At 64.3% G+C, this 57,671-nt stretch carries 38 protein-coding genes and 2 tRNA genes (1 of these 40 running past the window's edge); 9 read left to right on the plus strand and 31 right to left on the minus strand.

All coding sequences use genetic code 11. From position 1 onward, the window contains the following. Positions 1 to 266: 266 nt before the first annotated feature. The 5 genes from murA to leuC form a co-directional block, all read right to left on the minus strand. Positions 267 to 1,589 (minus strand): UDP-N-acetylglucosamine 1-carboxyvinyltransferase, encoded by a 1,323-nt coding sequence (gene murA, locus DF200_RS04025; protein ID WP_241520113.1) that lies wholly within the window; start codon positions 1,587 to 1,589, stop codon positions 267 to 269. A gap of 149 nt (positions 1,590 to 1,738) precedes the next feature. Beyond that, positions 1,739 to 2,896, minus strand: coding sequence for a beta/alpha barrel domain-containing protein (locus tag DF200_RS04030; protein ID WP_109137009.1), 1,158 nt, complete (start codon positions 2,894 to 2,896; stop codon positions 1,739 to 1,741). A 526-nt stretch (positions 2,897 to 3,422) separates the two neighbouring features. After that, complete coding sequence (locus tag DF200_RS11215) at positions 3,423 to 7,520, minus strand: Ig-like domain-containing protein (protein ID WP_109137010.1); 4,098 nt, start codon at positions 7,518 to 7,520, stop codon at positions 3,423 to 3,425. Between the two features lie 793 nt (positions 7,521 to 8,313). Beyond that, the gene (gene leuD, locus DF200_RS04040; protein ID WP_109137011.1) at positions 8,314 to 8,994 is read right to left on the minus strand and encodes a 3-isopropylmalate dehydratase small subunit; all 681 of its coding nucleotides are present in this window, start codon (positions 8,992 to 8,994) and stop codon (positions 8,314 to 8,316) included. Between the two features lie 40 nt (positions 8,995 to 9,034). Beyond that, positions 9,035 to 10,438, minus strand: coding sequence for a 3-isopropylmalate dehydratase large subunit (gene leuC, locus DF200_RS04045; RefSeq protein WP_109137012.1), 1,404 nt, complete (start codon positions 10,436 to 10,438; stop codon positions 9,035 to 9,037). A 254-nt stretch (positions 10,439 to 10,692) separates the two neighbouring features. Between leuC and DF200_RS04050 the strand changes: the two genes are divergently transcribed. Continuing rightward, positions 10,693 to 11,493, plus strand: coding sequence for an IclR family transcriptional regulator (locus DF200_RS04050; protein WP_439098313.1), 801 nt, complete (start codon positions 10,693 to 10,695; stop codon positions 11,491 to 11,493). An 18-nt stretch (positions 11,494 to 11,511) separates the two neighbouring features. Here the strand turns inward: DF200_RS04050 and DF200_RS04055 are convergent, their stop codons facing one another. From DF200_RS04055 to gltX, 5 genes are all read right to left on the minus strand, one after another. After that, on the minus strand, positions 11,512 to 12,840 hold the full coding sequence (locus DF200_RS04055; RefSeq protein ID WP_109137014.1) for a metallophosphoesterase family protein: 1,329 nt from the start codon (positions 12,838 to 12,840) through the stop codon (positions 11,512 to 11,514). 162 nt (positions 12,841 to 13,002) lie between these two features. Then, positions 13,003 to 15,162 (minus strand): KUP/HAK/KT family potassium transporter, encoded by a 2,160-nt coding sequence (locus tag DF200_RS04060; RefSeq protein WP_109137015.1) that lies wholly within the window; start codon positions 15,160 to 15,162, stop codon positions 13,003 to 13,005. Positions 15,163 to 15,668: 506 nt separating this feature from the next. Beyond that, positions 15,669 to 15,740 (minus strand) — tRNA-Gln (locus tag DF200_RS04065). Positions 15,741 to 15,777: 37 nt separating this feature from the next. Continuing rightward, positions 15,778 to 15,850, minus strand: a tRNA-Glu gene (locus DF200_RS04070). A 464-nt stretch (positions 15,851 to 16,314) separates the two neighbouring features. After that, the gene (gene gltX / locus DF200_RS04075; protein ID WP_109137016.1) at positions 16,315 to 17,853 is read right to left on the minus strand and encodes a glutamate--tRNA ligase; all 1,539 of its coding nucleotides are present in this window, start codon (positions 17,851 to 17,853) and stop codon (positions 16,315 to 16,317) included. A 311-nt stretch (positions 17,854 to 18,164) separates the two neighbouring features. Here gltX and DF200_RS04080 point away from each other — a divergent pair, with 311 nt between their 5' ends. Next, positions 18,165 to 18,950, plus strand: coding sequence for an ABC transporter permease (locus tag DF200_RS04080; protein ID WP_109137017.1), 786 nt, complete (start codon positions 18,165 to 18,167; stop codon positions 18,948 to 18,950). Positions 18,951 to 19,245: 295 nt separating this feature from the next. Here the strand turns inward: DF200_RS04080 and DF200_RS04085 are convergent, their stop codons facing one another. The 4 genes from DF200_RS04085 to DF200_RS04100 form a co-directional block, all read right to left on the minus strand. Next, positions 19,246 to 20,073 carry a hypothetical protein gene (locus DF200_RS04085; protein WP_146192007.1) on the minus strand — a complete coding sequence of 276 codons (828 nt, stop codon included), beginning with the start codon at positions 20,071 to 20,073 and terminating at the stop codon, positions 19,246 to 19,248. After that, on the minus strand, positions 20,066 to 20,977 hold the full coding sequence (locus DF200_RS04090; protein ID WP_109137019.1) for a class C sortase: 912 nt from the start codon (positions 20,975 to 20,977) through the stop codon (positions 20,066 to 20,068). The genes DF200_RS04085 and DF200_RS04090 overlap by 8 nt, the downstream gene beginning before the upstream one ends. A 581-nt stretch (positions 20,978 to 21,558) precedes the next feature. Further along, positions 21,559 to 23,163, minus strand: coding sequence for a SpaH/EbpB family LPXTG-anchored major pilin (locus DF200_RS04095; protein WP_109137020.1), 1,605 nt, complete (start codon positions 23,161 to 23,163; stop codon positions 21,559 to 21,561). Positions 23,164 to 23,527: 364 nt separating this feature from the next. Next, positions 23,528 to 31,756: an LPXTG cell wall anchor domain-containing protein gene (locus DF200_RS04100; RefSeq protein ID WP_146192008.1), complete on the minus strand. Its 8,229-nt coding sequence runs from the start codon at positions 31,754 to 31,756 to the stop codon at positions 23,528 to 23,530. 808 nt (positions 31,757 to 32,564) lie between these two features. Between DF200_RS04100 and DF200_RS04105 the strand changes: the two genes are divergently transcribed. Beyond that, the gene (locus DF200_RS04105; protein ID WP_109137022.1) at positions 32,565 to 34,073 is read left to right on the plus strand and encodes a DUF805 domain-containing protein; all 1,509 of its coding nucleotides are present in this window, start codon (positions 32,565 to 32,567) and stop codon (positions 34,071 to 34,073) included. Positions 34,074 to 34,232: 159 nt separating this feature from the next. Here the strand turns inward: DF200_RS04105 and DF200_RS04110 are convergent, their stop codons facing one another. From DF200_RS04110 to DF200_RS04120, 3 genes are all read right to left on the minus strand, one after another. After that, positions 34,233 to 35,135, minus strand: a complete 903-nt coding sequence (locus DF200_RS04110) for a hypothetical protein (protein WP_109137023.1) — start codon at positions 35,133 to 35,135, stop codon at positions 34,233 to 34,235. 168 nt (positions 35,136 to 35,303) lie between these two features. After that, positions 35,304 to 35,963: a histidine phosphatase family protein gene (locus DF200_RS04115; protein ID WP_109137024.1), complete on the minus strand. Its 660-nt coding sequence runs from the start codon at positions 35,961 to 35,963 to the stop codon at positions 35,304 to 35,306. 153 nt (positions 35,964 to 36,116) lie between these two features. Beyond that, positions 36,117 to 36,671: a GtrA family protein gene (locus DF200_RS04120; RefSeq protein ID WP_241520114.1), complete on the minus strand. Its 555-nt coding sequence runs from the start codon at positions 36,669 to 36,671 to the stop codon at positions 36,117 to 36,119. Between the two features lie 150 nt (positions 36,672 to 36,821). On the opposite strand from DF200_RS04120, the gene DF200_RS04125 reads away from it, so the two are divergent. Next, positions 36,822 to 37,169: a tautomerase family protein gene (locus DF200_RS04125; RefSeq protein WP_109137026.1), complete on the plus strand. Its 348-nt coding sequence runs from the start codon at positions 36,822 to 36,824 to the stop codon at positions 37,167 to 37,169. Between the two features lie 137 nt (positions 37,170 to 37,306). Here the strand turns inward: DF200_RS04125 and DF200_RS04130 are convergent, their stop codons facing one another. From DF200_RS04130 to DF200_RS04180, 10 genes are all read right to left on the minus strand, one after another. Then, positions 37,307 to 38,593, minus strand: coding sequence for an LCP family protein (locus DF200_RS04130; protein WP_109137027.1), 1,287 nt, complete (start codon positions 38,591 to 38,593; stop codon positions 37,307 to 37,309). Beyond that, entirely contained in the window at positions 38,562 to 39,419 is an 858-nt protein-coding gene (locus DF200_RS04135) for a class B sortase (protein WP_158275768.1), read from the minus strand. The genes DF200_RS04130 and DF200_RS04135 overlap by 32 nt, the downstream gene beginning before the upstream one ends. A gap of 235 nt (positions 39,420 to 39,654) precedes the next feature. Next, the gene (locus tag DF200_RS04140) at positions 39,655 to 40,326 is read right to left on the minus strand and encodes a hypothetical protein (RefSeq protein ID WP_109137029.1); all 672 of its coding nucleotides are present in this window, start codon (positions 40,324 to 40,326) and stop codon (positions 39,655 to 39,657) included. Positions 40,327 to 40,894: 568 nt separating this feature from the next. Further along, a complete protein-coding gene (gene rplI / locus DF200_RS04150; RefSeq protein WP_109137031.1) occupies positions 40,895 to 41,350 on the minus strand; it encodes a 50S ribosomal protein L9 in 456 nt (151 codons plus the stop codon). A gap of 15 nt (positions 41,351 to 41,365) precedes the next feature. Beyond that, positions 41,366 to 41,614 carry a 30S ribosomal protein S18 gene (rpsR, locus tag DF200_RS04155; protein ID WP_007051545.1) on the minus strand — a complete coding sequence of 83 codons (249 nt, stop codon included), beginning with the start codon at positions 41,612 to 41,614 and terminating at the stop codon, positions 41,366 to 41,368. A gap of 167 nt (positions 41,615 to 41,781) precedes the next feature. Beyond that, positions 41,782 to 42,447 (minus strand): single-stranded DNA-binding protein, encoded by a 666-nt coding sequence (locus DF200_RS04160; RefSeq protein ID WP_109137032.1) that lies wholly within the window; start codon positions 42,445 to 42,447, stop codon positions 41,782 to 41,784. Between the two features lie 68 nt (positions 42,448 to 42,515). Beyond that, on the minus strand, positions 42,516 to 42,812 hold the full coding sequence (gene rpsF, locus DF200_RS04165; RefSeq protein ID WP_109137033.1) for a 30S ribosomal protein S6: 297 nt from the start codon (positions 42,810 to 42,812) through the stop codon (positions 42,516 to 42,518). A gap of 177 nt (positions 42,813 to 42,989) precedes the next feature. Beyond that, positions 42,990 to 44,018, minus strand: a complete 1,029-nt coding sequence (locus DF200_RS04170) for a LasA N-terminal domain-containing protein (protein ID WP_109137034.1) — start codon at positions 44,016 to 44,018, stop codon at positions 42,990 to 42,992. Between the two features lie 159 nt (positions 44,019 to 44,177). Beyond that, positions 44,178 to 47,567, minus strand: a complete 3,390-nt coding sequence (locus tag DF200_RS04175) for an AAA family ATPase (protein WP_158275769.1) — start codon at positions 47,565 to 47,567, stop codon at positions 44,178 to 44,180. Next, positions 47,558 to 48,832, minus strand: coding sequence for a metallophosphoesterase family protein (locus DF200_RS04180; RefSeq protein WP_158275770.1), 1,275 nt, complete (start codon positions 48,830 to 48,832; stop codon positions 47,558 to 47,560). Before DF200_RS04180 ends, DF200_RS04175 begins: the two co-directional genes overlap by 10 nt. Before the next feature lie 233 nt (positions 48,833 to 49,065). On the opposite strand from DF200_RS04180, the gene DF200_RS04185 reads away from it, so the two are divergent. The 5 genes from DF200_RS04185 to trmD all read left to right on the plus strand — a co-directional run bounded on the left by DF200_RS04185 (position 49,066) and on the right by trmD (position 52,725). After that, positions 49,066 to 49,821 (plus strand): SDR family oxidoreductase, encoded by a 756-nt coding sequence (locus DF200_RS04185; RefSeq protein WP_109137037.1) that lies wholly within the window; start codon positions 49,066 to 49,068, stop codon positions 49,819 to 49,821. A 519-nt stretch (positions 49,822 to 50,340) separates the two neighbouring features. Beyond that, positions 50,341 to 50,808, plus strand: a complete 468-nt coding sequence (rpsP, locus tag DF200_RS04190) for a 30S ribosomal protein S16 (RefSeq protein WP_109137038.1) — start codon at positions 50,341 to 50,343, stop codon at positions 50,806 to 50,808. A gap of 2 nt (positions 50,809 to 50,810) precedes the next feature. Then, complete coding sequence (locus tag DF200_RS04195) at positions 50,811 to 51,041, plus strand: RNA-binding protein (RefSeq protein WP_100510527.1); 231 nt, start codon at positions 50,811 to 50,813, stop codon at positions 51,039 to 51,041. Positions 51,042 to 51,140: 99 nt separating this feature from the next. Next, the gene (rimM, locus tag DF200_RS04200) at positions 51,141 to 51,689 is read left to right on the plus strand and encodes a ribosome maturation factor RimM (RefSeq protein WP_109137060.1); all 549 of its coding nucleotides are present in this window, start codon (positions 51,141 to 51,143) and stop codon (positions 51,687 to 51,689) included. Between the two features lie 100 nt (positions 51,690 to 51,789). Further along, positions 51,790 to 52,725, plus strand: coding sequence for a tRNA (guanosine(37)-N1)-methyltransferase TrmD (gene trmD, locus DF200_RS04205; protein WP_109137039.1), 936 nt, complete (start codon positions 51,790 to 51,792; stop codon positions 52,723 to 52,725). A gap of 36 nt (positions 52,726 to 52,761) precedes the next feature. On the opposite strand, the gene rsmD is transcribed toward trmD, so the two are convergent. The 4 genes from rsmD to DF200_RS04225 all read right to left on the minus strand — a co-directional run. Continuing rightward, positions 52,762 to 53,337 (minus strand): 16S rRNA (guanine(966)-N(2))-methyltransferase RsmD, encoded by a 576-nt coding sequence (gene rsmD, locus DF200_RS04210; RefSeq protein ID WP_109137040.1) that lies wholly within the window; start codon positions 53,335 to 53,337, stop codon positions 52,762 to 52,764. 159 nt (positions 53,338 to 53,496) lie between these two features. Beyond that, positions 53,497 to 55,989, minus strand: coding sequence for an ATP-dependent DNA helicase RecG (locus DF200_RS04215; RefSeq protein ID WP_109137041.1), 2,493 nt, complete (start codon positions 55,987 to 55,989; stop codon positions 53,497 to 53,499). A gap of 361 nt (positions 55,990 to 56,350) precedes the next feature. Then, positions 56,351 to 56,542 (minus strand): 50S ribosomal protein L28, encoded by a 192-nt coding sequence (gene rpmB / locus DF200_RS04220; protein WP_109137042.1) that lies wholly within the window; start codon positions 56,540 to 56,542, stop codon positions 56,351 to 56,353. Positions 56,543 to 56,783: 241 nt separating this feature from the next. Further along, positions 56,784 to 57,671: the 3' portion of a CPBP family intramembrane glutamic endopeptidase gene (locus DF200_RS04225; protein ID WP_158275771.1), read on the minus strand. It continues 711 nt past the right edge of the window; the window shows 888 of its 1,599 coding nt (coding positions 712-1,599); its start codon lies off the right edge, out of view; the stop codon is at positions 56,784 to 56,786.

The raw sequence follows: 57,671 nt of genomic DNA on the forward strand, positions 1-57,671 counted from the left end.
CGCAAGGCGGACTAAGGGGGCCTCCACCAGCCGACAGAGCGAACGCCGGGGACACTCCCCTCAGTCTCGCCTCCGCTCGCCAGCTCCCCACCCGGCCCCCACCATTCGGCTCCCCCACGGCTGGGGGGGGAGCGGGCCGCCGCAAGGCGGACTGAGGGGGCCGACAAAAAACGGGAGACGCGTGCGGCTTCAAGGCGCACCGAGGGAAGGCGTACAAAGGTACGTCGACCGAGGAGCAACGCCGAAGACGCTCCGTCTCCCGTTTTTTACTCGAAATCGGCACCGAGGGCAGCCAACTTCCCCCGGAAGTCCGCATATCCGCGGTCGATGAGCGAGATGCCACGCACGGTGGAGGGCCCTTCGGCGGCGAGTGCGGCGATCAGGTGGGAGAATCCGCCGCGCAGGTCGGGCACGTCGATGTCGCGTCCGGTGAGCGGGGTGGGTCCGAAGATGACGGCGGAATGCTTGTAGTTGCGCTGCTGGAAGCGGCAGGGCAGGGAGCCGAGGCACTCGCGGTAGAGCTGCACGGTGGCGCCCATCTGCACGAGCGGCTTAGTGAAGCCGAAGCGGTTCTCGTATACGGTTTCGTGCACGATGGAGAGTCCCTTGGCCTGGGTGAGGGCCACGACGAGGGGCTGCTGCCAGTCGGTCATGAAGCCGGGGTGCACATCGGTCTCGATGGCGACGGGCTTGAGGTCGCCGCCCGGATGCCAGAAACGGATGCCTTTATCGGTGACGTCGAATTCGCCGCCGATTTTGCGGAACACGTTGAGGAAGGTCATCATTTCGGGCTGGGTGGCGCCTTTGACGAAGATGTCGCCGTGGGTGGCGAGGGCGGCGGAGGCCCAGGATGCGGCTTCGATGCGGTCGGTGAGCGACGTGTGCGTGTAGCCTTTGAGCTCCTTGACGCCTTCGATGCGGAAGGTGCGGTCGACGTCCACGGAGATGATGGCGCCCATCTTCTGCAGCACGGAGACGAGGTCCATGATTTCGGGTTCGATGGCTGCGCCGGAGAGCTCGGTCTTACCTTCGGCGAGCACGGCGGCGAGCAGGGTCTGTTCGGTGGCGCCGACGGACGGGTACGGCAGGTGAATCTTGGCGCCTTTGAGTCCGTTGGGTGCGGTGATGTGGATGCCATCGCTGTGTTCCTTGTCGACGTTGGCGCCGAGTTTGCGCAGCGTTTCGAGGTGGAAGTCGATGGGGCGTCCGCCGATGTTGCAGCCGCCGAGGGCGGGGATGAACGCTTCGCCGAGGCGGTGCAGCAGCGGGCCGGAGAAGAGGATCGGGATGCGGGAGGAGCCGGAGAGCGTGTCGACGTCGGCCACGTTGGCGAGTTCCACGTGGGATGCGTCGATGGTGACGGTGCCTTCGGGGCCGTCGACGTCGACGTTCACGCCGTGGAGGCGCAGCAGGTCGGAGACCACATGCACGTCGCGGATCTCGGGCACGTTCTTCAGCACCGACTTGCCGGGGGCGAGCAGGGCGGCGACCATCGCCTTGCTGACGAAGTTCTTGGCGCCACGCACCTTGATCTTGCCGTTGAGCGGTTTGCCTCCGACGACGCGCAACACATCATTCTCAGGATTCACGAACTTCTCCTTCAATTCGTTCGTCATGGATATATCACCGATGACGAAAAAGACTACATACAGTCTGCCATATGCGGTGTGGCGACTCCGTGAAATCGCCAGCGGCTAATCCGGGAATAAACGGGCCGATGGACGAATGGGCGGGTCGGTCAGGACTGCTTGATCTGACGTGCGAGACCGGGGTTCCACATGGCGCCGGTGGCGCTCATGACCGCGTCGGCTCCCGCGGCACGGTATTCGGCGTAGTCGGCGGGCGTGGTCACGCCGCCGACGCCGATGATGCCGTAGTCGAGGCCGAGTCGTTCGCGCAGTGCGGCGAGCCTGCGGACCATGTCGAGTCCGGAGGGTTTGATGGCGGCGCCGCATACGCCGCTGCGGTCGCGTCCCGCTCCCGGCAGCGCCTGTGCGCCTTGGGCGTCGACGAGTTTGGCGGAGATGGTGTTGATGGTGGAGAATCCTTGGACGAGTCCTCGTCCGGCGGTCACGCGCACCATGTATTCGAGGTCGCCGTCGGAGGGCAGATACGCGAGTTTGATGATGAGCGGCGTATCACCGATCTCGTTTTTGACGGCTTCGGTGATGGTGGACACCTGGTCGGGTGCGTGGCACAGCAGACGGTTGTGGCCTTCGTTCGGGCAGCTGGTGTTCATTTCCATCACGTGGGCGCCGGTTTCCATGACCAGACGTGCGGTGGTCACGTGGTCGGCCACGTATTCGGCGGCGGTCATGCCGTCGTGGCGTGAGCCTTGGAAGCTGGGGACGAGCAGCTGTCCCACTCCGGCGCGTTCCATGGCACGCTGCATGTCGGGCTGCCAGACGTCCGGATCCTGCGAGGGCACGCCGAACGAGTTGGAGATGGAGATGGGGGTTTCAAAACGGTGGTCGGCAAGCACGCCGTCGTCGCATTCGTCGCTGCCGGGGTCGAGGATGCCGTCGGCGGACCGGGGATGCACGGCGAGCACGTTGGGGAACGGGTTGCATCCCCAGGCGTGTGAGCGCACGGTTTTGTAGACGGCGAGGTCGTAGCCCATGCGGAACGCCGCCGTGGTGTAACGTTCGTTGAGCAATGGGCCGGCCGGGATGCCGAAGGGCAGGTCGACGGGGATGCCGAAGAACGATTCGGCGGGGGTGTGCGCGGCTTCGGGAGCGGACTCGTTCAGCGTGCGTGCGACCTGATCGGCGGTGACGCCGTCCTTGGCGTCGCCTCCGAGCGCTTCGGCGAAGGCGCCGAACGGGCCGGATGCGTAGTTGTCTTCGTAGGTGCGGTCGACGTCGTAGAACGGTGTGGCGGTCGTTTCCTCGCTCATGGTCCTCTCCCGGTGATGATTGGTTTTCAGGCTCATTCGATTGTACGGCGTGGGATTGTACGGCGTGGGATGGCATGTGGCGAAGACGGGCGACAAGCCTGACTGAGGGGAGAGCACGGTGCACGGGGGCAACTCCCCTCAGTCACGCTGCGCGTGACAGCTCCCCTCACCTTGAGGGGAGCCTGTTGAATGCCACGTTCCAACCAATCGGCTCCCCTGCGAAGTAGGGGAAGCTGTCAGGCGATAGCCTGACTGAGGGGGTTCCAGCACAGTGCACGTGGACAACCCCCCTCCCTCAAGGGCAAGATGGCCGGAATGCCGGGGGTTCCAGCACAGTGCACATGGACAACTCCCCTCAGTCACGCTACGCGTGACAGCTCCCCTCACCTTGAGGGGAGCCTATGGGATGCCGCGCCCCACCAATCGGCTCCCCTCGCTGAGGGGAGCTGTCGCGTATAACGCGACTGAGGGGAGAAGACGTCTCACGACGCCCCCTCCCCTCGGTCGGTTAGGTTGTCAGGCTGTGTCAGTGCGTGCGCTTGCTCCTGGCGTAGAAGACCACGCCTGCGGCGGCGAGCAGTACGACGACCACGGCCACGATGGCACCGATGGCGGCGCCGGTGCGCGAGAGCTTGCTGCTCTGGCCAGCGGTGGCGCCGGTGTTGGTGGTCACCTGGGCGCCGCCGTTGCCCGGCGTCGTGGCGGCTGCCGCCTTGACGGTCACGTTGGCGGTGATGGTGTAGGCCTTGCCGCCCACGAAGGCGGTGCCCTTCACGGCGAACGAGCCAACCTTGGCGTAGGCGCTGGCGGGCACGTCGTTCCACGTGACGGTCTCATCGGTGGTGCTGCCATCGGACCAGTGCACCTTCACGGTCGCCGGCAGCTGCGGCGCCTTGCCCACGGTGGTGGGGATGTCGACGCCGTCTTCCACGTACTTGACCTCGACGTTCTTCACGTCGACGGTGGCGGTCACGGTGTGTGCGGCATTCTTGACGGTGACGGTGCCCTTGACCTCGAACGTACCGGCCGTAGCGTAGTCCTTGGCCGGGATCTCGTTCCAGACGATCGGCTCGTTCGTGGTGTCGTCGTTGCTCCACTTGACCCATGCGGTCTTGGGAAGTTCGGGCTTCACGCCGGGCTTCGTGCTGGTCTTCACGGTGGCCTGCACGTCGACCACGGTGGCCGCGTTCACGATCACCTTGACGGAGACCGGCAGACCAGCGACGGTTCCGTTGACGGTGAACTGGCCGCCGTCACGGCTCTGCCACTTGTCGAAGGCGTCCCACGTGATGGTTTCGGTGCTGTCCTTGCCGCCATCGTTCCACTTGACGGTGGCGGTCTTGGGCAGTTCGGGCGGTGTGCCGGAGTCCACGGTGATGGTCTTGTCGCCGTTCACCGTGGCGGAGACGGCCTTGGCGCTGTGCACAATGACGTTCACGGTCACGCCGTCCTTGTAGCCATTGACCTCGCCCTTGACGGCGATGGTCTTGTCCTTGCCGGAGCGGTTGGAGAAGTCCACGCCGTCGGTCTTCCAGGTGACGGCGACGGTACCGGTCTTGCCGTTGGAGAACTTCGCTTCCACGGAGGTCGGCAGGTTCGGCGTCTGGCCGGCGTTCACCTCCACGTCCTTCGGCGCGGTGACGGATTCGATGCTGGCGGCGACGACGGTGATCTTCACGGTCACGGTCTTGCCGGCGACCTCGCCGGTCACGGTCACGGGCTGGTCGCTGGCCTTGTCGAACAGCTTGTCGAAGTCGGCCGGCTCATCCCAGATGACGTTCTCGGCGGTGGTCTCGCCGTTGGACCATGTCACTTCGGCGGTCTTGGGCAGCGTGGGCACGTTGCCTTCCACCGTGGAGAAGTCGGCCGGGTTCTTCGCGGATTCCGCGGTGGCGGCCTTGACGGACACGGTGAACTCAACGTCCTTGTCCCAGCCGTCGGTCTTGCCGGTGGCGGTGACGTAGTGCGCGGTGTGCGGCTTGTTCCAGCCTTCGGGCAGGGTGAGGGCGATGTCTCGCGTTTCGGTGGCGCCGTCGTTCCACGTGACCTTGGCCTTGCCGGTCAGGTTCGCGGGGGCGGTCCTGCCGGAGTCCACGGTGATGGTGTCGGCGGTCGGCTCCACGGCGGTGATGGCGCGGGCCTTCACGTTCACCGTCACGCTTACGGTGAGGGGCTTGCCGTTGGCGTCGGTGAGGTCGCCGGCGGCGCGGGTCACAGTGGTCTGCTGCACGGTGCCGTTCACGGTGAACGTGCCGGCCTGCGCATACTTGCCGGCGTCGATCTTGTCCCAGGCCACGGTGTTGGTGGTCGTGGTGCCGTCGGAGTAGGTCACGGTGGCGTTGATCGTGCTCAGGTCGGGCGCGTGCGTGGCGACGGTGTCCACGGAGGCGGCGGTGGCCTTGGCGGTCAGGGCGGCCGCGGCGGTCACGGTGACGGGCAGCGTCACCTTGGTGGTCTGGCCGTCGGCGGTCACGGTGCCGGTGGCGTTGAAGGAACCGACCGTGGCGTAGCTCTTGGCGTCGATCTTGTCCCAGGCGACGGTTCCGTCGGTCGTGTCGCCGTTGGACCACGTGACCTTGGCGGTCTTCGGAAGCTTGGAGGTCGGGTCGAGGCCTGCCGGCGTGCTCAGCGTGGCCGGGTCAAGGGTGGCGCCGGTGATGGTCGCCGGCTTGACGATGACGTTCAGGGTCACGGTGCCGTCATAGCCCGCGACCTTGCCGGTGAGCGTGGCGTTGCCGCCTTGGCGGTCCTTCCACGTCGCTTCGGGAACCGCGGCGGGCGTCCAGGTGACGGCCACGTCCTTGGTCGTGCCGTCGCTGAGCGTGGCCTTGACGGTGGTCGGCAGCTGCGCGTTCGGGTTGGTGCCGGATTCGACGGTGATGTCAGCGGGGTTGGTCACGTTCGTGACCTTCGCGTCCACCACGGTGATCTTCAGCGTGACGGGCTGGCCCTTCACGGTGCCGTTGAACGTCTGCTCGCCGAGCTGGTCGAACGTGGCCTTGGTGGGGTCGTTGGTCCACGTGATGGGTTCGGCGGTCGTGTCGCCGTTGGACCACGTGACTTCGGCGGTCGAGGGGATGTTCGTGGGCTTGGAGCCCTTGACCACGGTGATGTCGTCGAGCGCGGCCACGGACTTGACGGTCGCGGCGGTGACGGTCACGTGGGCGGTGACGGTCTTGCCGGCGATGGCGCCGGTCAGGTCGTAGGTGCCGCCTTCGCGCTTGCCGTACTGGTCCTTGGCGCTGGACTGCCAGTTGATGGTCTCACTGGAGGTGTCGCCGTTGGACCATGACACCTTGCCGGTCTTGGGCAGCTGGCCGTCCGGGTTCGTGCCGGACGGAGTGGTGATGTCGGTTGCGGCGGCGGTGCCGTCAATCGTCGCCTTGGTGACCGTGGCGGCCGCGACGTTCAGCGTGGCCGTGACCTTCTTGGCCCAGCCGTCCACCGTGCCGTTGACCTTCACGGTGTGGGCGGTACGGTCCTTGTTCCAATCGTTCGGGATGGCCTCCCACGTCACGTCGACGTCGGCGGTGGTGTTGTCGCTGTAGTGGGCCGTCACCTTGGCCGGCAGCTGCGCCGTCGGCTTGGTCGTGCCCGAGGCCACGGAAATCGCCGCCGGATCATCCACGGAGGTGATGGTCTTGGTGGCGGCGTTCACCATCGCAACATAAGTCTTAAAATCGTTCAGATAATCGGAGGCATCATATTCATAGCCCGCCGAATCCTGATATTGCATACCGCCATAAACCTGGGATTCAGTCATACCATTCGGGTAATCCTGCCAGCCGCTCCCAGTATTAAACCGCGCGTGCTTGGCAATGGCTAATCCAGTGGTGGAGAACGGGTAAACCTGAATCTTGGTTTCCCCCGTAAAGCAGATTTTGTTCGTCAGCGCACGATAATGACCAATTTGCGCCGAAGAACCGCAGTCTAACGGGTGGTCGTCGTAGTTGTTGATTTCGGAATACCAACTATCAGCTGCAACGGACCGATTATCTGAAGTCCACGGAGAGTAATAGCTGCTGGCATACAGATTCTCAAGTGCGAAGGTCCACGATTGCCCATTGTTCGCCGCATGACCGAACTGGTGCGACGAATAATTGACGTTCGACTGCGAGGCAGCCATCATCTTATCCGTCACCTTCAACGGCGTAAGTCCGGCACCATTGTCATCGCAGGCACGAGCCGGATTGCCCTTCGGCAAATCAGTACGGCAAGGTTCGTTCTTCAAAGAAGAACGAAATGTGTTGATAGCAATAATCTGTTCAATGGCAGTCTGCATATTATCCAATGCAGTGGCGTCATCAGCGGCACCGATGTTGGTCTGATCCTTGAAGTGGGCGGTCTTCAACAGTTCCGCGGCCTCTTTGGCCGTCGTCTTCTCGTTGGCATCGGTCGCGTTCTCGGACTTCCAGATGAAGTAGCCATAGGACGACTTCTTCTCCGTGGCGCTCAGCTGGTCCCACGCGCCGTCCGCCGCGTTGGCGGTGACGGCGGTCAGGCCCATCGTGGCGACGGTGGCGGCCGCCGCGAGCACGCCGATTACCCTCTTCTTCCAATCATGCAGCCGAGCGGGTCGACGAGTCGATGACTCCCGCGCAGCCGACAAGCTATTCAAGCCCATGACTTTCCCTTCTGTCCGCCACGACGGGTTGAACCTATCACCACCCCCGTTCGGGAGGAGGTCGTTCGCGACGTAAACCTCGATATATATCCTTATTAAGGATATCCCTCCGCAAGGATGAACGACAGACCACCCCCGTATCAGGGGACCGTATCAGGGGACAACGCACACCGCCTGAGCGGCAAAGGACGAAGCGCTTTTTCGCGGATATCAGGGTTTCGTCCTTGGGAAGATCAGGAATCAAGCAACGTAAACGTTGAAATTTCAATGATTCTTATTGCCGATATGGATGAATGCGAAGGACGACTCCTCATTTTCTCGAAAAAACGCCGTCGTCCATGACCATCAGTGATATTCCCGTGGGCTACGTCACAACACGACGATTATGCGGCCCAATCCATGAATGCAGAGGAAGGGCGTTTATTCCTCAGCCAACTCCCCTCAGACCGCCTCACGGCGGCCAGCTCCCCTCAACCTTGAGGGGAGCCGATCGGCGAGAGCCATCGCCAAAACAGAACGGCCTCCGAAAGAAGCCACCACAAAGCAAAAGACAACAGACCACAAAACCAGCCAACTCCCCTCAGACCGCCTCACGCCGATCGGCTCCCCTCAACCATGAGGGGAGCCGATCGGCGAGAGCCATCACCGAAGACGATCAGCCAACGGGCCCGGTCCTGTAATTATGGACGGCCTTCGGCCGGCGTTCTATCGGCTCGGCCGCTCGATATATCGCGGCCTCGCACAGGCCCTGGGTAACAGTCCACCGGACTGTTACCCAGGCTGATCGAGACAGCTAGTCTCGATCAGCCAACGGGCCTGTCCATTCGTATTCTTGTTCTCGGGCGGAGGCGATGGGGGCTTCGGGCAGATGGCGGGCCGGCAGCGTGGTCGGCTTGAACGGGAACTTCTCCGCACGCATCTTCTCGTAGGCCAGAATATCGTCCTCATGCTGCAACGTCAGATCGATGTCGTCGTAGCCGTTCATCAGACGCCAACGCACGTAGTCGCCCACCTCGAACGGCAGGGTCACGTCGCCGCAGGTCACGGTGCGTTCGCCCAGGTCGACGGTCATCTCACGGCCCGGCTCCTCCTCAAGCAGCTTCCACAGCAGTTCGATGGACTCCATCGGCATGATGGCGGCCAGCACGCCGTTCTTGGCGGTGTTGCCGTAGAAGATGTCGGCGAAACGCGGCGCGATGACCACGCGGAAGCCATAGTCGTGCAGCGCCCACACGGCGTGCTCACGGGACGAGCCGATGCCGAAGTCCGGTCCGGCCACGAGGATCCTGCCCTTGCGGTACGGCTCCTTGTTGAGCACGAACTCCGGGTCGCGACGCCACGCATAGAACAGGGCGTCGTCGAAGCCGGACTTGGTCACGCGCTTGAGGAACACGGCGGGAATGATCTGATCGGTGTCGACGTTCGAACGACGGAGCGGAACGCCGACGCCGGTGACGACGGTAAGTTTTTCCATGATTGAAAAGTCCTTTGGTTATAAGCGGGAAAACGGCGTTTTACAGATCGGCGGGGCTGGAGATGGTGCCACGGATCGCGGTGGCGGCGGCCACGGCGGGCGACGCCAGATGCGTACGCGAGCCCTTGCCCTGACGTCCCTCGAAGTTGCGGTTCGACGTGGAGATGGAACGTTCGTCGGCGACCATCTTGTCGGGGTTCATGCCCAGGCACATCGAGCAGCCGGCGTTGCGCCATTCGGCACCGAAGTCCTTGAAGATCTTGTCGAGGCCTTCCTTCTCGGCCTCCAGACGCACGCGGGACGACGCCGGCACCACGAGCACGCGGTGCAGGCTCTTCGCCTTGTGATGCCCCTTCATGATGGCGGCGGCGGCGCGAAGGTCCTCGATGCGGCCGTTCGTGCAGGAGCCGATGAACACGGTGTCCACGGCGATCGACTTGATGGGCTGGCCGGGCTTGAGGCCCATGTACTTGATGGCCGATTCGGCGGCCTCGCGCTGCGTCTCGTCGGTGATGGACTCCGGGTCGGGCACGTTCGCGGTGATCGGCAGGCCCTGGCCGGGGTTGGTGCCCCACGTGACGTACGGCTGGAGGTCCTCGGCGCGCAGCGTCACCTCCTTGTCGAACACGGCGTCGTCGTCGGTCTTCAGCGTCTTCCAGTATTCGACGGCCTTGTCCCACATCTCGCCCTGCGGCGCGTGCGGACGGCCCTTGAGGTATTCGAACGTGATCTCGTCGGGGCTGACCATGCCGGCGCGGGCGCCCGCCTCGATCGACATGTTGCAGATCGTCATGCGGGCCTCCATGCTGAGCTTGTGGATGGCCTCGCCACGGTATTCGATCACGTGGCCCTGGCCGCCGCCGGTGCCGATCTTCGCGATGATCGCGAGGATGATGTCCTTGGCGGTCACGCCCTCGGGCAGCTCGCCCTCCACGTTCACGGCCATGGTCTTGAACGGCTTGAGGCTCAGGCACTGCGTGGCCATCACATGCTCCACCTCGCTGGTGCCGATGCCGAACGCGAGCGCGCCGAACGCGCCATGCGTGGACGTGTGCGAGTCGCCGCACACCACGGTCATGCCCGGCTGGGTGAGGCCCAGCTGCGGTCCGACCTGATGCACGATGCCCTGATCGGCGTCGCCGAGCGGATGCAGACGCACGCCGAACTCCTTGCAGTTCCTCTCCAGCGTGCTCAGCTGCGTGGCCGACGTCTCGTCGGGGTTCGGCTGGTCGATGTTCACGGTCGGGGTGTTGTGGTCCTCGGTCGCGATGAGCAGGTCGGTGTGACGCGGCTTGCGGCCGGCCAGACGCAGGCCCTCGAACGCCTGCGGGCTGGTGACCTCGTGCATGAGCATGAGGTCGATGTAGATGAGATCCGGCTCGCCGTTCTCGCCCTTGCGGACGAGATGATCGGCCCAGACCTTCTCGGCCAATGTGGTTCCCATGATGTACCTCCTAGAGGCGTAATCGCAACGTTTGCCGCGACGTTATCGCAACGTGTATCGACGTCGATTCCTCTGCCTTTTCCTCGGTGACCATTCCCGTGAATAGCCCAGACACATCGAGTATGGTGCTTCGGCCAAATTACAGACTTTTGCATTTCACATTATGAGATGGCATAATCCCAATCATGGCAATACAAAACGGCGATTCTACAACGGATGGAACATTGCAGACGAAAAAAGAAACAGTAAAAGTATTGACAAATTCGCGCAATGCGTCCAGCCAGAGCGACGAAACGACTGCGGAACGGCCGGGTTCGGCGCGTAAGGAAGTGCATTCCGGCGTGGGTGTGCTCGACAAGACCGCCAAGATCCTCGACACGCTGGAGGGCGGTCCGGCCACCCTGGCGCAGCTGGTGAACGAGACCGGGCTGGCAAGGCCGACGGCGCACCGTCTGGCGATCGCGCTGGAGAAGCACCGGTTCATCGTGCGCGACCAGCATGGCCGGTTCGTGCTCGGCTCGCGGTTCGCGGAACTGGCGGCCGCGGCCGGCGAGGACCGTCTGCTCACCGCATGCGGCCCGATCCTGCAGACGCTGCTCGACCGCACCGGCGAGTCGGCGCAGATCTACCGGCGTCAGGGCGACCAGCGCGTGTGCATCGCGGCCGTGGAACGGTCGAGCGGTCTGCGTGACTCGATCCCCGTGGGCGCGATCCTGTCGATGGAGGCGGGGTCGGCGGCGCAGATCCTGCTCGCCTGGGAGGATCCGGAGCGGATGCATCAGGGGCTGCGGCGCGCCAAGTTCACGATGGCGAAGCTGGCCACCGTGCGCAAACGCGGCTGGGCGGAGTCGGTGAACGAGCGCGAGGCGGGAGTGGCGTCGGTCTCCTCGCCGATACGCAACGCCTCGGGCCAGGTGATCGCGGCGATCTCCATCTCCGGGCCGACGAACCGCATGGGCACGACCCCGGGGCAGCATTTCGCGCCGCTGGTCATGGCCGCAGGCAAGTATCTTTCCGACGCGCTGATCCGCGCCCACGCCGGCGCCGGCATGTAGGACGCCGACCCGGCCGGCCTACCGCCGTTTGCCGGTGAACCCCAGCGAGGCCACGGCGGCGGCGAACCCTGCGGCGAGCGTGGCCAAGGCGCCCGGCTTGCGCAGCAGGTTCCACGCGTCGCCCGGATTCGTGGGCACATGGCTCATCGCGAACGTATACGCCTTGCGCGTGGTCGGCTTGCCCACGATCTGACCGAACTCCAACAACTGCGTGCGCGGCTCGTACGGATGCCGGATGTCGAATTCGAATAGTCGCGCCGCCCGCTTGTCGGGCACCGGACCATACGAGCCGAATCCACACGTCGGCGTGGCGCCGAGCATGATGCCCTCGGTCGTGCCGACGAAACCGTTGCGATGGTCGTGGCCGGCGAACAGGCCGAAATAGCCGTCGGTGTCCTTCATGATCTGGAATTCGCCGCAGTCCACGTCGGGGCAGCTCACGCCCTCTCCCAGATAGCTGCCGGGCAGCGTCTTCGATTCGTCGAGGATGTAGCAGGCGGCGTCGAAACTGCGATACCCCTGGATCGCGTACGCCGTCGACGACGACACCGGCTTGAGCACGTCGTAGAACTGCGGGATCGGAATGTGCTGGAAGACGATGGATTTAGCGCCGATCACGGTCGGCATGGCGTCGAGGAAATCCAACGCCCTCTGGCTGGGCGAACCGTATCCGCCGGATTTCGCATAATCGCCGGAATCCACCAGCACCAGTCCGATGACGTTGCGCCGGCCGTCCATGTCGGTCACGGGCAGGGCGAACGTGCCCGGCTCGCACGCATACGCCTCCTGATCGGCCAATCCCGAATACGCCGCCGATACGGCGCCGCCCGGCTGCTCGGCGGCCGCCATCGGCGGGTTCAGGCATCCGGGGAACTCGCGGTAGATGTCGTTGAGTTCGGCGTTGTCCAATCCGCATTGGAAATCATGGTTGCCGAACGTGACTGCGAACGGCACGTCGCGGTCGACGAGCGGCTGCACGAACTGGCGGATCGTCCTACGCACGAGGTCGCGCGTATGGTCGAGGTCGTCCTTGTCGGGGCCGCCGTTCCTCGGCACGTCCCAACGGCGGCGTCGCGACGTCTTGGCGTAGGCGGAATCGTAGCCGGCGATCTGGTCGCCGGTGAACACGACGACGTCGGGACGGGCCGCGTCGCACGCGTTGCCGATGAGCCGGACGGTGTCGGCGGAGACCTTCGGACCGTCCTGGATATCGGTGAGCTGGAGAACACGGAACTTGCCCGAACGATGGAACTGCAATCGCCCCAGTTTGGCGGAGACGGAGATCGGACGCTCCTCCTCGACGGCGTCGAGCAGCCTCTGGGTGTGTTCGCTCACACGGTCGCCCATCCGCTCGCCGACATGGGACAATGCGCGTCCCGCATCGGACGCGCCGCGGTGAATTCGGTCACTCATAACCACCACCCTACTTCACCTGTACCGAGAATCAACCGCATCGGGCAGACGACGTCGGAAATTCATCCGACGGACACGACCGGCAACGATGCGGCATCATCCGCGGCCGGGGATCACCTGGCCGCGGAACCGCACGCGCTTGACCTTCGGCTCGGGATACTCCTTCGTCCGCAACGGCACGATCTCGACTATCGGACGGTCGAACGCCAGTCCATACCATGCGAGCGGATTGCCGGCCACCGAACGGATCGCGTACTTGAGGCGGATGGCGAACCGTTCCAGATCCTTGATGTCGGATTCGGGGACCAGCGACTTCTTGATGAACACATAGCGCGTGGCCGCGATGTCGGCCGTCTCGCCGTTCCATCCCGGATAGGCGTTGCGCTGCGGGGGCAGTTCGCCGGTGCGCAGCAGTTCGCGCATGATCACACGCAGCATGGGGCGCACACGCTGCGGCTCCTTGTATCCCAACCGTATGCGCACACGGATGAGATGGCCCTGCGCATACGGCTGCGCCGACCACTCCTCCCCATACGGATGGTCGCTGATCAGCACCGTCACCACCCAATAGGCGTACGCGCGCTTGGGATTGCCGGCGAAGATGCTGCGCGGGATGTCGCCGTCGACGCGGTCGGTGGTCATGTCGGGCGTGAGGAACACGAGGTTGCCGGCGGTGAGTGGCACGTCGTCGTCGGTGGACAGGCGGATCAGCTCGTCCTCGAAACCGGCGATCTTCACGCGACGGCGCGCCTTGCGTTCGACGCGCGTGCCCTCCTCCCATGAGATCATGACGGCGAGCACCGCCGCACACACCATGACGCTGAACCAGCCGCCGTTGAGGAACTTCATCAGGCAGGAGACCATGAACGCCGTGTCGAGCGCGCCGAAGCCGACGAGCATGGCGGCGGCCCCGAAACGGCGCTGCCAGTCGTGCAGGCCGGGCCACACGTGCAGGATGTAGGCGGCGAGCTGGATGGACGTGGTGACCATGGCCACGCTGAGCGCCAGACCGTACGCGCCCTCCATATGATGGCTGTCCTTGAACATGAGCACGGCGATGATCGTCAGGCCGCACAGCGTCCAGTTCACGGCGGGAATGTACAGCTGGCCCTTGGTGACGGAGGGATACAGCACCTTGAGATGCGGCATCCAGTTGACGGACGTGGCCTCCTTGACCATGGTGAACGCGCCGGTGATCAGCGCCTGAGAGGCGATGACGCCGGCCGCCACGGCGAACACGACGGCGAATCCGCGCAGCTGCTCCGGCATCATCTGGAAGAACGGGCTGACGTTGCCGGTGAACGCCGGATCGCCCGCATGGTCGAGGATCCACGCGCTTTCGCCGGTGTAGCACACCAGCAGGCACACCACGACGATCGGGAACGTGGCGTGGATGGGTTTGATGCCGGCATGGCCGATGTCGGAATACAGGGCCTCCGCGCCGGTGACGCAGAGGAACACGCTGCCGAGCACGGCGAATCCGGCATGGTTCTGCGACGACAGCAGGAACGAGATGCCGTTCCACGGGTTGAGCGCGCCCAGAAACAGTTCGGGATGACGCATGGCGTGCGGCAGGCCGGCGCCGGCGATGAACAGGCACCAGACGAGCATGACGGGGCCGAACAGGCGGCCGATGCTCGTGGTGCCGTTGCGCTGCAGCAGGAACAGCAGCACGATGACGACGAGGCTCATGACCATCACCGTGTGAGTGTCGAGCCAGGCGAGCGCCGGAATGGTGCGCAGACCCTCCATCGCGGACGTGATGCTCACCGCGGGCGTGAAGACGCCGTCGGCCAGGAACGCGGCCGCGCCGATCATGGCCGGCGCGATCAGCCACTTCCAATGCCGGCGCACGAGCACATACAACGCCAGGATGCCGCCTTCGCCCTTGTTGTCGGCACGCAGGGCGATGAGCACGTATTTCAGCGTGGCGATGAGCATGAGCGTCCAGAAGACGAGGCTCAGCACACCCACGACGAAGTCGGTCGTCACCGCGGCGAGGCCGCCCTGGCCGGCAAGCACTGCGGGCAGCGTGTACACGGGGCTGGTGAGCAGGTCGCCGTAGACGATGCCGAGCGCCACCAGCGCCGTGCCCACATTCAGCGGGATGCCTCGCCCGCCCGGTGCCACGCGCGTGCCGCCACGTCGGCCGCGGCCGGCGCCGACGATACGGGAGATGCGGGTGGTTTTCGTCTTCGGCTTCGATTTGGCTTTGGCTTTCGACCGTGGTTGTGTACTGTCACCGCTGGCGCTCATCTGCCGGTCTCCCCCTTGTGAACCCTATGAAAGGACATCGTCCCCGCTTACGACAATGCCGAATGCCCAAGGTCGAGGATCCGGCATCGGTCGGCGTGCGTCCGACGTCCGATATCAGCCATCGTGAAAGGTTTTGCGAGCACCGCTCACGTTACTCCGAACAACGGCGGCGAAGACCGGCCCTAACGGATTCCAAACGAAAAAGCGGCCATATGTTAACGAAGCGCTAACGTCATGGATCACCATCCCGACAAGCGGGGTCATATTGTCGGGTACCGGACCATATTGCCGATGCGCGGGACCATGTCGTCGGTGCAGAGCGGCTACATTGCCGAACGCCCGGGCCACACCGCCGGCGTTCGAGACCACGCCGTCAGCGCGTGAAGCCGCACCGCCAGCGAACGGAGCCGTGCCGCCGACGGCCCACGCCACGCACGCGGATACTACAACACCATGGTGATAACAAAAAACCTCGCAGAATCATTCGATTCGCGAGGCCGTATTCGCTGGGGTACCTGGACTCGAACCAAGAATGGATGAACCAGAATCACCTGTGTTGCCAATTACACCATACCCCAATTGGCGCGGAGCAGTCTTGCGACTGCTCCGTAGTCGTACCCCCAACCGGATTTGAACCGGTGTTGGCGCCGTGAGAGGGCGTAGTACTAGACCGCTATACGATGGGGGCTTAATTATCAATCAGTTCAGCGACGTCAATTACTGACTGTTCAGTTCAGCAACTTCCGTCATTTCCCTGACCGGACTGCGGTGTGAACCGCAACGAGTGATTAATATACGCGAGCACCACGAAGTGCGCAACCCTCGGCGTGTCGCGATTGGAGGAATCACTTGTTTTCGTTGATATATCAACGATTATCGACGTTTTGGCTGTTGTGCGGAATACTGCTGTAAAGAACGTCGTCATAAGGCATGATGGCATGCGGCACGATGTCGGGAAACGACGATGAATCCAAACGATGCACTCACAGACACGTCGGCATCCGATGACGTTCCCGGAAAAGGAATCCATCATCCGGTTCCTTATGCGCCCCACATACCAAACGGCCCGCCGTCCCATATGGGAACGGCGGGCGAGACGGCATCGGAATCATCGGTCGCGTTCCGACGCCACGTACACGTCACAGATGGGCGTCACAGATGGGCGCGGAGGTTCCTCAGACGGGCGACCGAGACCGGCTTGCCCACGATCTCCATGGACTCGAACAGCGGCGGGGAGACGCGGCGGCCCGACATGGCCACACGCACCGGACCGAACGCCAGACGCGGCTTGTAACCACCCTCCTCGATGAGCGCCTTGTTCAGGGTCTCATGAAGGTTGTCGGTCTTCCAATCGGCCTCGTCGACGGCGTCGAGGGCCTCGATGGCCTTGTCGAGCACGTCGGGGGCCGACGCCTTGAGCTGCTTGTTGGCATCGGCGTCGGGTTCGAGATACTCCTCGGCGGAGAGCAGCGAACCGACCATGCCGGCGACCTCGCCCAGCAGACGCACACGGGACTGCACGAGCGGGGCGGCGGCGGTGAGCACGCTCTTCTCACGGTCGGTGAGGGCATCCCAATTGTCGGCGGAGACCACGCCGTCGCGATGCAGGTACGGCACGGAACGGTTGAGGAAGTCCTGCGGTTCGAGCATGCGCACGTGCTCGGCGTTGATGGCGATGGCCTTGTCGATGTCGAAATGCGCCGGATTCGCCTTCACGTTGCGGATGTCGAACTTCTCGATCATCTCGTCCATGGAGAACACGTCGCGGTCGGCGCTGATCGACCAGCCCAGCAGCGCCAAGTAGTTGAGCAGGCCCTCGCGGATGAAGCCATGGTCGCGGTGCAGGAACAGGTTGGACTCGGGATCGCGCTTGGAAAGCTTCTTCTTGCCCTTGCCCATCACGTACGGCATGTGGCCGAACAGCGGCATCTCCTTGGCCACGCCCAGCTCGATCAGGTAGCGGTACAGCACGATCTGACGCGGGGTGGAGCTCAGCAGGTCCTCGCCGCGCAGCACCACGTTGATGCGCATCATGGCATCGTCCACGGGGTTGGTGAGCGTGTACAGCGGGTCGCCGTTCGGGCGGACGATCACATAGTCCGGCACGGAACCGGCCTTGAACTCGATGCGGCCTCGGATCAGATCGTCGAAGGCGATGTCCTCGTCGGGCATGCGCAGGCGGATGGCGGGCTTGCGGCCCTCGGCGCGGAAGGCGTCCTTCTGCTCCTCGGTGAGGTTGCGGTCGTAGCCGTCGTAGCCGAAGGCCTTCGGACGGCCGGCGGCCACGTTGCGGGCCTCGATCTCCTCGGGCGTGGAGAAGGACTCATAGGCGTAGCCGGCCTCAAGCAGCTTCGCGGCAACGTCCTTGTAGATGTCGGTGCGTTCGGACTGGCGGTACGGGCCATCGGGGCCGCCGACCTCCACGCCCTCGCCCCAGTCGAGGCCGAGCCACTTCAGGGCATCGAGAATCTGGTTGTAGCTCTCCTCGGAATCACGCTGGGCGTCGGTGTCCTCGATGCGGAACACGAAGGTGCCGTGCGTGTGACGGGCCTCGGCCCAGTTGAACAGTGCGGTGCGGACCATGCCCACGTGCGGGGTGCCGGTCGGCGAGGGGCAGAAGCGGACGCGAACGTTCTCGGGCAGTTCGGGCTTCGCTTCGGACTTTGCGTTTTCAACATGCTCTTCAGTCATACGCCCTATTGTGCCGCGTCAACGGGACGGAAGCCGGGTGTTTTCCCCCGAAAATGCGAGTCGTAGGGCTTTGGGCCGGTGGAGGCGACGATTCCCGCAAAGCCTCACGACTCCGGTTTTCCCGCGGAGAGCGCCCAAAACGGCCCTCGGGGCGCGTTCCGCACGTCCCCGATATTCTCCTATACTGTGTGGTTGGAAGTTTTTGGTTGGATATCGTTGACCCTCGGCCGTTCCGCGCGCAGGCTCCTCACCTTACTGCTCACCGCGACTGGCCGCCACGGCCGCGCACGAGCGCGAGGAGGCAAGGTGACATGGCGGAAGCGCTGCAGAAGATCAGACATTACATTCCGACCGCGATCGCGGTGATCGTCCTGGTGGCGGCGTGGGAGATATGGTGCCGCGTGGGAAACGTCTCCCCCACGATGATCTCGTCGCCAAGCGAGATCGTGGACGCGACCATCGACACATGGCCCACCCTATGGCCGGCCACGCTCATCACCGCCTACGAAGGATTCGTGGGGTTCGCGCTCGCCGTGGTCTGCGGCATCATGATCGGCATCGTGTTCTATTGCTCGCGCGTGCTCAACGCCGCGTTCTTCCCGCTGCTGGCCGCCGCACAGACGATGCCGCTGATCACTATCGCCCCGCTGTTCATCATCTGGTTCGGCTTCGAGATCTCCGGCAAGATCGCAATCGTGGCCGTGTTCGGGCTGTTCCCCATCGCCGTGCAGACGATTCGCGGATTGGAGTCGGTGCCGCAATTCTATTCCGACGTGGCGCTCACCTGCGGGGCAACGCCCGTGTGGACGCTGTGGCATGTGAAGCTGCGCGTGGCGGCGCGGCAGATCTACGGCGGCATCCGCATCTCGGCCGCATATATCTTCGCGACGGCGGCGACCGCGGAATATCTGGGCGCACGCAAGGGCCTGGGCATCTGGCTTCAGGCGGCGTACAACTCGTTCCGCACGCCGCTGATCTTTTCGGCCACATTCGTAATCGTGGCGTTGACGGCGGTGCTGATGCTGCTGGTCAACGCAAGCGAACTGCTGCTCCTCGGCCCCGCTTCGGAGGACGAGGATCCTGACGCGCAGGAATAAGCGCCCATAAACACTGACGCGCAGGAATAAGCGCCCATAAACACTGACGCGCAGGAATAAACGTCGAATAAACACTACCGCGCAGGAATAAGCGCCCAATAAACAACGTAGTGCGGAAGTAAACGCCCAACAGGCCACGCCGCCCCGCTACGTGCCGGACTTCCCCCTACGTGACGGACACCTCGCTACGTGTTGGACTTTGCACTACGTGACGGGAACACAATCGCTGCAATACCAACGATCACGGTTTTCGGCACCCAACACGCAACACCAAGTCCGGCACGTATGCGCCCGGTCAGTCGCGCCGCCGCAGCTGGGTGTGGACGAACATGGCGGCGAAGGCTATGGCGCCGAGTATGACGGCGGCCTCCACGTATCGCATGATGGCGGCACCGGTTTTGGCGATGTCGGACCGGCCGGGCGTTTCAGGGGCCGTCGGCGTCGGTGTCGGCGTCGCACCCGGCTCAGGCGTGGTCGTGGGACCGGGCGGCACGGGCAGTTCCTCGAATTTGGGCGCGGCGGTCACCTGATAGTCCGATGCCCCGGCGTCGAATTCGGGAATGGTCACGAAGAAGGGGTCGCAGCGGTATTTCCGGTTTGCGTCGGCCACGCCCACACGGTTCACGAGGTAGAGTCCGGGGGCGAGCCCGCTGATGGTGACGGTGCCGTCGCCGCCCGTGCGTCGGTCGGTGTAGTCGTACCGCCCATGCTTGCCGGCGTAGTCGGCGATCTCCTTGGCGGCGGCATTGGCCTGTGAGGAGGTGAGCTCCCCCCACTCGCGGTCGAATCGTTTGAAGGGTGCCCGCGTGGTGAAGCCGCTGATGCCGGTCCCGTCGTCGTTGAGCGTGACGCCGGCCACATAGGCCACGGCGTAGGTGTCGCCGACGAGCGGGTGTCCGCCGGAGGCATCGCCGCCGCCTCTGGCGGATATGGTGAGGCTGCCGTTTGTGGCGGATGCGGCGTTCGCCGCGGTCCCGAATGGCGTAAGCGTCACCGTCATGGCCATCAGCAGGCAGACCAGTATGCCGAATACGGTGTCGATGCGACGTATGGCATGTCGTCGAAGTCCCGTGGGACGCCCTCCGCGACGGCAACCGCTGGATCTTGTGGCTGCGTTATGCACGATGGGTTCCATGCTTCGGTCTCCTTTCATCGTGGCCGGCGTTGCGTGCGGCGACTCCGGCGGCCGATCGACGCCGTTTGCGAATATGATGCGCCACGCCACCGCCGACGAGCAGCGTCGCGAGTCCGATGAGCGGTATCAGATACTGCGGAGGGATGTGCAGACCGAATTGGTTGGCGGCCTGCCCGTCCATGTCGGGCGTGTAGGGCACGCGGTGGGCGTGCACGAGCAGTCGGTGCGTGTTGACGCCGTATGGCGTGCAGGTGATGAGTGTGGCCTGGTCCTTGCCGGCGGTGATGCCGAGCGAGGTGGTGTCGGTGGGCAGCACCGTGCTGATGCCGTCGACTTGGTAGGCGTAGGTTTCCTTGAGGATGCGGAAGAAGAAGAGGTCGCCCTTCTTCATCTGGTCGAGGTCGGTGAACAGTTTGGCGCTGGGCAGTCCGCGATGGCCGGACACTGCCGTGTGCGTGGATGCGCCGCCCACCGGGAAGGACGTGCCTTCGAGATGGCCGATGCCCACCTGCAGTACCTTTTCGGCCGTGCCGTGGTAGATGGGCAGGGTTTCGTGGAGACGGGGCACGGTGATGTAGCCCATCATGCCGTGTCCGTCGATGTTGAGTATGGATTGGTATTGCTTGTCGGACGCGGCCGTGTTGACCGCGCCGGCGAGTGCGTTCGTGGAGCCGCCGGCCGCCTGCTGCGCAAGATGCGTGTTGTAGTCGCGGGCTGCCTGGAGCACGCGGGCGTACTGTTCCTCGCTCATGGCGTTGACGGCGGCATCGTAGTTGCCTACGGCGCGGCTGGCGTTACGCATGATGAGCATGTTGCTGATCGTCGGGTAGAACAGCACGAGCAGTCCTCCGATGATGACCAGCACAGGCAGTATGTCACGCAGCTTCTTCATTGCGGCTTTCCCGGGATGGTGGATTTTGGTGGTTGCAGTGGTGGGAACGATGGAGACGGCGGGGATGATGGAGACGGCAAGGATGCGTATGTGGGGAGAGTCGGTCTTTTTTTGACGGTGAATCAGTGGACGCCTCCCCTCAGGCCGCCTTCAGCGCCCAGCTCCCCTCCGTCAGGAGGGGAGCCAGATCCAACATGGACCTCAGCACATCCGGCTGCCCAGCTCCCCTCCGTCAGAAGGGGAGCCAGTCTGACGTGCGGCGCCTTCCATGCCGTTGGCCCAGCTCCCCTCCGTCAGGAAGGGAGCCAGATCCAACATAGACCTCAGCGCCGTCCGAACGCCCAGCTCCCCTCCGTCGAGAGGGGCCACACAGGACGGCGGCAGCGGACGGCAGACCCTCCGCAGCTCCCCTCCGCGAGGAGGAACGCCACACCCACATGGGCCTCAGCACCATCCGGCTGCCCAGCTCCCCCTGACCTTAGCCAAGTCAAACGACTCTCGGCTCCGGCTCCCCTCAAGATTGAGGGGAGCTGTCAGCAAAGCTGACTGAGGGGAGTTGAACGCCTGCGCCTACGCACCCGTCAGGCGCGCTTGCGGCGGATGGCCCAGACGACGCCGAAGGCGACGATCAGCACGCCGGCTACGGTGAAGGCGATGGTGCCCATGCCGCCGGTGCCGGGCAGGGTGCTGCCCGTGCTGTTCTTCACCGGGATGACGCCGTCGGTCGCGGTCTGACCGTAGTTGGCGCCGGCCTCGTTGTCGTACGTGATGGTCACGTCGGCGTCGGTCTGCTCGGTGCCGTTGTCCTTGCCGTCGATCTTGACGCCGATGTCGCTGGCAAGCGGGTTGTAGCCGGCCGGAGCGGTCTTCTCGTGCAGCAGGTATTCGCCGTTCTTGAGACCCTTGAGAGTGAGCTTGCCGCTTGCCGGAGTGGCGAATTCCTGAACGGTGGTGTCGGCGGCGTCGGAGTCCGTGGCCACGCGGTAGGTGGTGTCATCGACCTTCACGAACTTGATGTAGTCGGCACCGTCCTTGGCCTTGAGCTGGAACACGGCACCGGCGAGGCGCTTGGCCTGGTCGTTGTAGGTGTCGCCGGTGTACTTGTCGACGGTGAACTGGTAGGTGAAGGTGCGCACGGTGTCGGGCTCGGACTCGCCGGTGCCGTTGGTGCTCGGATTATTCGAGTACTCGATCTTCGCGGAGTTGGTGTTGCCCTTGCCGGCGACGACGGCGTTCTCGTTGAGCGTGGCCGTGTAGGTGACCACAATCTGCTTGCCGGCGTTGGCCTGCTGCTTGGCCTTGAAATCGGTCATGGACACGGTCAGCTGGTTGCCGTTGTCGGCAGTGGGCTTGGTCACGGTATAGTCGGTGTTCTCCACGAGAGCATCGGCGGCACCTTCGACCTTGACCGAGGTGATGGCGTCGAACGTGAGTCCGTCAGACAGCGTGTCCTTGAAGTTGAAGGTGTAGCTGTCGTAGGCGGTCATGTCGGGGATGGTGGAGGTCAGCGTAAAGGTGAGCTTCTGACCGATCTGCGCGTTGGCGGAGTCGTTGCCGTCCACCTTCTTCTCGACGGTGGGCAGGTCGCCCTTGATCTCGGCGGTCACCGCGGCAGAGTCCACGGAGACGAGCGTGGCGTACTGGCCGGTGGTGTTGGCCACAGAGGCCCCCTGCACAGCGACCACGTAGTAGCCGTAGTCGAGACCGGCGAACGCGGCGGTGTACTTGCCGTCGGTCGGGGTGGCGGAAACCGTGGCGGACGGGTCAACGGCGGTGATGCCGCTGTTGTTCTTCTGCGCCCAGTTGGACGCCTTGGTGGCGAAGTTGACGAGGTTGGTACCCGTCAGTTTGCTCACATACTCGTAGGCGCACGTGCTCACGGCGGCGGCGTCGCCGGAGCAGTTCGCGCCGCTGGCTGCGGCATCGGTGCCGGTGAAGAATCTGCTCCACGAGGCGTCGAGTGTGTACGACACGGCCTTGTCGCCGGTGTCGTCGCTGCCGCTCACGGTGGCGGAGAACATCCTGTAGGCGTTCGCGGTCTTGCCGGCGAACTTGGCGTCGGCGGTGCTCACGGTCAGCGTGGCGTTGTCGGCCGCGTTGGCGGTGGCGCCGGTCGCAACGCCGAGGCCGATTGCGGTGGCCGCGGCCGCGGCGACGGCGATGGCCTTCTTCATCAGTGAGTTCATCACTGTTCCTTTCTTCTTGATGGACAGATGGATATGTTGGGAAAATCTTGAGTTATGTGGGGGAGCTGGGAAGGTGTCTTCTCTCCCCACCCGGCTTCGCCGGGAGCCCCCTCGTCAGAGGGGGCCAGAGGCACGTGCCCTCGTTTCGGCGGCGGGCAGTACGTCCGGCTTACGTCGGACGATGTCGAGCCCCCTCAGTCCGCCTTCGGCGGCCAGCTCCCCCTGACCTCCAGGGGGAGCCAAGTCAAACACCTCTTGGCTTCGGCTCCCCTCATGATTGAGGGGAGCTGTCAGCGAAGCTGACTGAGGGGAGTTGAGCCCGCACAATTACGGTCAACATCGCATTGGCCGCCAGACCGATTCGTTACGCAGCATGAGCGCCTCGCTTCCTGCGCGTACCCGGACCCGCGCCGGAACCGGAACCGGCTCCAGTCCTCGCGTCTCCATCACCGCTCGCGCCATACCGGTTGCGCAGATACCATGCGGTGCCGGCGGCCACGAGCAGCAGCCCGATGAGCAGCAGCCACGCCGTGCCTTCACCGCCCGTGCTGGGCAGCGGCGAATAGTTGGTCACGGTCGCCACGTTCTCCTTGGCGTCGTATTGCACGGCCACGGAGTATCCGGCCTCCGACGGCGTCCGGGTCGTGCCGTCCTTGAAGGTCATGGAGACTTCGTCGACGGTGTACGTGTAGTAGCGCACGATGTCGTCGCCGTTGGCGTCCTTTCCGTCCACGAAGGCGACGGGCAGGCCCTTGACCACGGTGCGCCACGTGTCGCTCCACAGGGAGCCGTCGGCGTCGGTGAGCGTCACATCCATCGGCATCGTGGTCTCGGTGGCGTTGCAGTCGGCGTCGTAGCAGGAGATGGTCGTGGCTTCCTGCCGCTTGCCGTCGGCGTCCGTGTAGTAGGCGTGCACCTTGAGGTCGATGGACTTCGGACGTTCGAGGGTGCCGTTCCTCCATATCTTCTGGATGGTCAGGTCGACGGTCTTGCAGCCGTTTTCGCCGCACGGATCCTGCCCGTCGCCGGGTTCGGGCGTGAATCCGCCCGTGTTGTCGTCCACGGCCTTGTCGAGCATGAGCACGGCCTTGGCCGCGGAGACGTAGGCGTTCAACGGCTTGGAGGTGGCGACGGTGGCGTCCTTGATGCCGACCCAGTTGGTTTTGTCGTCTCCGGCAGCGTTGCTGCTGGCGGTGGCGGAATCGTAGGCGTTGACGACGTCGAAGTAGTTGACGTCCCAGCGGTCGAGGCCGGTGTTGGCCGTGTCGGCGCCCTTGTCGGAGGTCTTTGCGGCGAATGTCCGTCTTCCGTCCGCCTCGGAGGTGACGGCATCGCCGGCCTTGGCGTCCGTCGTGCGGTACACGCGGTACGTGTTGTATCGGCCTTCGTCGTCCTTGCCCACGATGTTCTTCACGCTGTTGAAGTTCCATGTGGATTTCAACGTGGTGGTTGCGAACGGGTCTACAAGGTCTTCGGTGCCGCGAATCGTGTCGGCGTAGGTCATGTGGTCGTTCTGCAGGACGCCTTCGTTGTTGAGTCCGACGAAGCCGCCGGCATAACCGGTCGCAAGGCCGTTCAATCCGTCGGTCGTCTGCGTGGCGCCGCCGCCGAACACGTCGTACCCGGCCGGCGCGATGCCGGCGACGGAGGAGTCCACGGCCTTGGTGCGGTTGCCTTTGATGAGCTGGACGCTCAGATTTTCGCGGGTGTTCTCGTCCTGGATGATGCCGTCGTTGTCGCATGGCAGTTTGATGACGGAGTCGCCGATGGTGATGATCGCCACGTCGGTCTGCTGATTGTTCGTGTCGCTTTTCTTGGACAATGCGACGCCGATCTTCAGTCCGAAGAGGTTCACATACAGCGTGTCGCCTTCGGCGAGGACCTTGAGATCGAATATCTTGCCGAGTCCGGGGAACCATTTGCCGAGGTCGATGACGCCGATCTGCTCCGCCTTGTCGAGATACAGCAGTTTGACGAGCGCGTTGACGATGACAAGCAACAGGTCGACGAGCGGCGAGCTGGCCTGGGCGTCGACGAGGTAGGTGCGTGTGGTCTCGCCGAGGAAGCCGCCGGCGATCTCGTCGCTGGACGTCTTCTTGAGGTTCGTGACCTTCGCGTCGGAGATACGCGCCAGATCGGCGTAGCCGGCGAATCCGCCGACGACCTCGCGCCCGGTGGCCTTGTCTGTGCCCTTGGTGCTCGTATACGTGGCGTCGCCCTGATGGGAGGCGTTGACGGTGAATCCGGCGGGAATGCCGGCGACGGACGAATGCTCGGCGTGGGAGCCCCAGATGTCGAGCACGCCGGCGGTGGCGCCGAGCAGGCCGGAGACGCCGGCATTGTCCACGTCCACGGTGCCGGCCTTGCCGAGGTGGCCGATGAAGCCGCCCGCATAGTTGACGCCGGCGACGCTGTTGAGGTTGGTCACGGTGCCGTAGTCGACGGTGCCGTTGATGAGACCGCCGCCGAAGCCGCCCGCCGATCCGGTGAAGCGCGTGGAGTCGAGGATGCCCTGCCGACCGGCGTCGTGGGCGCGGATCTGGATGCCGTCGGCCACGCCGGCCACGTTCGCATGGTGGAGGAACGTGCGGAAGGCGTCGAGGGCGCTGATGTTGCCGGCTTTGATGAGTTTGAGCAGCAGTTCGGTGCTGTGGTCGTTGGAGCCATCCGTGCCGTCGGTGCCGGCCACGGACGCCACGGATGTGGTGTCGGCCTGGCCGAAGAATCCGCCGGCGTATTGGCCGCCGTCCACGCCGCGCAGACCGTCGACGGCGAGCGTGTCGGTTGCGGAGGCGCCGCCGTTTTCGGTGCCGGCCACCACGGCCTTCATCGACCCGGCGAATCCGCCCGCAGCACGCGCGTATTTCGTGGTGCCGTCGGTGCCCTTGTAGGCGCCGTCCACGGTGAAGCCCCAGGCCTGGCCGTTGCCGCCGTCCTTGACGGAGGCGACCTTGGCGCCGCGCACGGTGGATACGGTGGCGTCGAGCACGGAGGCGAGGTCGTTCGGCGTGGAGATCAATGCGTCGAGCAGTTGCTGGAGGATGCCGTCGGAGGCGTTGGTGTTGACTTCGGCCACACCGGCCGCGGTGATGAGTCCCGCATAGCCGCCGATGGCGTTGGTACCGGAGACACGGCGCAGGTTGGTCGCGTCCGCGCCGGTGGGCTTGTAGCCGGAGTGGGTGGCGCCGATGGACCAGTGGTCGTCGGACGCCGCCGCGTCGGAGAAGGTCTTGTCACCCCAGATCTGTGCGCCGGACGCGTAGCCCACGTAGCCGCCGGCGAATCCGTTCGCGTGGGTCAGGTCGGTGCCGGTGGCGGTGACGGTCATGCCCTGACGGTAGCCGACGACGGACGAGCTTTTGACCACGGGCACGAACACGTCGAGCACGTTGGCGAGTTTGCCCAGATTGGCTTTGATGATGCCGAGCACATCCACGTCGCCGAAGCTGACGGCGCCGCCGGATTCCATGGAGCCGGCATAGCCGCCGGCCGCACGCATGGCCTTGACCTGCCTGGTGTCCTGCGATTGGCCGTTGGTGATGACGCCGGCACGCATGAGGCCCACGTGGCCGCCTGCGACGCCGCCGTCGGAGACGTTGGCTTCGTTGGCGTACGTGGCGCGACCGGCCACCACGTTCGTGCCGTAGATGTAGGTGTCGATGGCCTTGTTCAGCGTTTCCTGATCGGTGATCGTTCCGGCGTTCTTCAGCAGTTCCGCGAACTCCTTGCCGTAACCGCCGGTGCTGCCGACCGCCTTGGCCCATGCCTGCCAGGTGGCGTAGTCGAGATTGCGCAGCGGTCCGGTGACCTGCGTGTTCTCCTCGGTCGGATAGCTCACCTGGAGGGCGCCGAGCAGGTTGTCGGCCTTGACGAGGCCGAACAGCAGGTTGAGGCTGCCGGTTTTGGCGGTGCTGGCCGCGTGCATGAAACCGGTGTATCCTCCGGCCATCTCCGCGCCGTATACGGAGCGGATGCGCGCCGCGAACGCGGTGCTTTGGGGGCCGGAGTAGTGGTTGTTGGCGTCGTTCTCGCTCTTCCATGGGGCGTTGTTGTTGCCCCAGATGTGGCCGCCTTCGTTCTCGCCCACGTAGCCGCCGGCCACGCCGCGCAGCGTGGTGGCGTCGGAGGCGGCCTGCGCGCGGACCACTCCGCCGCAGGGCACGGAGTCGGTGGAGCTGTTGCGAATGGTGGGCACGAAGTCCTGCAGCAGCGAGGCGAGCGTGCCGCTGGTGCCGACGAGGCCGTTGAGCAGCGAGGAGTCGTTGAGCACGCTGGCCACGTCGCCGGGAGCGATGGCGCCCGCATAGCCGCCGGCCCGCACCTGGCCGATGATGTGTGAGAAGTTGTGCGCGTTGGAGTCCTGGATGTGCCCGCCTTTGACGCTGCCCGCATAGCCGCCGGCCTCGCCGAGCGGGTTCGCCGCGCTGCCGGGCGTGGGCGTGCCGCCGCCGAGTGAGGTGTTCGTCTCGTCGGTGCCGCTGGCGATGACGGCGTAGCCGGCCGCCGCACCCGTCACGTCGGAGTGTTCCACGATGGAGACGACGACGGAGAGCACGCTGGAGATGTCGGTGAGTTTGATGTTCTTTAGCACCTTGAGACCGCCGCCGACGGATGCGGCGGAGCCGATGTCCATGCGGCCGATGTAGCCGCCTGCGTAGCGTTTGGCTGTCACGGCGTACGAGCTTTTCGTCTCGTCGAAGTATGTGCCGCCATCGGTGCCTTCCAACGCCGTGGGTTCCTTGACGGTGGTGTGCCGCAGCTGCGTGACGTCGGATTCGGAGACCTGCACGCCGGAGCCGTACCCGATGTAGCCGCCTGCCGAACCGGATTGCGAATCGGTCTGATCGAGGCGGGAGGCCGTCACCTTGAGTCCGGGGTTGGCGGGATCGGTGGTTTTCCGCCCGCTGGTCGTTTCGACAGTTCCGGCGTCGGTGCGTACGCCGGCCGCATTGATGACCGGCACGTATGCGCCGGCCACGCTGAGCAGATCACCCGTCTCCAGACCGAGGTCGCCAAGCCCTCCGAGGATGCTGATGCCGCCGTCGGCCGAAGCGAGCGCGCCGGAACGCGCACGTGCGGCGAATCCGCCCGCATAGGTGCCGCCGTTCACGGTGTCGAGGTTGGTCACGGCCCAGCCATCGCCACCGACCGTTTTGGAGTCGTCGATCTTGCCGCTTTGCAGGTCGCCGGCGAATCCGCCCGCCATGTTCGCCGATACGCTGCCGCCGTTCACATACGTCACGTCGGCGTTCGTGTATTTCGGCACCATGTAGCCGATTGCGGTGATGAGGCCCTGCTTGCCGCCGAGGCTGAGGATGGCCTTGAGCGCGCCGTCGTCGTCCTTGGGCAGCACGTCCGCCAGACCGCCGGTCACGGATACGCCGACGAATCCTCCCGCGTTGCCGGTGGTGCCGTCGGCGGCGACGGATGCGAGGTTGGCCACGTGGGCATCGGTGGCCTGCGTGCTGTTCGATTGGGCGATGAAGCCACCGGCCATGTACTGCGTGGCTTCGCCGTCCTGATGTTTTCCGGTGGCGGAGACGGCCATGCCGGATGCGATGCCGGAGACGTTGACGTCGTTGGCATCGATCTTGACGCCGGCCGCCAGCGACAGCAGTCCTTCGAGCTTGATGAGACCGAGGCCGAGCAGATCGACGCCGCCGGCGCTGAGCAGGTCTCCGGGGCCGGAGACGCCGATGAAGCCGCCCGCACGATTGTTCGCGGCCACGGATTTCACGCCCTTCACCACGACGGCCGCCGTATCGGGCACCGTGGCGTCGCCGTAGGCCGGGGTGGCCTTGCCGATGTTGCCACCCATGGCGAAGCCAATGCCACCTCCCGCATAATCGCCCTTGGCCGTAATCGCAAAGCCGTCGTTCACGCCCGAAACGGTGGTGGCACTGACCTCGAACGGCAGATAATCGCCGAGGCCGACGGTCTGGTTGATGAGTCCCCCGATGGACGCGGTGCTGAGCTTGCCGGCGATGCCGCCCGCATACGAGCCGTCGACGGAAACCGTCTTCAGGCCGTTGACGACGTTCGTGCGCTCGGCGGGCACGTCGAGTCTCGTATGCTTCCAGAACGACAGCTCGTTCACATGTGCGGCGTCGGATGCCGCGATCATGGTGCCGTCACCGCGTCCGACGATGCCGCCCGCATAGTCGTTGCCCGATTCGACGGTGATGACGCCGTTCGTGCGGATGCCGAGCAGCGCCGATTCCTCGACGCCGACGAGCGTGAGCAGGTTCTGCGCCGTGTCCGGGTCCTTGGTGAGCAGTTCGCCGAGCAGGTTGTTCACGCCGGTGAGCAGGTCGGAGTTCTTGGACTCCCCCGCGCCGAGGTCCGACGCCCAGCCGACCGTGGCCGCGCCGGTGAATCCGCCGGCGAGCGCCTTGGTGCCCTTGTCGTCCTTGATGCCGCTGGCCTTGACCGTGATGGTGCCGTCGAGTGTGTCGTTGATGGCGTAGCTGTTGGCCATGGCGCCGGCGAAGCCACCCGCATAGGTGCCGGCCTGTACGGTCACGTCGGCGTTGACGGACGAGTCGACGATGGTGCTCTGCGGCTGCGAGAGGCGGATGAGTTCGACGCCGACCTCGCTGAGCGCGCCCTTCATCACGTCGTTGCGCATGAGGCCGGTGAATCCGCCGACGTATGCGCTTCCCGTGACCGTGTAGGCGTTGGCGCTGGTCACACTGGAGCCGGTGATGATGGCGCCGGTCTGTGAGCCGATGAATCCGCCGGCATGGTCCTTGTCCGCGGTGCCGATGACGGTGCCGGCGGCGAAGTCCCTGACCGCGCTGTCGCTGATGGTCGGATTGTGGTAGGCGACGGGCACGAGCGATTTCGCGTCGATGATGTTGCTGTCGAGCAGCAGCGTGATGAGGTCGCCGAGCCCGAGCCCGGGAATGAGGTTGAGGATGTTCGACAGCAGTTTGACGATGCTGCCCAAGGAGTTGGAGATGATGTCGTATTGCGTTTCGCCCTGCGCATGGCCGACGAATCCGCCGGTCATGCCGGCGACGTTGGATATGCTCACGTTGGAGCTGACGCATTTGTCGATGACGACCGTGCCGATCACGCGTCCGGAGAACGAACCGGTGGCCAACGATGACGGGTCGGCCTTGCGGATGGTCAGCAGGTTCTCGACCAGTCCGCTGAGGTCCACCTTGCCGAGGGTGAGGATCTTCAGCAATTCGCTGACGACGGTGCCGAGGACGGTGCCGAGCGCGCCGAGGATGGCGCTGACGACGGTCTGGTCCACCTTGACCTCCGTCGACTCGTTCGTCACCGACACGGTGTCGATGCCGATGTTGCTTACGTATGCGGTCGTGACCTTGCCTTGGATCGGATCGTTGGCGTCGAGCTTGTTCGAGATGGTGCCGAAGAATCCGATGCCGGTGTATTCGCTCACGTCGAGCTTGCCGGTCTGATGCACGGTCACGTTGGATACGACCGGACGGACGGCGGTGTCGTTGGTGCTTACGCCGTCGGTGCCGACGCCGTTCCAGAGCGAGCCGGCGACGGCCGCATCGTCACCGGCCACGCCGAGCATCACGCCGGAGAACATGAGCGGCGTCCACGTGGCCTTGGAGGTCACGTCGTTGGCCGCATCGGCGGATGCGTCGATGCTGCGGAACACGATGAAGTTCGCATCGGATGCGTATGTCTGGCCCGTGTTGGCGCCGTATGTGGCATCGTCGACGTCGTGGCGATTGCCGTCGGCGTCCTTGACGAAGTATTTGGTCCGGGTGGCGCCCATCGTGGCAAGGATGCCGTCGTGGTCGGGGAAGTCGGCGTCATGCAGCTTCTCCCCGGGCGCGAGGTCGGCGTCGCCGGGATACGCCACGGATTCGGCGCCCTCGTCGGTCCATGAATCGTCGGTGAGGCAGCTGAGATGTCCGCATTTCTGGGTGATCTTCCAGACCTTGCCGACGACCTTCTTCTTCGTGCCGATGGCGCGCAGCTGCTGTTCGTTGCCGACGAGGATGTACGTCCTGCCGTTGATAGTCTTGGCGGCCTGGCCTGCGAAATCACGACCCGCAAGCCCGTCCGCGGCGGCCTTGGCGGCGCGGTTCTTCGTCTGCGTCTTGCCCGTCGTATCGGACTGCGCTGTTTTGCCAGTCTGCGTCGTATCGGACTGCGCTGTCGTATCGGATTGCGTTTTGTCGGACTGCGTTTTGTCGATTTTCGCGCCGCCTGTCGTATCCTGCTTCTTCGACTGCATTTGATTCGATGACTGCATTTGATTCGACGACGTTTCCTGTGATGCGATGTCGTCCGAACCATCGCTGGTGCCGTTCGTTGTCGGTTTCTGCGACGATGTGCCGTTCGACGCACTTTCCGCGGTCGTATCGCTGGCGGCGCTGACGATGGCGTTGTCGAGCGAGGCGGAGTCGGCGCCATACTCGGCGATGCCGGCCGTGGTCGCATATGATGTGGTCGCATTCGACGCGGTCGCATATGATGTGGTCGATTTTGCCGTGGTTTGCATCATCGCGTTCGACGTCGGGACCATCATGAACGCCGGCACGATGACGGCCAGAAGCGCCGCAATGGCCTTGCGCGACGCGCGGCGTATTCCGTTTCCGGCCACACCGTCATTGGTATCGTCATCCTGTACGAGGGTATGAAGAGGCATCTGGACCGCACTGCCATCGACCGGTCGCATACCAGTCACATCGGTCATATTGCGCACAATACAACGGATACGATGCTTCACGTTCACCCTTATCTCTCGTACGGCCCAAAAATCGGACACCTCGTTGCACACCACGTAATCAGAGCCTTTTCCTACATTGTTATTGGTATATCGACAAACCGGACCATTATGTCGTTGTAGCGAAACGCTCACATTTGCCATATTTTGCCGCAACACGCATGTCCCCCCTACAGCGCAAGGACGTTGAGCGCAAGGACGTTGGCGGAATCATCGGGAAGAAAAACCACGCCCGGCAACGAAAACCACATGCCGCCCCCGCGCGCTACGTGACGGACTCCGCGGTACGTGCCGGACTTCGCAGTACGTGTCGGATTTCTCGGTACGTGCCGGACTCCGTGGTACGTGACGGACTCCGCGCTACATGACGGGAACACAATCGCTGCAATACCAACAATCACGGTTTTCGACATCCAACACCTAGAGCGAAGTCCAACACACAACGCAAAGTCCGGCACGTAGCGCAGATACGGTACGCGACCCGGATGTGCATAGCCCTTGGTTCGGCACGTGAAGCCGCGGGCGTAAACGAATCGAGCGACTTTCTTGGAATGGCCTATACACGTCTCGTGAATGCATACCTTTTTCTCATACGTCGTGGGAGAATGAAGGTGGATCATCCACATGCATCCACCGACGGGGCGTTTGACCGCGGCTCGTCGAATGCTTGATAGAAGGGACTAGAATGAGCGATTCGAACACTTCGAACGGCTTTGCCCCCAACGATGGGGACACCAAGCCGAGCGCAACGAATCCGTTGGACCAGAACGCCGCGCCCGTGGCGGATGGGGGTGTGTCCGACGCCACGCAATTGGGACAGTACAGTCCGTTGAACCCGCAGACGGAATCCGCGGCCCAGCAGGCGTCGACGCCACAAGCTCCGACGCCACAGACGCCGACTACCGGGCACGGCGCCGCCCCGGCCGCCGCGCCCGCATACGGCGCACCGGCGTACGGCGCGGACCCGAACGCCGCGCAGGGTGGATATCAGGGATATGAGACCCCGGGGACGGCGACGCCTTCGGAGGCACCCGCATATGGGCAGCAGCAGCCGGCCGCACCGCAGTACGGACAGCAGACGGGATACGAGACCCCGCAGTACGGACAACAGGACGCGTATGGCCAGGCACCGGCATACGGACAGCAGTACGGACAGCAGCCCTACGGCGGCTACCCCCAGCAGCCCGCACCGGAGACGCCCGCATATGAGGCACCGGCCCAGGCCCCGAGCGCACAGGAACCCGCCGCCGCGGAGACCGACTTCGCGCACGTGCCCTTCCCCTCCGGCCAGACGTCGATTCCCGAACCCGCACCGGCTGCGCCAGCATACGGCCAGGAACCGTCCGGCGCCGAGCAGTCCGCGCCCGAACCCCAGCAGCCGGGCTATCAGCCGCCGGCATACGGCCAGCAGGACGCATACGGACAGCCCCAGACCCCGGGCTACGGCGAACAGCCGACGGACGCCTATGGCGCGGCCCCGGCATACGGCGAACAGCAGAACCCGTACGGCACCCCCGCAGCCGACCCCTACGGCAACGACCCGTACGGCGCCGCGCCGCAAGGCTACGGCCAGCAGTCCCAGTACGGCGAATCCGCCCCGGCTATGCCCGCGCCCCCGCAGGGCTACGGTGCGCCAGCAACCGCCACCACCGGCGGCGCCATCCCGCTCGACCAGAACGGCGAACCGCCGCTGTGGGCGCCGTGGTACGGCATCTCGTTCCCCAACGCGTTCATCCGCGTGTTCAAGAAGTACGCCACCTTCTCCGGCCGTGCCTCCCGCAGTGAATACTGGTGGTGGATGCTGGGCAGCACCATCATCACCATGCTGTTCAGCATCCTGCTTGAGGCCACCCGCCAGAACGTCCTCGTCAGCGGCCTGAGCAGCATCTGGAGTCTCGCCGTCCTGGTGCCGAACATCGCGGTCGGCGTGCGCCGCCTGCACGATACGAACCGCAGCGGCTGGTTCTACCTACTGCCGTTCGGCATCGGCCTCATCGGCATCGTCTTCATGGTCGGCGGCATCTTCACCGGTGCCATCAGCGCCACGAGCAATTCCTCCGGCGGCGTCGGCGGCGGCCTCGCGATCATGTTCCTCGGCGTCATCCTCCTGCTCGCATCAGGCATCGTGATGATCGTGCTGATGGCGAAGAAGAGCAACCCCGAAGGCGCCCGCTTCGACCAGCCTCAGGCGTAGCGTAGGCCAGCGCAGAGCACCAACACCTGGCGCGGCGCAAACACAAAACAAACGGTGTGAGCCCCGACGAAACAATACCGTCGGGACCCACACCGTTTTCTGTCTTAGGAACTTCCCCGAAGTACCCAGCACCCAGCACTCAGTGCAACGGCTGTTCGTCTACAGTTCCACGGTCTCCTTGCCGGGGTCGTCCTTGATGTGGGCGAACTTGGCGGCGAGCGCGGCCTTGCTGCGCTTCTCGTCCTCCTCCTTGGCCTTCTTCTTGGCCTCGACCGGGTCCCACAGCACGTCGTCGTGGTGCTTCTTCCATTCCGGCTTGGAGATCTCCAGCAGACGGTCGACGAACGCGGCGGCGTTGCCGTCAGCGTCCGGTCCGGCGACGGCCAGCTTGCGCAGCCCCTCCAGCTCCTCGGCAGTCACGAACACGCGCGGCACGCCCAGTCGTTCATCGAATTCGTTGAAATACAGGGCCGCCGGCAGCGAAGCCTTCGCCACGTCCCCGCCAGCCACATCGGCCCCAGCCTCGCCGGCACCTGCCCCAGCGCTCACCGCGGCCAGCACGTCGGCGAAGGCGGCGGCACCCAGCGCGAACCGTCCGGCCGTGTCGTCGGCCGACAATGCGACGCCTGCGGCCTCGGCGGCCTCGACCACCGTACGCACGGAGTCGTTCGTCGCGTCATCCCATACGTTGCCGAGCAGTTCGGCCGACGTCACGATATGCGCGGCGTCGCCGTCGTCGGAGAAGTCGACGGTCTCGTCATAGGCGTCGTTGGCGGCGAGCAATGCGTCGACGATGCTCTGCGGGCGTCCGGGAATCTCGTCCGCGCCCTCGTACACGTATTCGGCGTCGGGAACGGTCACATCCTCGCCTGTCAGCACCAGCGCGAACTGGCGTGTGGTGCGCACCTGGAACGATTCGGCGTATTTCACGTCGTTGTCGATGTGCATGTGGTCGGTCAGCGGCCACAGATCGGTCAGTTCCTTGCTCGCTTCGACGGCAGCGGCGACGGCAGGCAGCTGCTTCAGCGCGGCTGCGGACGAAATCCATGCGGTATTGGTCATACCTCCAGTATGGTATTACCACAAGAGAAACCACGGGTTTTTCACCGCTTTCGTGACCAACATCACGAAACGTCGCCTTGACCGTCCCACACCGCCAGCACCTACCCCTCAGTCACGCTACGCGCGCCAGCTCCCCTGACAAGGGGAGCCAAGCGACTGTCGCCACTTTCACTCCACATTGGCCGCCGGGTCGGCGTATGCGACGGCGAGCATCTCATGGGTGGCGGAGTCGAATGTGATGGACGTGACCGAGGCGAGCGCCGTATGACGGTTGAACATCCAGTGTTCGGCATTGCCTTTCTCCAGTAGATGACGGAACGACCAAATCGGCGATTCATGGCTTACGACGATGATCTGCCCGCCGGCGTATTCGTCGACCTTTTCGTAGGCGAAATCGCTCATGCGCGCGCCGATGTGCTCGTAGCTTTCGCCCCATGTGGGCTTGTGCAGGTCGCGGATGAGCCTAAGATTCCTCCGATGCCAGAATGCGCCGTCGCCGTGGCCGATGCGTTTGCCTCGGAATTCGTTGCCCGCCTCGATCAGACGCGGATCGGTATGCAGCTCCAGCGGCGGCTCGTCGCGTTCGGCGCGCACGGAGTTCAATGCGGTCAGGATCTCGCCGGCGGTCTCGCGTGTGCGGTCGAGCGGCGAGGAATACACGGCGGCCGCCTGATTGATGCCGGAATGCGCGGCGATGTAGCGCGCGGTGGCCTGGGCCATGCGCACGCCGCGTTCGGAAAGATGGAAGTCCGGCAGCCGTTCGTAGAGAACATGCTCGGGATTGTAGACCTCGCCATGACGGACAAAATGAATCGTGGTCGCGGGCATCGTCGCGCGGGCTCCTTCGTGATCGTCGGTCGTCGTTTGCTGGTTCCAGTGTAGTCGTTTCGTCGGCATCGGCGACGTTGCAATCAGCCCGTCCGACGTAATCGACGCAATCGACGCAATCGACGCAAACGGTTCAATCGACCCGGCCGGCCGCTACTTCCATCCGAAGGGCGCGTGCTCGATGGACCACATGCCGAGGCGGTGCGCCACGCTGCGTTCACGCTTCGCGGCCAGCTCCGCTTCGGTGAGCTTCGCGCTTCCGCGGCGCAGACGGTTCATCGCGTTGGTGTGCGTGTCGTCGAGCAGCCACTTGCGGATCGCGAAGTTCCACACCATCACCACCACCGTGGCGACCAGCTTGCCGATGTTCGTCCACAGAATGTACTGCGTGTGCATCGTGTACATCGAATCATGCGGCATCCACGACGTGCTGATCCAGACGATCACCTCGTTCATGATCCATCCGATGAACGACGATACGAAGAAAATCGTGATCTCCATCCATCGCGCCATGTCGGGACGATGTTTGAACACGAATTTCATGCTCGCCAGATAATTGAAGACCAGTGAGACGAAGAACGAGATGGACGTTGCCAGGATGTTGTGCATATGCGTCAGCAGCAGCAGGTTCATCAGACCGTAGTCGATGACGAACGCAATGCCGCCCACCATGCCGAACTTCATCAGCTGCGCGAAGAGTTTTCTCACTTGCCCCATTAAACCCCGACCACCGTTCGACTGGCGGGGCACGGATAAACCCTCCCATCATCTTTACGAAAAACGACGTCCTCCGACTACGCTGGTGCATGGCAGGCATCGTCCGTATGCCATTGCCGTATGCCAACGTAAGGAGACATCATGCCGGTCATTCACACCCATGCGAGCACGACCATCAGCCGCGAGCAGCGCGAGGAGCTCAAGACCATGTACGGGCAGGCGATCACCGCCGTGCCGGGCAAGTCGGAGGGCTGGCTGATGTGCCCGTTCGAAGACAACATGCCGATCTATTTCGGCGGCGACGACGCCAAACCGGCCGCCTACGTGGAGGTGAACGTGTTCGGCGATTCCGTGCCGCGCGAGAACTGGGAGGAACTGACGCGCCGCATCAGCGAGGCGCTGGACAAGGTGCTGGGCATCCCGTCGAACCGCGTGTACATCCGCGAGACCGCCACGACGAACTGGGGCTGGTCGGGGCGTAACTTCTGACGCATGTCGCGCCACATGGGCCGGGTTGCGCGCATGGGCCGGGTTGCGCGCATGGGCCGGGTGTCGGTCGGCGTCACGTGGCGCACCCGGCCCGCATGACGCCGACCGTGCCGTGACCGCGCCAATCGGCCCTATGCCTACGCCGCAGGCTCGTAGAACGTATCCACCACCACCTGCTTCACGGCCTTGTCGTCGAGGTAGAACCGCGCGTGGTTGCCGGAACGTCTCAGGTCGCCCTTGAGCTGCACCATCGGCAGATCGGCAAGGTTCTTGCTGCCGAGCGCGGTCACCGCATAGTACATCAGTTCCGCGTTGCCGGTGTTCGTGTACGACCATTTCTTCGCCGTGTCCATGATGTCGAGCGCACTGAAGGCGTTGCGCCCGAGCTTGTGCTTCGCCTGCGCCATGAACGATTTGGCGTAGTGCACCTGCCGTTTCTGCCGGTCGAGCGGCGATTGCAGCGTGGTGTGGTCGCGCCAGCGGATGTAGCGTTCGGACTCCCATCCCTTGAGCGTGATCGGCTGCCCTTTGACGATGTTGGTGTCGGGGATGGTCTGGATGGGGGTGAGCGGCACCCCGCCGATGGAGTCGTTGATTTCGGGGAGCCCGTTGTAGTCGAGCATGTAATGGTATGGGATCGCCACACCGCCGAGGATGTCGGAGACCTTGTCCGCCACGACCTTGCGCCCCCGGTCGCCACCGCCGGCGAACGCGTAGGAGAGGCATATCGGCATGGTCATCGCTTCCTGGAGCTTGACGTCGCCGACGTAATACGGCGTGCTGACCATGGAGTCGCGCGGCACGATGATGATGGTCGATTCGCCGCTTTTCGTGTCGAGGGCCGCCACCATGATGACGTCGGTCTGGCCGTCCATGCCGTTTTTGTTGCGTCCGTCGAATCCGAGGAACAGGAAGGTGACGATGTTGCGGTTGAGACGGTATTCGCGGCCGTTGTAGGTGATGGTCTCCTTGGCCGTTCCTTTTTCCATTCCGGCGTGCACGTGTGCGGAGCCGATGCCGATCATCGACGCGGCCGCCACGCCCGCGCCCATGCCGAACGTCATGACGACGGCAAGTATGCAGGCGATGATGCGGGTGATGAGACGCAGGCCGAGGAACCAGTCGAGGAATTTCGACAGCCATGTTTCACGTCGGGGCCGTATATGACGGCCGACGCGGCGTTCCACGTTGCGGCGCGTGTGCCGCCGACGTTCCCCGCCCCGGCGCTTTCGCGCGGAGGAGCGGCTGCGTGGGCGCCGTTCGCGGTCGGCGTCGGCCGCGTCGGCCGCCCCCCGTTCGGCGACGGTCACGGCGGCGGACATATCGCCGGTCATATCGACCGCGACACCAGCCGCGTCATCGACCGGGTCGGCGGCGCCTACGATCGTCCGGCTACGAATGCTTGACGTTGATGGTTTGCTCATTGATCAGCTGGCCCGTGACGATGTAGCGATGCGATCCGTGGAACTCGTTGAGCATGCAGGTGCTGAGCTGGAGAATCCGGTCGCTGTCCTTGAGCTGGGCGTCCTGCCGAATCTGGGCCGGGCTGTCGGTCGGGGTCATCACCTGGTTGAAGTATTCGCGGCGAACGTTCTGCTTGCTGAAATCATGGGTGTTGAGGATATGCTTGTTGTCGGTCCGGTATGCGGACACGATTTCGTATGTCAACACATGGTTGGCGGGCGTATAGATGTAGATCTTGTCGTACTGGTTGAAGAACTGCGCGTCCTCGAATCGATGCAGATTCTTGAAGATGGACGCCACGTCGTGCCCATACAGCACGGTCACGGGATCGGTGAACGACTGGCTGTTCTGCATTTCGGAGAAGACGGAGCCAAGATACGACGGATCGCCCCACTGGTCGTGGCTCAGATAGTAGACGTCGTCCTTGCCGGTGTGCTGCAGCACGGGCAGGTTGATGCCGGTGCCGGGCACGTACAGCCACGCGTAGATCTCGGGGTTGCGGCTGCGCAGGGCGTCCCAGTTGATGCCGGGATCGCCGCTTGTGGCCGGGATGGGATTGTCGCGCATGGCGTCCGCGGCACGCTGGTCCTCAAGATGACGATGCAGCAGGATCGACGGGCCCACGATAAGCGCGATGACGACGATGGCCGCCACCACCGTGCCGACGATGGCCTTGATGTTCCGCATCTTCAACGCGGTGACGTACCGCGCCCACAACGACCGTTTGCCCGCGGCCGCCGCGGTACCCGACGCCTCTGCGACGTCGACCGGCTGTGTCGTCCTCATATGATTGCCGTGTCGTGCCATTCCTCTTCTCATCCCCCGGAAACCCGGTAATCACGTATAAATACACGTATATATAAGCGTATGTGAAGTCTCAACGGACTTCGTTGGTCATGAATTCGCTGACCATGAATTCGCTGGTCATAGAAAGAGAGAGGCTCTGTGTCAGAGCCTCTCTTCAGGGTCATCAATGCAATGACGCCGCACTCATGGATTCAGCGGCGCCATGCGATGAATATCAGAACAGGCGAGCGAAGAAGTCGGCGAGGCCGGCGAAGGCAACGCCGGTCTGCGGGGAGGTCTCGCTGGTGTTGGCGTTGGCGTTGGCGCCCGCACCGGCACCGTTGGAGACGGCGAGGGTGAAGGTGGAGAGCTTCTTGGCCTCGACGGTCACGGTCTTCTTGGCGGCGTTCACGTTACCGGCGTACACATCGTTGGTGTTGTCCTCGTGCTGGGCGAAGACCTTGGCGGCGGCCGGGGCGTTGCCCTTGGTGCTGTAGACGAGGGTGGCGGACTTGGCGCCGTTGGCCTCGGTCGGGGTCACGACGACGCTCTTCGGAGCGGCGGCGACGAAGCCGTTGTCGAACTTGGCGTTGGAAGCCTGCTCGGCGGTGGCCTTCGGCTCTTCGATGGAGCCGCCGTGGGCGATGACGACGACGTACCAGCCGTTGCCGAGATCGATGGAGGCGGACTTGACGCCGTCGTTCAGGTAACCGTCGCTGTTCACGCCCTGGTTGCTGTTGACGCCCTGGTTGCTGTTCACGCCCTGGTTGCTGTCAACGCCCTGGTTGGTGCCCTGGTTGCTCTCAACACCCTGGGTGCTGTCGACACCGGCGGCGAAGACGGCGGTAGGAGCGATGGCCAGCGTTGCCGCTGCAACGGCAGCGACCAATGCCTTCTTGATATTCATGTGATTCCCCTTCTTCAGAAGATATCGATTACGTTATGCATACAGAAGTGCCTTGTTTGACTTCCAGTGTTCTAAACTACGCCCCCCCCCCCGGACAAAATCAACTGCATTGGGGGTTTGCTGCGCCGATGCACTCTCAACCATTGCGCCGTAAGGAATATATTAGGTTAACAGCGGATTAAATACTACGTAGTTTAGCCTTAACGGGGGCGTTGTATTCACATCGGCGGAGTGCTGCCATAGGGGTGGTTTATCACAGGCCATCAGAAACGAAACAGCAAAGGACATTCGCGATTCTTTCGGCTTTGGCGTGTACTCATGATGACGCAGACGAATCGGTCGGCGTGTGGGCCGGATGTCATATGTATCGGCTGACCCTTATGACACGACACGGTCCAACAAACGGTCCGACGAATGGCCCGGCGAACGGTCCGGCGAACGGTCCGGCCAACGGCCCAACGAACGACCCGACGAAAAAGCCGACGAAAAAGCCGACGAAAAAGCCCCGCGCGGCATGACGCCGGCGGGGCTTTGGGCTTAAGCTCAGGTTGGATACACGCGCACCGAATTACTCGGCGGCGACCACCTTGACGGTGAAGTTGGCGGAGATCTCCGGGTGGAGCTTGACCGTGGCGGCGAAGTCGCCGGCGGTCTTGATGGTCTCCACGTTGATGGCCTTGGCCTCGACGGCGGAGCCCTTGGCGGCCAGAGCCTTGGCGATGGCCTCGGCGGAGACGGCGCCGAACAGCTTGCCGGACTCGGACACCTTGGCGGCGATCTCGACGACGCTGCCTTCGATGACGTTCTTGGCGGCCACGGCGTCCTCGCGGGTGGCGAGTTCGGCGGCGCGGCGGGCGCGCTTCATCTGCTCGATCTGAGCGGCGGCACCCTTGCTCCACGCGAAGGCGAGGCCCTGCGGGATCAGGTAGTTGCGGGCGTAGCCGCGCTTGACCTCGACGACGTCGCCGGAGTGACCCAGCTCGCCGACGGTGGTGGTGAGAATAACCTTGGTTTCCTTAGCCATTGTCAAGTCCTCCTATCAGCGACCGGAAGTGGCGTACGGCAGCAGAGCCATCTCGCGGGCGTTCTTGATGGCCTTGGAGAGCTCGCGCTGCTCCTGGACGGTGACGCCGGTGATACGGCGGGAACGGATCTTGCCGCGGTCGGAAATGAACTTGCGCAGCAGGGCGACGTCCTTGTAGTCGATTTCGGTAACCTTGGCAGCCTTCAGCGGGTTCGGCTTCTTCTTGAACGGCTTCACCGGCGGCTGCGGCCTCTTGCGTGACATATGCACTCCTTATAAATATTGAAAACTGATGACTCGGTTCATTCAGTTCCTCGGTCGTCATATCCCGGCGTGGCATGTGGCCGCCGCCGGTCATGACGACCGGTGTTCACGATTTCGATTCCTGTTGGTTGCGTGGCTGTCCGGCTTGCGACCGGGTCGGCCGTCGATCAGAATTCCGGCTCGTCGTTGCCGCTGCCGCCGAATTCGTCGTTCGTTCCGAAGGAACCGAACGAACCGGCGTCGCCCGTGGATCCCCACGGGTCGTTGGCGGGCGCGGACTGCTGTGCGGGGGCGGACTGTGCGGGGGCGGATGCGCCGCCCTGATATCCACCGTTGCCACCCTGGTAGCTGCCGCCACCGGAGTAGCCGCCCTGTGCGGGCGCCGCGTTGCGCTGGGCACCGGCGAAACCACCGCGGGAGGCGCCGCCTCCCTGGTATCCGCCGCCGTTGCCGCCGTTGCTGTTGCGCGTCACCTGCGCGGTGTTGCGCGACAGCGCGGGTCCGATCTCATCGACGCGAAGCTCCACGACGGTACGGTTGGAACCGTCCTGGGCCTGATAGGAACGCTGCACCAGACGGCCCTGCGCGATTACGCGCATGCCCTTCGACAGCGAGGCCTGGATGTTGGAGGCCATGGGATTGTAGTTGGAATCCCAAGCGGAGCAGCGAAGGAACAGCGCGTCGCCGTCCTCCCACTGACCCGAGTTGCGGTTGTACGTACGGGGCGTCGAGGCGATGGTGAAATTGACCACCGTGGCGCCGCTCGGAATCTGACGAAGCTCCGGATCGGCCGTGAGGTTGCCCACGACCGTGATTACGGTATCTCCTGCCATTGCAAGGCCTTCCCTCGGGGAATCGATAAGTATTGGTAAGACGGTGATTTCGGGCTAGGCCCGAAGGATCACTTGGCGTCCTTACGAAGAATCTTCGTACGGATGACGGACTCGTTGAGGTTCAGCACACGATCCAGCTCGGCGCTGACTGCGGGCTCGGCGGTGTAGTTCACGACGGCGTAGTTGCCCTCGTTCTTGCCTTCGATCTCGTAGGCAAGCTTGCGGCGGCCCCAGATGTCGATGTCCTCGACGGTTCCCTTCTCATCGGTGACAACCTTCAGGAACTGGTCGACGAGCTTCTTCACGGCTCGCTCATCAAGCTCAGGATTTGCAATGAGCATCAGTTCATACTTATGCGCAGACATCACCCACCTCCTTCGGACTTAAAGGCCATGGACGTTCCATGGCAGGAGTGTGTAAGCGCGTGCCCAAAATGGGCAACTCTCTTAAAATACGGATACCCATGGACTACGCCCCTGGATCAATGGACTACGCGTGCGGGCCATGTCCGCCCCACGCGAACCGGCCCGGGAATCGGCACCTCAGCTGGCGCGCGGATCGCCGAACCAGGCGTCGTAGAGGATGGAGAAGTTGCGGTTGCCGTAGCTGGAGCACGAATCCCCCTCGCCCAGCCCGGCCTGCAGCGCCTTGACGTTCGGCTGGTACGGGGTGTAGATGTACAGCAGCGCGGTGGCATCGTTCTCTATCCACACGTTGGCGCCGCCGCAGCTTGTCTGGGGATGGTACTGCACGTAGTTGAGCCGGCCGGCGTGGAAGTTGTAGAGGCCTTCGTGCGCCTGATAGTACTTGAACCGTCGCGCGGCGCCGTACACCTGGTTGAAGAAGCCGCCGTGCTTGGGGTCGCATGGCCCGTCGTCGGGGCAGGAGAGGCCGAGCGCCGCCTTGTAGCGTTCCTCGCTGGGCGTGGTGGTGCTGACGAGGCCCTGTTCCTTCTCAAGCATGACGAGCAGCACCTTCTGGCTGATGCCGCAGCTGCGGGCGGCACCGTCGATGACCTGCGCGGCGGACTGCTGCTGGCCTCCCTTGTATCCGTCGCAAAGCCCATCGGACTTCTCGTCGAGCGTGATGACGGTGTAGTTCTTCAGGCACAGGTCGCCGGAGCATTTGGCGCCGTGCTTGTCGAGGAACTGCTGCACCTCGTACGTACCCATGGACGTCGAGTTGAAGAACTGGGTGTCGGAGATGATGTTGCCGGGGTCGAAATCGTACTGGCGCACGTATTTCGCCTGCCGGTTCTTGGCCATGGTGATGCTCATCTGCTTGTAGACGACGACCCCCATGCCGAACACGAATATGGCGGCGATGACGGCGGCGACCAGAGTGACCGTGAATTTCTTGACGGCGCGCACGCGTTTGCCGCCGTGCCGCATCCAGCGTCCGAAGGCCGTGCGCGGACGGCGCGGGGCCTTTTTGGGGGATTTCGAGGCGGTCTTGCGCCCTGACGTCGATTTCGGTGATTTCGACGGTGATTTCGACGCGCCGCCCGTCACCGCGGGTTTTCTCCGCCGTTGCAGCCCGTTCGCCGTTGTGGATGCTTCATGAGATTTCATACGTTCCTAACTCCCCCGCCTCTACGGTATACCGCAGGAGTTGCGGCATACCGTCGCGCTGAGCGGAGGGCGTATTCCTGCCCGATTGCGTCTGGCCGATGAGGCCCAGCCGATTACGGCATGGTAATAACCCCACCTGAGATTTTCCTTCATGCCGGCTCACACCACCACCGTCAGGCGGGATGCGGAGTCCTCGTTGATGCGGGTCACGCTGATCCGTTCGGCGATCTGGTCCTTGAGCCGTCCGACGTGGGATATCACGCCGATGTCGCGGGTGCGGCTGATGGACCGCAGGACGTCGATCACGTCGTCGAGATAATCATCGGACAATGAGCCGAAGCCCTCGTCGATGAACAGCGTATCCATGGAGATGCCGCCGTTCTCGGCCTGGATGATGTCGGCGAGCGCAAGCGACAACGCCAGGGAGACGAAGAAGGTCTCGCCGCCGGAGAGCGTGGTGGCTTCGGTGGATCGTTCGCTGCGCCGGTCGAACACCTCGATGGGCAGTCCGGTTCTGGCCGTGCGGCCTTCGTGGGTGCCGAGCCGCAGTTCGTAGACGCCGCCGCGGATGTCCTTGAGGATCTCGTTGGCGCGGTCGAGCACGTCGCGGAAGCGTTCGGTCACGGCGTAGGTGACGAGCGAGAGGCCGTCGTTGGCGAGTGACCCCGCCTTGCCGCCGGCGAGCAGGGCCATGTCGCGTACGGGCGCGTAGTCGGCGCCGGCCTTGGCCCAGTCGCGCAGTCCGGCCGTGAGCGCTTCGGTGCGGCGGCGGCGCGCTTCGTCGAGTCCGCGGGCCTGCTCCTCGGCGCGAATGGCGGCCTCATGAGCCTGTTCGGCGACGGCGAGGCGACGGCGCTCGGCGGTTTCGTCGAACATGGTGACGATGGCCATGATGTCGATGACGCCCATGCCGAAGTCGTCGGCCGGGTCGGAGGATTCGTCGGCCAAATCAGAGGATTCGTCGGAGAACAGTCGTTTCGCCTGCGCGGATTGCGCGAGGTCGGCGAATTCGCCGCGGATGCGCGCGAGGTCGGCGGTGACGACGCTCATCTGGGTGTCGTGGTCGTCGATGGCCTGCTTCAGCCGTGCGGCTTCCTGTTCGGGCAGCAGGGCGATACGGGCGGCGTCGGCGTCGGCGAATCTGTTGGCGTCGGCGAGTTCGGAGAGTCGGGCGAGGGACGTTTCGAGTTGTTCGCCGAGGGTGCGCAGTGCGGATTCCGCCTCCGCCGTCTGCTTCTCCAATGCGGCCCGCTGGTCGATACGTTCGGCGATCCGCTCGGCGATCGTCTGCTGCCGTTCGCATTCGTTGATGGCCTCCCGGGCCTTCTGCTCCTGCCGTTGCACGGATTCGGGCGTGGCTGGCGCACCGTCCGCGCCGATGCAGAGCTCGATGGCGGCGTCGGCGAGACGACGGGCGTTTTCGGCGTTGTTGCGGGCGATTTCCAAGGCTTGCCGCGCCTGGGCGTCGTCCTGTTCGGCGGCACGGATCTTCAGCAGTTGTTCGGAGAGCAGACGATGCCGCTGCGCGAGTCCTTCCGCGGCGTCCAGTTCGGCCTGCAGCGCGGCCACGGCCGCCTGCGCCTGCGCGACATCGAGCCCGTGGGCGAGTTCGGCTTCGGTGTCGAGGGTCTTGTTCTGGATGACGACGGCGCTTTTGGCCGCCTCGAACGCGGCCAGGGCCTCGCTGACGGTCTGGCCGAGCCGTGTGATCTGCGCGGCGTCCGGCTCGTCGGCGGGGACGATCGCCGGCGCGGGATGGTCCACGGCGCCGCAGACCGGGCATGGCTCGCCGTCGGCCAGCAGGGCCGCGAACGCGGCGGCGCCGGCGGTCCGTTGCGCGGCCTCCGCCTTGGCATAGGCCGCTTCGGCCTCGTGGTGCCGGCGTCCGGCGAGCAGGGCGGCGTCTTCGAGCTCCCGCAGCTTCGATGCGGCCTCCTCCCGGAGGCGTGCGTGCCGCAGCCGGTTCCGTGCCTCGTCGAGGCGCTCGGCCAGACGGTCCTTGGAGCCTTCCTGCCGGATGACGTCCTGCAGCCGCTCGTTGACCGCGTCGGCGGATTCCATCGAGCCCAATGCGGCAGTGGTCTGCGCGACCCGTTGTTCGTTCCGTTCGGCGTTCTCCACGGCCTCCGAGGCTTCCTTACGGGCGGCTTCGGCCTTGCGCAGACGTTCGCGCAGTGTCGTCGCGGCGTCGAGCGCGGCCTCGGCCACGGGGCGTTCCGCCGCCTTCCGAAGGGCCTGTTCACGGGCGGCGGCCATGACGTCGGCGGCGTCGTACCGGGCGAGCCGTTCCCGGTACTCCCCCAGCCGCCGCTCCTGACTGCCGCGCTGCACGCTGAGCGCCGTGCATTCACGCTGCGCTTGCACGACCGGTTCGGCCTTGCGCGACCGCTCCACACGTTCGCGGGCCTGCCTCATGTCGTCGTCGCGGGCCTTGAGCTCGCCGCGGCGTTTGACGGCCGTCTGTTCCGCTTCGGCCAGCGACCGCAGCCGCAGACCGACGTCCAGCCGTTCGCGGGCGGCGGCGAGCGCGTCGGCGGTCGTCTGCAGCGTCGCCCGGCATCGCGCCAGCGTCGCGTCACTGGTTTCGGCGACCTGCCGCAGCCGGCTCCCGATGGCGGCGACGATGTCGTCCGGGCTCATGGCCGGTTCGTTGAGGTCGCCGCCGTCTGTCAGGCACCATGCGGCGTCATGGGCGGTGCCGCCGTCCGCATCGATGCCATTATCGGCGTCCGCGTCGGCGTCATCATCCCCGGCGATGGTCCCGCATTCGACGGCAAGCGCGTCGATGCGGTCGGCGTTGTCCTTCGCCTCGTCGATCATGCCGATGACGTCGTCGCGCCGCCGGTCCATGTCGGCGGAACGCTGTTTCCGCATGGTATCAAGTATCGTTTGAATGCGTTCGTAGATGTCGGCGGAGAACAGGTCCTTGATCAGTCTTGTACGCTCCTCGGGCTTGCATTTGAGGAATCCGGAGAACTGGCCCTGCGCCAGCATCACGGTCTTCGAGAACTGGTCCCGGTTCAGATGCAGCAAACGGATGACCTCCACGCCGGTGTCGCGCGCCTGCGAGGCCAGCGTCTCGCTGTTGCCGGCGGCCTCGGCGTAATCGAAATAGCGTTGCGCCCCGCCATCCGGCTCGGACTCGCCCGCGGCCGTCGCGCGCACCAGATCCCCGAGCCCGGCGTCGATCTTCCACAACGTGCCCTTCGCGTTCTCCGTCATGGTCCCCTCGCCGCGGCGCTTGCGCCGTTCGAACTGCGGCTGGCGACGCACGCGGTAATACGACCCGTCGATCTCGAATATCAGATCGACGAACGACGCCTTCGGATCGGTGTCCAGGAATCGGGAGCGCAGACGGTCCTTGCTGGCGTCGTCCGAGGAGACGGCGCCGTACAGCGCGAAGCTGATGCAGTCGAGGATCGTCGACTTCCCGGAACCGGTCTCGCCTTCGATGAGGAAGATATGGGAACGGCTCAGCGCGGCGAAATCGATGGAATATTCACCGTCGTACGGGCCGATGCCCATGAATCTCATGCCGATCAGTCGCATGGTTCCTGCTCCTTCCTCGCCTGCTCCACGGCGGCGCGCAGCACGTCCCCCTCGGCTTCGGTGGGTTCGCGGTCCAATGTATAGCGCACGAATTCGCGCACCACGTCGAATTCGCCATGCGAACGGCGCAGGTCGGCCATGGCACGGCCGCCCGTGTCCCGGCGGCGGCGTATCTCGAATTTCTTTTCCAACGGATGGCGGTAGGCGGCGTCGAGGCGGCGGTACATGTCGTGCGGGTAGGCGTCGCATACGACCGTGATGGACACCCAGTCGTCGCAGTATCGTTCGGCGAGGTCGCCAAGCAGACGTTCCGGCGTGTCGCGCAGTTGGACGAGAGCGGGCTGGTCGGATCCGACGGGCAGCTGGCGCACGGCCATGTCGTCCGTGTCGACGACCACCACGCTTTTGCCGTTGCCCGTCTTCGGCGGCATACACGCCTCGGAGAACGAGTAGGCCAGCAGGGAGCCGGCGTACCGGGCGGACGTGGGATGTGCTGAGGCATCGGCGCCGGGCGCGGCCGGGGCGGGGATGCGCACCTGCTGGGCGCGGTGCAGATGGCCGAGCGCCAGATAGTCGATGCCGCCGCCGGCGAACAACGCCGCCGGAACGCCGTCGACCCCGCCGACCGTGATGTTGCGTTCGGAATCGCTGGGTGCGGCGCCGGAGACGAACGCATGGGCCATGAGCACGGCGCGCAGACCGGGGTCCTCGGCCCGGCGTCTGCGCAGGTCCGCTTCGACGAGCGTCATCGCGGCGGCCATGACCCCCTCGTGCGAGCGCGGGATCGCGGGCCCGTCCGGCAGCATCGCCTGCAGCGTCGGCCGGGCGACGTCGGGATCGAGGTAGGGAAGCGCGTATATGGCGAGGCTCTCGGGCCTGGGGTCGTCGCGGCCGGCGCGCCGCACGATCACCGGGGTGGCTATGTCGTCGATGGCGCAGCGCAGGTGCAGGTTGTCGCGCATCATGTGTGCGCCGAATCCGAGTTTGCGCGCCGAATCATGGTTGCCGGGCGTGACGACGACGTCCACGGCCGGGCGGTCGTCGGCATCGGCCGTGAGCCTGGTCAGCACGTCGTCGAGGATGTCCACGGACGCGGCGGACGGCATCGGCGAATCATAGACGTCGCCGGACACGCAGACCACGTCGACGCGTTCGCGCCGGACGGTCTCGACCAGCCAGTCCAACGCCTTACGCTGGTATTCGGTCAGGTCCACGCCCTTGAGCCGGCGCCCGATATGCCAGTCGGATGTATGCAGAATCCTCATACCCCAAGCATAACGAGGGGAATTGAGGCGGGGAAGCAACCGTACGACATCCAGTCGGCAACCAACTGTGCAGCGATGCCGCACGGCGCATCTCCATACTACGTCAGGAGACATCGCAACTACGTAGTTTTTCGAATCGTGGACACCCGATCGTCGTTGGCGGACGCCCCCGGGCCGAGAGGCCATCACACCTACAATGAAACCGTATATGCATCGCATCGCGAGGAGGAACCATGACGAACAACGTTGTCAAGACCGCTGTGGTGACGGGCGCTTCAAGCGGCATCGGCGCCGCCACCGTACGCACGCTGACGACCGAGGGATGGAAGGTGTTCGCACTGGCCCGGCGGGAGGAGAGGCTTGCCTCTCTGGCCGCGGAGACCGGCTGCACGCCCGTCGTGGCCGACATCACCGACGAGGATTCCACCACCGCCGCGGTGCGCACGATCCTCGCGGCCGGCCCGGTCAAGGCGCTGGTGAACTGCGCCGGAGGCGCCGTCGGCAAGGACCCGGTCGCCACGGCGAACCTCGACGACTGGCGCGCCATGTACGAGCTGAACGTGCTGGGCACGCTGCGCATCACGCAGAAGCTGCTGCCGGCGCTCAAGGAGTCGGCCGGCTCGGTGCTGGTCATCTCCTCCACCGCAGGCATCGAACCGTACGAGGGCGGCGCCGGATACTGCGCCTCGAAGTTCGCCGAACGGGTCATGGCGCGCGTGCTGCGGCTGGAGATGATCGGCGAACCGATCCGCGTGATCGACATCGCGCCCGGCATGGTCAAGACCGACGAATTCTCCGTCAAGCGCTTCCACGGCGATGAGTCGAAGGCCGCCGCCGTGTACGCCGGCGTGCCCGACCCGCTCAAGGCCGAGGACATCGCCGAATGCGTGCGCTGGGCGCTCGACCAGCCCGACACGGTGGACGTGGACAGCATCGTCGTGCGCCCGCGCGCCGAAGGCTCCTACACCAAGGTGTTCCGCAACGCCTGACCGCACCACCGCATCAGGTCATCCCCGGTTTCACCGCAATCCGTTGCGGAATAGACTGCATTCTTGGCATATCGCGGTGAAACCGACGAGCGGCCGCGTCATGTTTCACCATATTTCGGTTCACTATTCAGACCGAAATCCATAGACGCTAGATTCTTCGTTTTCGTTTTTCCCACGGCTACATTCACAATGTAAGTAATATGTTGTCCTAACATGCCAAGCGATCGCTCATTGATTCCGCCGGGAAACAGGCCGTCCCCTCGGCATACCACGGTGGAATCGGTAAGCGACCGCGTCATTCCGGCAGCGGCGGACGACGCAGTCGGCCGCACCGGAAAAATCCCAAAATTATCCCGATTTCGGGCTTGTCCGCGCCAGAATGTGGTTATAATATCTAGCTGTTATTCGTAAGCAGTGGCGCCCTCTAACTCCGTTGCTTATGAGGAACACGTGGATCGCGGTTTCCGTGCCCCACACGAAACCGAAGATGCACACCCCTAATACATAAGGAGAGCCGTTTTGGCAACCAAGATTCGTCTGAAGCGCCTGGGCAAGAAGCACTACGCCTTCTACCGTGTCGTCGTTATGGATTCCCGCAAGGCCCGTAACGGCAAGACCATCGAGGAGATCGGTATCTACGATCCCAACAAGCAGCCCTCGCTCATCCAGATCAAGTCTGACCGTGCTCAGTACTGGCTCGGTGTCGGCGCCCAGCCGACCGAGCCCGTCTTCAAGCTGCTCAACATCACCGGCGACTGGCAGAAGTTCAAGGGCCTGCCCGGTGCCGAGGGCACGCTGAAGGTCGCCGCCGAGGGTCCGGACGCGGAGGCCCGTGTGGCCGCCGCCGCCGATGAGGCCCAGAAGCTCAAGGCCGCCAAGGCCGAAGCCGAAGCCAAGGCCAAGGCCGAGAAGGAAGCCGAGGAGGCCGCTGCGGCCGCCGAAGCCGAGGCCCCCGCCGAGGAAGCCACCGAGGAGAAGGCTGAGTAATCATGCTTGCCGAAGCCGTCGAACACCTGATCAAGAACATCGTTGATTTCCCGGACGACGTTTCCGTGAAGTCCCATGAGAACAACCGCGGCGAACTGCTTCGCGTGCGGGTGAACCCGGAGGACATCGGACGCGTCATCGGTCGTGGAGGACGCACCGCGAACGCCATTCGCACCGTGGTGCAGGCCCTGGCCGACCACAAGGTCCGCGTCGACATCATGGATGTTCGCTGATTCGGGACCATCGGTCCGGATGGCGATCGCCCGTCGCAATCACCCGATAGAATCGGGACGATGACGACAGCGACGACAGCAAAGATGACGGAACAGGCGATGGCGGAACAGCATAATGCAGACCCTCAGCAGCGCGAGTTGCTGAGGGTCTGTCGTATCGGCAGGGCGCAGGGGCTGAAGGGCGAGGTCAATGTGCGCGCCTTCACCGACGACCCCGAGGAACGGTTCGCGCCCGGTTCCGTGCTATTGACCGACGACGGCCGCGAGTTCACGGTCGTCAGATCACGCAAATTCAAGGAACGCTGGATCGTATTGTTCGAGGGCGTGACCGACCGCAACGCGTCGGAGGCCCTGAACGGCACGATGCTGTATACGGAGCCCGTATATTCCGACGACGAGGACGACGACGGTTTTTATGCCGAGGAGCTGATCGGACTCGAAGCGCGTATCTACGATGCCGATGAATATACGGTCGCCGGCAAGGTCACGGACGTGGCGGAATCCCCCGCGCAGTGGCTGCTCACCATCACCGAACCCAGCGGCGCGGAATCATTGGTCCCGTTCGTCGAGGAGATCGTGCCCGAGGTCGATCCGGAGGAAGGATATATCGTGATCGACCCCCCGAATGGACTGTTGCGGGATCGCTAACCGTTCACGAATCGTCAGATAGGCGGATTTTTAGCGCTCACATCACTCGTATCTGTCGATTCGTGAACTCGAAAACCTCGGATGCGATACGCTGGGACCTATGCATATCGACATCGTTTCCGTGTTTCCCGAGTATTTCGACGTCCTGAAACTCAGCTTATTGGGCAAGGCCCAGCAGCGCGGTCTGCTGACCGTCACCGCCCACAATCTGCGCGACTGGACGCACGACGTGCATCATTCGGTGGACGACACCCCGGTCGGCGGCGGTGCCGGCATGGTGATGAAGCCTGAGATCTGGGCGCAGTGCCTCGACGACATCATGGGCCTCGAACCGGCCGATTTCAGCGCCGACGGCGAACCGGTCCTGTCGCGTGACTTCCATCTCGTACCGGCGACCGGCGCGCAATCGCCTGCGGTGGCACCCGACGGGCAGCCGACCGACGCCACGGACACACACGGCCGACCGATCCTCATCTTCCCCAATCCGTCGGCGCCGTTGTTCACCCAGGCCGACGCCACGGACCTCTCGCATGCCGAACGGCTGGTCTTCGGCTGCGGCCGGTATGAGGGCATCGACGCGCGCGTGCCGGAGTATTATGCGCGTCAGGGCGTCGAAGTGCGTGAATATTCGATCGGTGACTACGTGCTCAACGGCGGCGAGGTGGCCGTATCCGCCATGATCGAGGCGATTGTACGTCTGATTCCGGGGTTCATGGGCAATCCCGAATCGATTGTGGAGGAATCCTATACGGGCGATCCGCTGTTGGAGCACCGGCAGTTCACGCGGCCGACCGCATGGCGCGGGCTCGCCGTATCCGACGTGCTGACCAGCGGCGACCACGGCAGGGTCGATCGCTTCCGCCGCGACGAGGCGTTGGAGCGCACGTCGCGCATACGCCCCGATCTCATCGAACGACTGGATTGCAAGGAGCTAAGCAAGAACGACCGCAAGACGCTGATGATGCTCGGCTGGGAGGTATCCGGACATCATCCGCGCCATCAGGCGGTCGACCATCTTCCCGTGCGGTACTTCTAGGCGACACTATTCCAGGTATCGCTATTCCAGGCGACGCTATTCCAGGCAACGCTCGAAATAGAATACGGCGGTCTCGCCGTATTTGCGGCTCTGGGTGATTTCCCATCCGTCGGGGGCGGTCGGCTCCTCGGAGCGCGCCGACCGCTCCAGCATGATCACGCCGCGTGGATCCACGATGCCGTTAGTCACTAACATTTGCATCAAGTCGTTGCAATTGTTGGTGTCGAAGGCATACGGCGGATCAATGAAAATCAAATCGAATGATGCTCCCGGCGCGTTGACGTATTTCTCGGCCTTCGTCTTGACCACGCGGGCGCTCATGTCGGCGTTCCACGCCTTCGACTGCTTGAGGCGTGCGAGCGATCGGCCGAGCATCGCGGCGGCCGGGCCGGAGGATTCCACCGCCACCAGCGACCGCGCCCCGCGCGACAACGCCTCGATGCCGAGCGCGCCGGTGCCGGCGAACAGGTCGAGCACACGGGCGTCGGGCAGGATGTCGATGGCCGTCAGATGGGAGAAGATGGCCTCCTTCGTACGGTCGGTGGTAGGCCGTGTGCCGCTTTTCGGCGTCGTGACCTCAAAACCCTTGAATCGTCCCGCAATAATACGCATAGATTCCATTATGCACGGAACCGCCATGATTCCCGCAGTCCCGCGTCACTCGTGGCGGGCCTGCCATGTAGACCGGGCCTGCCATGTGGGCCGGACCCGCCACGACATCACGCCGGACGGATGACGCGCAAACCGGCCCGCATGACGCAGACCGCATCATCACGTGCTGGTGATGAACTGCTCGTTGCCGCGCGTGAAGTCGAGCACGGCGCCGGCAAGGTTCACCTCGGCGTGCAGTTCGGGATCGGCGTCGAGCAGCGCCTGCGCCTGTTCGCGCGCCTGGGCGATCATGTCGGCGTCCTTGACCACACGCAGCAGCTTCAACGACGAACGACCGCCCGACTGTGCGTCGCCCAGCACATCGCCGGCACCGCGCAGTTCGATGTCGGCCTGGGCGATGTCCGCGCCGTCGGTGGACGTGCGGATGACCTCCAGACGTTGCGCCGCCAGCGAATCCGGTTCGGCGCGTGAGATCAGGAACGCCCAGCTGTTCGTGCCGCCTCGCCCCACGCGCCCGCGGAGCTGATGCAGCTGAGACAGTCCGAACCTGTCGGCGTCGAAGATCACGATGCAGCTGGCCTGCGGTACGTCCACGCCGACCTCGATCACCGTGGTCGCCACCAGCACCGGCGTACGCCCCGACGAGAAGCCGTCCATCACCTGGCGTTTCGTCTCGTCGTCGTCGCGCCCGGTCAGCGTGGCCAGTTCGATCCCCTGGAACTGCGGCAGCGCCGACAGACGGTCGGCGATCTCCTCCACGGAATGCAACGGCGGCTTCGGCTCGTTCGAGCCATCGGCGTCCGTTCCGTCGAACGGATCGTCGATCATCGGCCCAGCCTCCTCGGCGCGTCGCGACGAACGTTTCCTCGACGTCGACGACGTCTCCTCATCCTCCGTGTTCGCGTCGATGCGCGGGCAGACGATGTACGCCCGCTCCCCCGCGTCCACGCGCGCCCGGATATGCGAGAACATCCGCGCCATCGTATGCCCATCCGCCTCCGGCACCACGATCGTGCGAATCGGCTTGCGGCCGCCCGGCAGCTCGGTCAGCCACGAGATGTCGAGGTCGCCGAACCACGTCATGGCAGCGGTGCGGGGAATCGGCGTGGCCGTCATGACCAGCAGATGCGGTGCGCGTTCGGATTTACGGCGCAGCGTCTCACGCTGCTCCACACCGAACCGATGCTGCTCGTCGATCACCGCGAGTGCGAGATTCGGCGCCTGGAACGATTTGGAGAACGCGGCATGCGTGGCCACGACGATGCAGGGCGTGCCGCTGGCCGCGAGCCCAAGCACGCGGCGGCGGGCGGCGAGCCTCATGCCGCCGGTGAGCAGGAGCACGTCCACGTCGCCGCCGACCATGCGGTTGATGCTCGCGTAATGCTGTTCGGCGAGCACCTGGGTGGGGGCCACGAGCACGGCCTGATGCCCGGCGTCGACGGCCTGCAGCATGGCCGCCACGGCCACGACCGTCTTGCCGGAGCCGACCTCGCCTTGCAGCAGACGCTGCATGGGGGCGGATTTCGTCATGTCGGCGGCGATGTCGTCGATGACCTTCCGCTGGCCGTCGGTCAACGCGAACGGCAACGATGCGATGAATTTCCCTTGCCGGGTCTGGCCCGCGTCCACATCGAACACGTCGATGCCGGTCGGCTGCGGGCACGGATAGGCGTCGATGGTCGTGGCGTGGCGGCGGACGGTGAGCAGCGCCGTCTGCGCGATGAACGCCTCCTCGAAGCGCAGGGTGCGGATGCCCTCGTGGAACCGGCGGACCGATTCGGGGTCGTGGATGGCGAGGAACGCCTCGGCCCGATGCAGCAGCCGGTTGTGGGTGCGCACGGATTCGGGCAGGATGTCGGGGATGGCGTGAGCAAGGTCCGCCGGGTCCAACGGAACCGGTTCGTCGGTCGTCGGAGCAGGGCCGGGAGCAGGATTGGGAGCAGGTCCGGGCGTCGGGGCTGATTGGGCGGCAGACGATGCTCCGGTCGTACGCGTATCAGTCGGCCTATCGGCCATCATCCGCAGGAATCCGAGGATCGATTCGTGAATATGATCGGTCGATATGCGCGAACTGGCGTGATATACGGGCTGCGGCCGCGAGACCTTGGCCAACGCCGCCGATACGGAGTCTATCTCCCCCGGGCGCCCGTCGGGCCCGTACACCACGACCACGTCGGGATGCGTGAACTGCAGATTGTCGTTGAACACCGTCGGATCGCCGGCGGCCACGACCACGGACCCCGACCGCAGCCGGGATCCCATCCAGTCGGCGTATCCCCTGTTGTGGGAAAAGAACACGAGACGCACTGTTCCGGGGGCCACATGCGCATATCGGGAGGCGACGTCCGGATCGGCAAGGTCGAAACGCGGCGAGCGCCCCACGATGTCGGCATCGTCGAGCACGGCCTCCACGCGGAATCCGCGGCGGGCGTTCATCGGCACGACGCGCAGCTCCCTCACGGTCGCGACGAACACCGCCTTCACGCCGACGGCGATACTGCGAATCGGCGTGACGGGCACGGGGTCCGTCACACGGAACGGGTAATAGGTCAATGCGTCGCCGACCGTGACCACGCCCAGCGATTTCAACGCGCCGACACGCCGTTTGTTCGTCATCAACGACGAGACGGCGGTATCCAGGGCAATAGTCATACGCTCCATCCTACTGTCTCCTCTCCCGGAGGACGGGAGGATTGAACGAACGGTCTCGTGGAGTTGATGGTGATGCGTGCGCAGGCGCTCCCCTCAGTCAGCTCCGCTGACAGCTCTCCTCGTCCCCGTGGGGAGCCGGATGGGTGCGAGGTTCGGCCCCCTCTATGCCGGGAGCGCCGCCGGCCGACGCAGCCAGCCCGGTCGTCACCGGCTCGGCTCCCTCTGCCGGGAGCACCGGCCGGATGCCGCATCCCCCGCGGCCCCGATGGGAGCTGTCAGACGGCGGTCTGCCCACCCCCAAGTACGACAAAGCCCCGGCGGCAGATGCCCCGGGGCTTGACGCAATACCGCGCAATCGCAATCAGGCGACGCGCTGGACCTTGCCGCCCTTGATGCAGGAGGTGCACACGCGAAGGCGAACGTTCTCGCCATCGATGCTGGTGCGAACCGGCTGCAGGTTCGGAAGGAAACGACGCTTGTTACGACGATGCGAGTGAGAAACGGTGTAGCCGACCTGCGGGCCCTTGCCGCAGACTGCACAACGAGCTGCCATGATGACTCCTCTAACTTACTGTTTGTTCAAGTCTTTCCCGTGTCCCCGTCGGGATGCCCCGGCCTGAACACACAACTTCACGATATTAGCGCGAAATACGGGTTTTTGCAAATAAGCACGGTATCATGCCGAGTTTTTTACGGAATCGCCGCATGAAGCGGGTGGAGGAAATTCACGAATTGTCAGATACACGCCAAAAACAGGGGATTTTGGGGTGTATCTGACGATTCATGAATGGAAGTCACGAGAACGCCGCGGCAATCGGCGCGCCGAGCGTCCATATCGTGGTCACGACGATGAAGGCGACCATACCGGGGTTGCCGAGGACGACGCGCAGCCGGTTGCCCGGTGCGAGATCCAGGCCGGCCGGTCTGGTGAAGAACTCCCTGCGCTTGCGTATGAGCAGCACCAGGCCGGCGATTATCAACCCCAGGATGACGAGCAGATAGACGCCGAACACGGCCAGAGCGGGGCCGGACCTTGCAAGCGCATCCATGACCGCGGCAGAGTCGTCGGTGTTGAGATTATCGAACGCCGAAAAGTCGAGACCGGACATCAGCAGCGGCCCGACCACGCCGCCCATGAGATTGGTGGCCGCATGCATGGCGATGGTGTATTGGACCTTGCCGGTCCGCGTGTAGATGTAGGCCCACAGCAGCCCCCATCCGAATGTGTAGAACGTCTGGTACGTGTTCGTGTGCATGAGACAGAACAGCAGGCCGGACATGAGGATGGCGATTTTCTCGCCGTAGACGCGCAGACGGTCGATGAGCATCTTGCGGAAGATGAGCTCCTCGAAACAGGGGGCGAGGATGACGGCCACCATGGATTCCACGGTGAAGTCGAGCAGCACGAATTCGCTGCTGCCCGTGGACATGGCGTCGTCGAGGATGTTGGAGTATTTGCCCATCGACAGCAGATTGGAGACGAGCTGGCCGAGGAGATTGCCGCCGTACATGATGGGGAAGCCCATGAGGAAGATGGCCAGCCAGCGGCCGGGGCCGAAGGCGGATCCGGGGTCGTCGCGGCCGGGGCGCGGCGGATGGCTTGGCGCGGAGCGGAAGACGAGCAGGCACAGGGGCACGCCGATCCCATACTGGGCAAGGGATGAGAGGCCCATATTGATGGA

This window comes from Bifidobacterium catulorum, from assembly GCF_003129925.1.
GTDB lineage: Bacteria > Actinomycetota > Actinomycetes > Actinomycetales > Bifidobacteriaceae > Galliscardovia > Galliscardovia catulorum.

What these genes read in the sequence shown, in the direction of transcription:
- rimM (WP_109137060.1), top strand. Translation starts at nt 51,141, where the DNA reads ATGGCGGAACAGCATAATGCAGACCCTCAGCAGCGCGAGTTGCTGAGG.
- rpsF (WP_109137033.1), bottom strand. Translation starts at nt 42,812, where the DNA reads ATGTCTGCGCATAAGTATGAACTGATGCTCATTGCAAATCCTGAGCTT.
- DF200_RS04030 (WP_109137009.1), bottom strand. Translation starts at nt 2,896, where the DNA reads ATGAGCGAGGAAACGACCGCCACACCGTTCTACGACGTCGACCGCACC.
- DF200_RS04135 (WP_158275768.1), bottom strand. Translation starts at nt 39,419, where the DNA reads ATGAGGACGACACAGCCGGTCGACGTCGCAGAGGCGTCGGGTACCGCG.
- DF200_RS04185 (WP_109137037.1), top strand. Translation starts at nt 49,066, where the DNA reads ATGACGAACAACGTTGTCAAGACCGCTGTGGTGACGGGCGCTTCAAGC.
- DF200_RS04160 (WP_109137032.1), bottom strand. Translation starts at nt 42,447, where the DNA reads ATGGCAGGAGATACCGTAATCACGGTCGTGGGCAACCTCACGGCCGAT.
- DF200_RS04080 (WP_109137017.1), top strand. Translation starts at nt 18,165, where the DNA reads ATGGCGGAAGCGCTGCAGAAGATCAGACATTACATTCCGACCGCGATC.
- trmD (WP_109137039.1), top strand. Translation starts at nt 51,790, where the DNA reads ATGCATATCGACATCGTTTCCGTGTTTCCCGAGTATTTCGACGTCCTG.
- DF200_RS04105 (WP_109137022.1), top strand. Translation starts at nt 32,565, where the DNA reads ATGAGCGATTCGAACACTTCGAACGGCTTTGCCCCCAACGATGGGGAC.
- DF200_RS04170 (WP_109137034.1), bottom strand. Translation starts at nt 44,018, where the DNA reads ATGAAATCTCATGAAGCATCCACAACGGCGAACGGGCTGCAACGGCGG.
- DF200_RS04055 (WP_109137014.1), bottom strand. Translation starts at nt 12,840, where the DNA reads ATGGGCGACCGTGTGAGCGAACACACCCAGAGGCTGCTCGACGCCGTC.
- rsmD (WP_109137040.1), bottom strand. Translation starts at nt 53,337, where the DNA reads ATGCGTATTATTGCGGGACGATTCAAGGGTTTTGAGGTCACGACGCCG.
- DF200_RS04115 (WP_109137024.1), bottom strand. Translation starts at nt 35,963, where the DNA reads ATGCCCGCGACCACGATTCATTTTGTCCGTCATGGCGAGGTCTACAAT.
- DF200_RS11215 (WP_109137010.1), bottom strand. Translation starts at nt 7,520, where the DNA reads ATGGGCTTGAATAGCTTGTCGGCTGCGCGGGAGTCATCGACTCGTCGA.
- DF200_RS04215 (WP_109137041.1), bottom strand. Translation starts at nt 55,989, where the DNA reads ATGACTATTGCCCTGGATACCGCCGTCTCGTCGTTGATGACGAACAAA.
- DF200_RS04195 (WP_100510527.1), top strand. Translation starts at nt 50,811, where the DNA reads ATGCTTGCCGAAGCCGTCGAACACCTGATCAAGAACATCGTTGATTTC.
- DF200_RS04125 (WP_109137026.1), top strand. Translation starts at nt 36,822, where the DNA reads ATGCCGGTCATTCACACCCATGCGAGCACGACCATCAGCCGCGAGCAG.
- leuC (WP_109137012.1), bottom strand. Translation starts at nt 10,438, where the DNA reads ATGGGAACCACATTGGCCGAGAAGGTCTGGGCCGATCATCTCGTCCGC.
- DF200_RS04110 (WP_109137023.1), bottom strand. Translation starts at nt 35,135, where the DNA reads ATGACCAATACCGCATGGATTTCGTCCGCAGCCGCGCTGAAGCAGCTG.
- rpmB (WP_109137042.1), bottom strand. Translation starts at nt 56,542, where the DNA reads ATGGCAGCTCGTTGTGCAGTCTGCGGCAAGGGCCCGCAGGTCGGCTAC.
- rplI (WP_109137031.1), bottom strand. Translation starts at nt 41,350, where the DNA reads ATGGCTAAGGAAACCAAGGTTATTCTCACCACCACCGTCGGCGAGCTG.
- DF200_RS04130 (WP_109137027.1), bottom strand. Translation starts at nt 38,593, where the DNA reads ATGAGCAAACCATCAACGTCAAGCATTCGTAGCCGGACGATCGTAGGC.
- gltX (WP_109137016.1), bottom strand. Translation starts at nt 17,853, where the DNA reads ATGACTGAAGAGCATGTTGAAAACGCAAAGTCCGAAGCGAAGCCCGAA.
- DF200_RS04175 (WP_158275769.1), bottom strand. Translation starts at nt 47,567, where the DNA reads ATGCGACTGATCGGCATGAGATTCATGGGCATCGGCCCGTACGACGGT.
- DF200_RS04140 (WP_109137029.1), bottom strand. Translation starts at nt 40,326, where the DNA reads ATGAATATCAAGAAGGCATTGGTCGCTGCCGTTGCAGCGGCAACGCTG.
- DF200_RS04180 (WP_158275770.1), bottom strand. Translation starts at nt 48,832, where the DNA reads ATGAGGATTCTGCATACATCCGACTGGCATATCGGGCGCCGGCTCAAG.
- leuD (WP_109137011.1), bottom strand. Translation starts at nt 8,994, where the DNA reads ATGGAAAAACTTACCGTCGTCACCGGCGTCGGCGTTCCGCTCCGTCGT.
- DF200_RS04095 (WP_109137020.1), bottom strand. Translation starts at nt 23,163, where the DNA reads ATGAACTCACTGATGAAGAAGGCCATCGCCGTCGCCGCGGCCGCGGCC.
- rpsR (WP_007051545.1), bottom strand. Translation starts at nt 41,614, where the DNA reads ATGTCACGCAAGAGGCCGCAGCCGCCGGTGAAGCCGTTCAAGAAGAAG.
- DF200_RS04060 (WP_109137015.1), bottom strand. Translation starts at nt 15,162, where the DNA reads ATGAGCGCCAGCGGTGACAGTACACAACCACGGTCGAAAGCCAAAGCC.
- DF200_RS04090 (WP_109137019.1), bottom strand. Translation starts at nt 20,977, where the DNA reads ATGAAGAAGCTGCGTGACATACTGCCTGTGCTGGTCATCATCGGAGGA.